The sequence below is a fragment of the Halomonas sp. AOP43-A1-21 genome, assembly GCF_052376775.1.
Classification (GTDB): domain Bacteria; phylum Pseudomonadota; class Gammaproteobacteria; order Pseudomonadales; family Halomonadaceae; genus Vreelandella; species Vreelandella colorata.
On the sequence record NZ_JBQSWC010000028.1, the window covers coordinates 1 to 57,671 of the forward strand.

A 57,671-nucleotide genomic window follows, 5' to 3' on the forward strand; every position below is an offset into this window, starting at 1 on the left:
CCGGATTGGCAAGGGCTTTTTTAAAGATAGTTTCAAAAACTTCAAATAAGCGTCACACGGGCGTAACGTTTCTTACCTGCCTGTATTACGTAGGCCTTACCCGTCGCCAGCATAGTGTCCTGAGCAACGGCTTCTCCATCAACCTTAACACTGCCGTTTTTGAGCATATCCTTTGCCTGGGCACTGTTCTTGGTCAGGCCAGAGCGATTAAGTACGGCCGCAATAGGTGCCTGCTCGGCCCCTTCAAAGTCCACTTCCACTTCCGGCAGGTCTTCCGGCAGTTCGCCATCGGCTAGTTGATTACCCGCTGACTTATGGGCGTTGGCGGCCGCTTCGTCACCGTGGTAGCGAGCAATCAGCTCACGCGCCAGCTCCATTTTCACGTCACGCGGGTTCGCACCCTGTTCAACGCTTTGCTTAAGCGCCTCAATCTCTTCGTTGGATTTTAGCGACAGTAGCTCAAAGTAACGCCACATCAAGCTATCGGGCATTGAAACCAACTTGTTGAACATGGAACCCGGCGCTTCATCGACCCCAACGTAGTTGCCCAGCGACTTCGACATCTTCTGCACGCCGTCCAGGCCTTCCAACAACGGCATGGTAATAACGACCTGCGGCTCCTGACCGAAGTGCTTTTGAATTTCACGGCCCATCAGCAGGTTGAACTTCTGATCGGTGCCGCCCAATTCGATATCAGCCTCAAGCGCCACCGAGTCGTAGCCCTGAACCAGCGGATACAGAAACTCGTGGATCGCGATCGGCTGGTTGGATTTGTAGCGCTTTTCAAAGTCGTCACGTTCAAGCATGCGGGCAACGGTACTTTGAGCGGCCAGCTCAATCATCTTGGCGGCGGTCAGTTCGCCAAACCACTCGGCATTAAAGCGCACCTCGGTCTTTTCAGGATCGAGGATCTTGAACACCTGCTCTTTATAGGTTTCCGCGTTGGCTTTTACATCCGCTTCGGTTAGCGGCTTGCGGGTCACATTTTTGCCGGTTGGGTCACCAATACGGCCAGTGAAGTCACCAATCAAAAAGATAACGGTGTGACCCAGGTCCTGGAACTGGCGCATTTTGGTCAGCAGTACGCTGTGGCCCAGATGCAGGTCAGGGGCTGTGGGGTCAAAACCAGCTTTGATACGCAGCTTACGCCCAGAGGCCAGCTTTTTCTTAAGCTCGTCCTCTACCAGGATTTCATGCGTACCCCGCGCCAGCAGCGCTAAAGCCTGATCCACCTCACTCATTGCCTCTCTCCATATAAACTTTGCCCAAATGGGCACACAGATGATAAATGGCCGACGATGTTACCATGCCTGCAGTTCTTGGTTGAGCCTTCGCACCGCTTTGGATGATGCTTTATGAAAACGCCCCCCGCGGCTCCCACGCTTTACTATATTGGCTTGATGTCAGGCACCAGCCTGGATGGCGTTGATGCCGCCCTGATTGCTATCGAGCCAGGCACTCCCCCAAGGCTGGTAGCCACACACGCTGAACCGATGCCGGATACGCTGCACAGCGCACTATTAGCGCTATGCCATGCCGAGCAGGCAAGCTTTGCGCAGCTGGCCTTTGCAGAAAACACGTTTTGCGCACTGCAGGCACAGGCCGTTAAGGCACTACTCGCCAAGCAGCCGCTATCGCCCCATCAGATTACCGCGATCGGCAGCCATGGCCAGACTATTGAGCATGCCCCGAGTGGCCATCACGGCGGCCCCGCCTATACGCTGCAGTTAGACAACCCCAGCCTCTTGGCGGAACTCACCGGCTGCACGGTTGCGGCGGATTTCCGCCGTCGAGATTTAGCCGCGGGCGGCCAGGCGGCACCGCTCGCTCCGGCGTTTCATCAGGCACTGTTTGGCAGAAAAAGTGCCGATCAGTTGATTCTCAACCTGGGCGGTATTGCCAATATCACCTGGCTGCCCCGTGATGAAGACCACCCCGTGCTGGGCTTTGATACCGGCCCGGCCAACGTATTGCTGGATGCGTGGTTTGCTGAACATCAAGGCGGCCGCTTTGATCAGGACGGTGCCTGGGCCAAGAGCGGCCAAGTGGATGAGAAGCTGTTAGCAGACTTTTTAGCCGACCCGTTCTTCCGCCAGCCGCCGCCGCGCAGCACAGGGCGGGAATACTTTCACGTGGCGTGGCTCAAGCAGCGGCTTACCGGCAGGGAATTGCCGGCAGATGTACAGGCCACCCTGGCGGAGCTAACCGCCATCAGCGTGGCGGAAGGTATCGGCCAACTGCTGCCTAACGGCCAATCCACCACATTGATTACCGGCGGTGGCGGTGCGCATAACGCCTACTTAATGGCACGCCTGGCCCATCATCTGCCCAACGCTACGTTTACCTCGCCCACCGCTTACGGCTGGCCGGAAGACTGGATTGAAGCAGGCGCGTTTGCCTGGCTTGCCCATCAGCGTTTGCACCATCTGCCCGGCAACTTGCCCTCCGTGACGGGCGCCCAGGGGCCTCGTGTGCTGGGCGGCATTTATGCGCCCTGAGGGTGTTTAGCGTAACGCCGCTCCCCTCTGCCAGCCGTATGCGGGAAGGTAATTCAGCATAAACGGGGCATCCGGACGCATTCTGCTTTGCCGAGACTGCCAGCAGTTCGGTAATATCCCTCTCTCCCTCAGCTGCTAAGGTGCTTGAGTATGACAGACATCGCGCTAACCGAGTCGCTTGCCCAAGCGCGCGAACGCCTGCACCAGGCGCTTCAAAAGGCAGGCCGCCCGTTAAATGATGCGACACTGCTGGCGGTGAGCAAAACCAAACCGGCGGCCCTGATTCGTCAGGCTTGGGAACTCGGCCAACGCGAATTTGGCGAAAACTACCTGCAGGAAGCCCTGGAAAAGCAGGTAGCCTTGGCTGATCTCGATGATATCGTGTGGCATTTCATTGGCCCGCTGCAGTCGAATAAAACCCGCTCGGTAGCAGAGCACTTTGACTGGATGCACAGCGTGGATCGCTTGAAAATTGCTAAACGGCTAAGCGAACAGCGTCCGCCGCATTTGGCACCGTTAAATATTTGCCTACAGGTTAATATCAGCCGTGAGGCGTCCAAGTCCGGCGTTATGCCTGAAGACGTCATGGGCCTGGCCCGCGAAATTGCCCAGCTACCCCATTTATGCTTACGCGGGTTAATGGCCATTCCCGCGCCAGCCAAAACACTAGAAGCGCAACGCGAACCACTAGCGGCACTCAAGCAATTACTTACATCGCTGCAAGCCGCGCTACCTCAGGCCCCATTAGATACACTCTCAATGGGCATGAGCGATGACCTGGAGGCCGCCGTGCTTGAAGGCGCCACACTGGTACGTCTAGGCACAGCCATCTTCGGCACGCGCGGGGCGGCCTAACACAACACGTTAAGGCTGCGGACACAGAAAATTCACCCTTCAATAGGATAAGCACATGGCGAGCAAGATCACTTTTATCGGCGCAGGCAATATGGCAAGCGCGATTATCGGCGGCCTTATCGACAGCGGCGTTGCGCCCACTGACCTTACCGCCACGGCTCCCAAAAACAGCGAACTTGCGCCGGTTAAAGAGCGCCTGGGCATTAACACCCATACCGACAACAACGCTGCCATCAGTAGCGCTGACGTAGTGGTTCTGGCCGTAAAACCACAGATCATGCGTGCGGTCTGTGAAGACCTGCGAGACACTGTTCAGCAACAGCGCCCGCTGATAATTTCGATCGCCGCAGGCCTAGACGCCGCGACCATCGACCAGTGGCTAGGGGGCAATAATGCCCTAGTACGCTGCATGCCCAACACACCCTCTTTGGTGGGTTATGGCGCCAGCGGCTTGTATGCCAATGCCGCCGTCAGCGATGCCCAGCGCGATATCGCCACCCAGCTAATGGAAGCCGTCGGCATTGTAGAATGGGTGGAAGAAGAGTCTCTTTTAGATGCGGTTACCGCCGTTTCGGGTAGCGCACCGGCCTACTTCTTTTTGATGTTTGAAGCGATGGAAGAAGCCGCCGTAAAACTTGGCCTGCCGGCTGACACCGCGCGTCGTCTAGCGATTCAGACCGCACTGGGTGCCGCCACCATGGCGCAGCGAAGTGATAAAGATCCCGCTACGCTCAAGCAGAACGTTATGTCTCCAGGCGGCACTACCGAGCGTGCTATTCAGCATATGGAAGAAGCGCAACTGCGCACTATTATTGACGATGCCATGAAAGCCTGCGCTGACCGCGCCGCCACAATGGCTCAAGAACTAGCCAAGAAGTAAGTACACACTCACACAAGGAGACGTACCATGGGCAGTGCCGGGCTTTCACTGATTCATACGCTGGTTAACATCTATCTGTTGTTATTGATGTTGCGCTTTTTACTGCAGGCCTCACGGGCGGACTACTACAATCCGCTCAGCCAGTCGCTGGTAAAAATCACCCAGCCAGTGGTAGGACCATTTCAGAGTTTTCTGGGGCCGGTTGCCGGGCGCTTCGACCTGGCGACGCTCGCCGCGGGCTTTGCTCTCAAGGTTATAAGTCTCATCGCCGTATTTATGCTCTTTTTCGACGGCATAGGTATGCCAGTGGTCCCCGTGCTGATTGCAGGCGTTGCGGCACTGGCCAGCGCCATTCTGAAAATTTACTTCTTTGCCCTGATCGTGATGATTATTCTGAGCTGGGTGGCGCCCAACTCGAGCCACCCCGGCGCCCTGCTGGTAATGCAACTGGTAGAGCCTATCATGGCGCCGGTTCGCAAGGTGATACCACCACTAGGGATGATTGATCTCTCCCCCATTGTCGTATTTATCGCGATCAATATTATTGATGGGTTTGTCGTTGGCTCGCTGATCAGGGCTACGGGACTGCCCAGTACCTGGATCGGTCTTTGATGATCGACGTCACCGCCGCCGGTCTTGTCCGGCGGCGCGAGTTAGCAGCTCTAGCTTTAATAGCAGGATGACCGTTTTTGATGCCTGATTCAGCCCCCCACGTAAACCCTGACCAGCCAACTGACGCCGCTGGTACTGACTCCATTGGCGTAGTCACCCCTCACGTGGCCAAGTTTGACGTCCCGCTTGCGCTCGCCTGTGGCAAGGTACTTCCCGAATATGAACTGATTTATGAAACCTATGGCACGCTAAACGCTGAGCGCAGCAACGCCGTGCTGATTTGCCATGCACTTTCTGGGCATCATCACGCAGCGGGTTATCACAGCCGGGATGACCGCAAGCCCGGCTGGTGGGACTCTCATATCGGCCCCGGTAAATCCATCGACACCAACCGCTTTTTTGTCGTGTCCTTAAATAATCTGGGTGGCTGCCACGGCAGCACCGGGCCGGTTAGCCATAACCCGGAAAGCGGGCGTCAGTGGGGGCCAGACTTCCCCATGGTCACGGTCAGCGACTGGGTCGCAAGCCAGGCGCGCTTGGCGGATCACCTAGGGATTGAACGCTGGGCCGCCGCCATAGGCGGAAGCCTCGGCGGCATGCAGGTGTTGCAGTGGACAATCACCTACCCGGAGCGCGTGGCCAATGCAGTGGTGATTGCGGCAACGCCGCGTCTTTCAGCGCAAAATATCGCGTTTAATGAAGTCGCGCGCCAGGCTATTCGCTCGGACCCAGAGTTCTTCGGCGGCTGGTACGCCGACCATGACACCGTGCCCAAACGCGGGCTGAAACTGGCACGCATGGTGGGCCATATCACCTATCTGTCAGAAGATGCCATGGGCAGCAAGTTCGGTCGAGACCTGCGTAGCGATGACCTCAATTTTGGTTTCGACGTTGAGTTTCAGGTCGAGTCCTATCTGCGCTATCAGGGTGATGCGTTTTCCACCGCGTTTGATGCCAACACTTACCTGCTGATGACCAAGGCGCTGGACTATTTCGACCCGGCCGCCCTGGCTGACGGCGATCTCGCTAAGGCGCTGGCGCCCGCGCAGTGCCCGTTTCTGATTGTCAGCTTTACGACCGACTGGCGGTTCCCGCCGGCACGCTCACGCGAGCTGGTAGATGCACTGATCCGTGCAGGCAAGTCGGTTAGCTACGCCAATATTGAATCGCCTCACGGACACGACGCGTTCTTGCTGCCGGAGCCACGCTATCAGGCGTTGTTCAGCGCCTTTATGAACCGTACCGCCCGTGAGCTAGGCCTGGAGGAGATCCGTTGATGCGCGCCGACCTTGAACTGATTTACGACTGGGTACCCCAAGGCGCCCACGTGCTGGATCTTGCCTGTGGCGACGGGGCGCTTCTGGAAAGCCTGGCACGCGACAAAGGCGTGACCGGCTATGGGCTGGAAATTGATCCTGAGGGCATCACCAGCTGTGTCGCACGGGGCGTCAGCGTTATTGAGCACAACCTGGATGACGGCCTGGCCAGTTTTTGCGATCACAGCTATGACCAGGTGATCATGACTCAGGCCCTGCAGGCACTTCGCCGCCCCGACAAAATGCTCGACGAGATGTTACGCGTCGCTGAAGAAGGCATCATCACGTTCCCCAACTTTGCCTATTGGCGTCATCGGGTTTATCTGGGGCTGCGCGGCTATATGCCGGTATCCAAATCGCTGCCCCATGCATGGTACGACACGCCTAACATCCACCTGTCGACCTTTAACGATTTCGAGCACCTGTGCCGCGAGAAAGGCTTGGTGATTGTCGATCGTGCCGTAGGCGTCGGCGAGCGTCGCGGGCACTGGAGCTCAAAGTGGTGGCCCAACCTGTTCGGCGAGATCGCTATTTTTCGCGTACGTCGCCGCTAGCCGCACCGGTAGCGTTCGCTCAAGCGCTACGCTGACCGGAATGCCCGCCTCCCAGGTGACTTGCGTTCCGTAAGCAAGCACCTCTACCCCATCGGCGACCGCCGCCTCAAGACCTGTCGCATAAGCGGCATCAATATGGGCGGCGGGCGCGACATCATCGATCCCTTCGTGGGCAATGCAGAAAAGCAGCACCGCCCGCTCGCCTTGGCGGGCCAGCGCACTGAGCGCCTGAAGATGTTTGAGCCCACGCGCGCTCACCGAGTCAGGAAAATACCCATAGCCGTCCAGCTCCTTGAGGGTCACCTGCTTGACCTCAACGTAGGCGCGCCCTTTAAGCGGATCCTCCAGAAGAAAATCAAGCCGTGACTCACCAACTTTCACCTCACGCTGATGCTGGGCATAACCGGCTAATGCGTCCAATCGGTTATCACTGAGCGCCGCCTCCACTATCCGATTCGTCCGCCCGGTATGCACTGAGGCTAAGGATGCACTGCCGTCAGGCTGGGGTAGCTCAATCAACTCCCACGTCCACAAAAGCTTGCGCTTGGGATTATCGCTGGGCGACAGCCAGACGCGGCAGCCAGGAAGATTCACGGCTTTCATCGACCCGGTATTGGGGCAATGCGCCACCACTTCCCGGCCATCATCAAGGCGCACATCGGCAAAAAAGCGTTTATAGCGGCGCAGCAGCGTGCCAGGCACCAGGGCCGGATAGCAAACCATCATAGCCGTCCCACAAAGCGAGCGATCCGCGCCACGGCTTCCTCAAGTCGAGCGACATCGTTGGTAAATGCAATCCGCACATGGTGTTCGCCGCCGCGTACCGCAAAATCGATACCGGGGGTAATCGCCACGTTTTCCTCTTCCAAAAGCCGCTCACAGAACGTTTGGCTATCCTGGCTATAGCGTGAGATATCCAGCCATGCATAAAACGCACCCTGAGGCGGTAAATCCGGCGCTAAGCCCAGCTGCGCCAGCCCATCCAGCAGTACCTGACGACGCTCGGCGAGCATTTCGCGACGCTGCTCCATAATAACCCGGCACTCAGGAGTGAAAGCAGCAAGGGCTGCATGCTGTGAAGGTGTGGAAGCCGCCAGAAAGACATTCTGGGCAAGCCGGGTTAACGGCTCGACCGCCCGCTCCGGCGCAACCAGCCACCCCAGGCGCCAGCCGGTCATACCGAAATACTTCGAGAAGCTGTTAACCACAAACGCCTCGCTGGAAAGCGATGTGGCCGACAGCGGCGCGTCATCGTAGTTGAGTCCTTGATAAATCTCATCGACGATCACTTCACCCGAGCGCTTGGCCACAGCATCCAGCACTTGGCTAAGCTGTTCGGCGCTCAACGTGTGCCCGGTAGGGTTGGAAGGCGAGGCCAGCATGGCCAGACGGGTATCGTCGCGCCAGTGGCGGCCGATCAATCCGGCGTCCAGCTGCCAGCCGCTTTCACGCCCCACCGACACCGCATCAATCTCGGCCCCCGCCAGGGCCATAAAATGGCGGTTACACGGATAGTTGGGGTCAGCCATCAACACGCGGTCGCCACTTTCGACTAGCAGCTGGCTTGCGAGCAATAGCGCTCCTGACGCGCCGGGCGTTACCAGAATCCGCGCGGGGTCCACCTGGGCATTAAAGTGCTCGGCATAGTGGCCGGCAATTGCCTCACGTAGCGCGGGTAGCCCTGCCGCAGGCGTATAGCGCGTCTGGCCGCTGGCCAGCGCCTTTTGGCCGGCTTCCATAATCGGCTCGGGCGTGGCGAAATCAGGCTCTCCCACCTCCAGATGGATCACATCATGCCCGGCCGCTTCACGCGCCTGAGCCATTTCAAGTAAGTGCATTACCCGAAAGGGGGCAACGTGATTGACGCGTGAATTCCAGGCCATAACAGCTCCTTAACCAAACAGAATTAGATCATGACATAAACCATGACACGGGCCATAGAAACGGCAAGACCATAGTAGAAAGCGCACTATTATGCTTGCAACGCGGCCGTTTTTCAGATAAACAAGCATCCCTTTGGCGTGAGATCGTGGCACACGCTCATGGTCGATCAGCAGTCACATACGTAAGGGGCAATCCCATGCCAGTAGCGGAAAAAAAACCGGAAGCGACCAAGACTTTCACCCCGTATGAACCGGCACCGGGTGAAGAGTACATGAACGATAAGCAGTTAGCGCATTTTCGCCAACTGCTGTTGGACTGGAAGCAAGACCTCATGGAAGAGGTGGATCGTACCGTGCGCCACCTTCAGGAAGACGCTAATAACTACGCTGATCCCGCTGACCGTGCAACGCAGGAAGAAGGCTTTAGCCTTGAGCTGCGCACGCGCGACCGTGAGCGCAAACTGCTTAAAAAGATCAACGAAACTATCGAGAACATCGATGACGACGATTACGGTTTCTGCGAAGCCTGTGGCGTTGAAATTGGCATTCGTCGCTTAGAAGCCCGCCCAACCGCTACCCTATGCGTGGATTGCAAAACGCTGGCGGAGCTTAAAGAAAAACAGCTTGGCGGCTAAGCAGGTGGGTTAAACCACCTGTACGCTAACGTTGTAGGCGGGCACCTTGGGGTGCCCGTTTTTGTTTTGGATAAAGGCTTATGACAGCTTCTTCTTGCTACCGTGGACGCTTTGCTCCCACCCCGTCAGGACCACTACATTTTGGCTCCCTGGTGGCGGCACTGGGCAGCTATCTGGATGCCCGCGCCGTCGGCGGCGAATGGCGGGTCCGGATTGAAGATGTTGATCCGCCGCGCTGCCCTCAAGGGGCCGACACTACCATCCTGCGCCAGCTGGAGGCCTTTGGTCTGCATTGGGATAAAGAGATTGTCTGGCAGCATGGCCGCCACGCGGCTTATCAACAGGCGCTTGAGCAGCTAGCAGCCCAGGGATTAGCCTATCCGTGCAGCTGCTCACGCAAGCAGTGGCAGGATTATGCTATTTACCCAGGCTGGTGTCGTGATGGGCTAAGTGCCTCGGGCAAGCCGGTCGCCTGGCGGCTACGCAGCGATTTGGCCAAGCGTCCCATCACCTGGCAGGATCGCCTGTTCGGCCATCAACAGTTTGATCCTGCCGAGATGGGCGACGTGGTGCTCAAGCGCAAGGATAACCTTTGGGCGTACCAGCTGGCGGTTGTCGTCGACGATGCCGAGCAGGGTATTACCGATGTGGTAAGAGGCCTGGATCTGCTCGACAACACGCCCTGGCAGCGCCAGCTGCAAATTGCCCTGAAACTTCCCGAGCCACGCTACCTGCATTTACCGCTAGTGGTAACATCACAAGGCCAGAAGCTCTCAAAACAGAACCTCGCGCCATCGCTTGCCGATGATGATCTGGGTATTCGCCGCCAACTTTTTCAGGCGCTTCAAGCGCTCGACCAATCGCCGCCGCCTGAATTAGCCACAGAACTTCCGGAAAGCCAATTACACTGGGCCGTGGCCAACTGGTCGGTTGAATACCTTTCGCCAGCCGAACACCGCCTCTCGCCGTAAGGAATTAACTATGTATGTCTACCGCATCATGCTGTTTTTGGTGTTTGGCGGTTACTTACTCTCTCCGTTATTGATGGACGGCTGGAGCGATCCCGACGCGGTCTGGTACCGTCCGTTTGCGATCTGGGGCGTATTGATTGCGCTCACGCTATGGCTTGAGCAAAAAAGGAAGTTAGATGAGCGTTGAGTTAACCGGCGTTTTACTGCTCGGATTAGGCTACCTGGGCCTGCTGTTTAGCTGTGGTGTTGCCGTAGAGCGCGGCTGGATACCCACACGGATTGCTCGCCACCCGCTGGTCTACACCCTCGCGCTAGGGGTTTATGCCAGCGCCTGGGCCATCTATGGCAGCGTCGAGTTTGCCGCCAGTGCTGGGTTTGGTTATCTGGCCTATTACCTGGGCGCGGCGGGTACGTTTCTGCTCGCGCCGGTGCTGCTGGTACCCATTCAGCGTATTACCCGTACCTACCAGCTCGCCTCGCTGGCGGATCTGTTTGCATTTCGCTTTCGCTCCCGATGGGCAGGCACGCTGGTCACGTTGATCAGCCTGCTGGCGGTGTTGCCGCTGCTGGGTATTCAGGTTCAAACCTTAAGCGATGCCATTCACTGGCTTACCGGCAGCCCCTACAGCTCTGGCGCGGCGCTGCTGTTTTGCGGGTTGATTGCGGTGTTTGCCGTGGTCTTCGGCGCGCGGCATAGCCATGCTCGCCAGGACCCCTTGATCAGCATCCTGGCATTTGAATCGTTGATCAAACTGTTCGCGATGCTCGGCCTGGGAGCGGCAGCGCTATGGCTTGTGTTTGACGGGCCGCAAGACCTGCAACACTGGCTGGAAGGGCCGGGCTTTCAAGCCCAGCTGGCAACTCCTCAGCTAGAGGAGGCCCAGTGGCGCACGCTGCTACTACTGTTTTTTGCAGCTGCCTTCATGATGCCCCACCTGTTTCATATCACGTTTGCCGAAAACCTGTCGCGCCATACGCTGCTTCAAGCCAGCTGGACTCTGCCACTCTACTTGCTATTAATGGCCATACCGATACCCCTGATTTGGTGGGCTGCTCAATCCGTCACCGACGATATTCCGGTCGCGGCCTACGCCGCTTATGTGATGAGCGAACACTGGTGGATCAAGGCGCTGGCGTTTTTGGCCGGACTTGCCGCCGCCAGTGGCACCATGATCATGATCGCGCTGGCCCTTTCCGGCATGGTGCTCAACCATATCGTGCTGGTGGCCAGGCCTCCAGAAGCCCGGAGTGACCTATATGGCTGGCTGCTCTGGCTACGCCGTGGCCTGGTAGTCGGCGTTATTATTAGCGGCTGGCTGTTTTATGAATGGGTGGGGCGTAATCACGACCTTGCCAGCCTTGGCCTGGCATCGTTTGTCGGTATGGCGCAATGCTTACCCGGTATGCTGGCGCTGCTCTATTGGCCGGGCGCCAACCGCATGGGCATGGTGGTCGGGCTGATCGCAGGCGTTGCGCTATGGCTCTGGGGGCTCTGGCTGCCGCTGGTTTTCTCGCTTCCCACACCACCGCTGCCCTTTGCCCACCTTATCCCTGCCAATGCGCCGCCCTGGTACACGGTCACTCTGCTGTCGCTTGCCACGAACATTGTGCTGCTGATTGTCATCTCGCTGTTTACGCGCATATCAGAAGGAGAAAGGTCGGCGGCAGAAGCGTGTTCTGTCGATGCGGTCATCCGCTCGAAGCGCTTACCGCTGGAAGCCGCCACCGCCGCTGATTTTTCTCCCCATCTGGCCCAGGCCATCGGCGATGAGGCGGCCCAGCGCGAGGTTTCCCGAGCGCTAAAAGCCCTCAAGCTGACGCCTCAAGAACGGCGTCCTTACGCGTTACGCAGGCTGCGCGACCGCATTCAGGCCAACCTTTCAGGCCTGATGGGGCCTTCGGTCGCCCGCGATATCGTCGACCGCTACCTGCCCTACCGCCATGATGATGCACCGGTAACCGACGATATCCATTTTGTGGAGAGTCGTTTGGAAGCCTACCGCTCGCGCCTGACCGGGCTTGCCCGTGAGCTTGACGGGCTACGCCGTCACCACCGACAAACGCTGGCTTACCTGCCGGTGGGGCTGTGCGTATTTGGCGATGATAAAGAGCTTATTATGTGGAATCAGGCGCTGACGCGGCTTTCAGGCATTAGCGGAGAGAGCGTTATTGGCTCGCGCTGCGACAGCCTGCCCGCCCCGTGGTCTGAGCTGCTGGGCAATGTGCTTTCCGCCTCGCAAACCCCGCGCTATAAACAGGCGGTGTCGCTGCACGGCAAGGACTACTTTCTGACCCTGCATAAAGCGGAGCTAAGCGGCCATGACAGCCGGGGCGGCAGCGTCGTTCTAGTTGAAGACCATACCGAGATGAAGTGGCTTGAGGATGAGCTGGTGCATGCCGCCCGCCTGGCGTCTATCGGTCAGCTGGCAGCGGGCGTGGCCCATGAAATCGGCAATCCGATTACCGGGATCTCGTCACTGGCGCAAAATTTACGCTACGATACCAACGACCCTGCCCTACTGGAAACCGCCGACCAGATTCAGCAATTGACCCAGCGAGTGACTAAAATAGTTAACTCACTGGTGGGCTTTGCTCACGGCGGTCGCCTTTCGGGCCCACCACCGGCATCGCCCGTAGCACTTACGGCGATTAGCGAAGACGCATTACACTTGATCCACCTGGCGCGCTCGGGCGAGGATGTAACGCTGACCAACGCCTGCCCTGAGGATCTTGTGGTACGCGGTGACGCGCAGCGGTTGACCCAGGTCATGGTTAACCTGCTCAGCAATGCACGGGATGCCTGTATGCCCGGCGGTCATGTAACGATTACTGCCGGCCAGCAAAGTGGCAGCGCCTGGTGGCGAGTAACCGATGATGGCCAAGGGATCGATCCGCGCGTGCTCGATCACCTGTTTGAGCCCTTCACCACGACCAAACCGGCAGGCGAAGGCACAGGCCTTGGGCTATCGCTTGCGTATCAGATTATCAACGAGCATCAAGGCAAAATAGACGTGGCCTCGCCACCTCCCGACGAGCCTCGCGGCACGGCCATTACGCTTTGGCTGCCGCTTTACCAACAGGATGACCCGCAATCCCATGCCCAGGATTCTGATTGTTGAAGATGAAGCGATAATTCGCAGCGCTTTAAAGCGCTTACTCGAACGCCATGGCTATACCGTCAGCGAAGCGGGCAGCGTCGAAGACGCCAGCCAGCTGACGCTTAACGAGTTCGATCTCATCATCAGCGACCTGCGCCTGCCGGGCGAACCGGGCACCACGCTGATCAGTGCCGCCGCCCCTGCGCCGGTGCTGATTATGACCAGCTATGCCAGCATGCGCTCGGCGGTGGATGCCTTAAAACAGGGTGCGGTCGACTATATCGCCAAGCCGTTTGACCATACTGAGCTGCTTGAGACGATTGAGCGCATTTTGCATCAGCAGTCGATGCAGCACGGCGAGCCGCCCGCGATTACCGATGATGGCGGCAGCCAGCAGATGATGATCGGTAACTGCGCGGCCATGCAGCAGGTCTATACACGTATCCGCAAAACCGCTCCGGCTGACGTTACCGTACTGATTCTGGGTGAGTCAGGTACCGGTAAAGAGCTTGTCGCCCGGGCGATTCACCAGCAGAGCAAGCGCGCCAAAGCACCGCTAATCAGCGTTAACTGCGCGGCTATTCCAGAAACGCTGATTGAATCAGAGCTGTTTGGGCATGAAAAAGGGGCATTTACCGGCGCCAGCGCATCGCGTACTGGCTTAGTAGAAGCCGCCGACCAGGGCACGCTGTTTTTGGATGAGATAGGCGAGCTCCCCCTGGATGCCCAGGCGCGCCTGCTGCGCGTGTTGCAGGAGGGCGAAATTCGCAAGATTGGCTCGGTCGAAACCCGCCACGTGAATGTCCGCCTGATTGCCGCCACTCACCGGGACCTGCGCGCCCTGTCCAAAAGCGGCGAATTCCGTCTGGATCTTTATTACCGCCTAAACGTCATGCAGATCGAGCTGCCCCCGCTTCGCGAACGCGAAGACGATGTACTGGAAATTGCCGATATTCTGCTGGATAAAGCGTGCACTCGACACGAACGCCCCGGCCTACGGCTTTCCCGAGCGGCTCGTCAGGACCTGCGCGACTACCCATGGCCAGGCAATGTCCGCGAGTTGGAAAATGCCTTGGAACGGGGGGTGATCCTGGCGGAGGGCCATTTGATTCACCCTGATGACCTGGGACTTGCACCTACATCGCCGCGTAACCATTCACAGGCCAACTCAGCGGCAGCGCCTTCTGGCGACGACACTACCCAAGCCGAAGATGAGGATGATCTATCCTTGGAAGATTATTTTCAGCACTTTGTGCTTGAACACCAGGACCAGATGAGTGAAACCGAGCTGGCTCAAAAACTCGGTATCAGCCGCAAGAACTTATGGGAACGGCGCCAGCGGCTGGGCATCCCGCGCAAAAAGACCGCACGGCGCCCTAACTGACGCCATAACAGGCCGCGCAGCAAGTCTACCACTTACGGATTAAGACCAACGTCTAATATACTGATTTAAATAAAAAATATTTGAAAATCGCTATTCAGACACTGTTACCTACCCACACAAATTGCCCCAAAAACCGACGCAGATCCGGTAACACTTGTTTGTCACCATGACACTTTGGCACACCAAAAAAACCACAAATCGTTGAAATTTAAAAAAATTAAAACAAGTGGCACGACGAGTGCAATATTACTGGGTAAGAAAAACAAATTGGGCCGCGCGGTGGGTCGCTAACAAAAACAACATGACACCACCCCAACCTGAGCCATAACAAAAACAACAGGGCCAGGTGAGATAACAGCACTAATAACAACAATAGGCTTACATCTCTGACTTGCTGGCGCTAAGAAGAATAAGCGCAGCTAATAAAAACAAAAAGGTAGCAAGTGCCCAGAAAGGACGCGACGTACACCGAATGATCTGCGTACGAACAATAATAATAGCAGTGAGTGTGTACACCCCCGGAACCAATAATAATACGTCGGGGAAGAAAAGTTCGCGGTTGGATTATTGTTTTGAATACGAGGCGGTCGGATATTGCCTATCGACTGCGGTGCGTATTCAGGGCGATGTGCCATCATGAAGAAAAACAGCAGCATGGACGCTGATTGAATACTTTATAGGGGAGGCTATCTTAGCCTCCCCTTTCCGCGTTTATAGGGTAAGGCGTTCGCAAACCTGCCGGAGGTGCTTTGCAAGCGTAAAGGGGTCGGCTACACTCATCGGCTTACCGCTTACTTCACGGTCATTTTTTCGATACCCTGCGAGTCGATATCGCCGCATGTTCAAAGGATTTACCCGTTTCTTACATAGCCCGGGAGAGCAATTGAAAACCCTGCTCGATCCCCAAGAGAGTGAAAACACTCTCAGCCCACGCATTATTCCTCGGTCCGAGCATCCCGTTTCTCGCCAACATATCAGCGACGCCGCGTTAAAAGTGCTCTATCGCCTTAGCGGTGCAGGCTTTGAGGCCTATCTGGTAGGCGGGTGTATTCGCGATGCTTTGCTTGGCAAGATGCCCAAGGACTTTGACGTTGCCACCAACGCGACGCCTGAACAGGTACGTGATCTGTTTCGCAACTCGCGATTAATTGGCCGACGCTTCCGTATTGTCCACGTCCGCTTTGGGCGTGAGGTCATCGAAGTCACTACGTTCCGTGGCAAACCACAAGACGAACATGGCGATCATATTGCCCAACAGTCCGACGCCGGCCTGCTGCTGCGTGACAACGTATGGGGCAATATCGAGGAAGACGCCTTACGGCGCGACTTCACCGTCAATGCCCTGTACTACAACATTGCCGACTTTAGCCTTCACGATTTTGCCAACGGTGCGCGCGATATTGAATCGCGCACGCTGCGCCTGATCGGCGACCCGGCTACGCGCTACCGGGAAGACCCGGTACGTATGCTGCGCGCCGTGCGCTTTGCGGCCAAGCTCGATTTCACCATTGAGCCTGCTACCGAAGCACCGATGTACGATCTTGCGCCGCTGCTGCTGCAAATTCCGCCTGCGCGGCTGTTTGATGAAGTGCTCAAGATGTTTATGTCCGGCCATGGGCTGGCGACCTTCCGCCTGCTCAGCCATTACGGCCTGTTTGGTATGCTTTTCCCCGAATCGGAAGAGGCCATGGCCGATGCGGCGTGGGCGGAAAAATTAATCGAATACGCCCTGGCCAATACCGACAAGCGGATTGCCGAAGATCGCCCGGTGACGCCTGCGTTCCTGCTTGCCGCCTTCTTGTGGGCGCCGGTCGCCAATCGCCAGGCCGAGCTTGAAGCTGAAGGCATGCCTGCCATACCAGCACTGCAAACGGCAGCGCAGGAGGTTGTTTCGCGTCAGTTGGAACATACCTCTATCCCTAAACGCTTTGGGATGCCCATGCGCGATATTTGGGAGCTCCAGGCACGCTTGCCTTTACGGCGCGGCAAGCGCGCTTTCCAAACCCGCGAGCACCCGCGTTTCCGCGCTGCTTACGACTTACTCCTGCTGCGTGAGCAAGCCGGTGAGATTCCAAGTGGCCTGGGCGACTGGTGGACGGCTTTCCAGCAGGGCGATGAGCATGAACAGCGCCGCCTACTGCAGAAAGTGGGTGGCGACCCGGCAAGCCAGGGCGACCGCCGCCGCAAACGGCGCCGTAAACCCACGCGTAAACCCGAACAGTGAGTAAAGCATGACAACGTTAGCACTGGCGTATATTGGTCTGGGTAGCAATCTTGACGACCCTATTACACAAGTACGCCAGGCTATTTCGGCGCTTGCCACCCTGCCGCTTAGCAAGCTTCACGGTACCTCCTCGCTGTACGCAAGCCGCCCGGTTGGCCCTCAGGACCAGCCTGATTTTGTGAACGCGGTCGTCGCCCTGCAAACCTCGCTTTCGCCGCTCGCTCTGCTTGATCAACTGCAGTCGTTGGAGCAGCGCCACCGGCGCAAGCGCGAGCGTCACTGGGGACCGCGCACGCTGGATCTGGATTTACTGCTTTATAATCAGCAGACAATTGCTTATCCGCGCTTAAGCGTTCCTCACCCGCACATGCATGAGCGCGCCTTTGTTCTGGCGCCTCTAGCCGAACTTGATGCAACGCTAATCCTTCATCAACAACCACTAAGCCACTGGCTGGATAACATTGCCAATCCTGGCATTCAGCGTTTAGTCGAAGATGGCCCAGGTTAAGCGACCATCTTGTTATCCAGGCCTCGGCACACGGCACTCGACACCCAGTACTCGACCGGGTAACAATCGCCTATTTAGTAAAATGCTGAGCCCGCAGCATACCGAATTCGTGATATTAACAATGGCTGGGTGCCCATGTCGCACCGGCCCACGACGATAGAGAGCATGCCATGAAACCCGTTACCCTGAGCACGCTACAGGCCTATAAGCGCGCTGGTGAAACGTTTAGTTGCTTAACCGCTTACGATGCCTCCTTCGCCCAGGCGGCAAGCCTTGCTGGTATTGACGTGCTCTTGGTGGGCGATTCACTGGGCATGGTACTCCAGGGCCATACCAGCACTCTCCCTGTGACGGTCGATGATATTTGCTACCACACCCGCTGTGCAGCGCGTGGCAAGGGACATAGCTTGCTGATGGTCGACCTGCCCTTCATGAGCAATGCTTCTACGCAGCGCATGCTAGACGATGCCGCCGCGCTGATGCGTGCTGGCGCTGAACTTGTGAAGGTAGAAGGCGAAGCCTGGATGGCCGACGGCATCCATGAGCTGACGCGGCGCGGCGTGCCCGTTTGCGCTCATCTTGGCTTAACGCCACAAGCTGTCTATCAGTTGGGTGGCTATAAGGTACAGGGCCGCGAAACAGCCCAGGCAGAGCGGATTTTAAACGATGCCAAAGTGCTGGTTGAAGCGGGCGCCTCGGTTATATTACTCGAGTGTGTACCGGCAAGCTTAGGCAAGGCGATAACCGAAACGCTGGAAGTACCGGTTATCGGCATTGGCGCAGGCTCCGAGACCGATGGACAGATATTGGTCATGCACGATGTGCTCGGTGTGACTCACGGCCGCACCCCGCGATTTGTAAAAAACTTCATGGCTGACGCTAATAGCATTCAGGGTGCATTTCAGGACTATCATGAAGCAGTCAAAACCCGCACCTTCCCTGCTCCCGAGCACTGTTTTTAATCGACCGATCCCCTCACAACGCCAGAACATACGACACGACTATGCGCACTTTGCGAGAGATTAATGACCTACGCAGCACACTGCGTGACTACCGAAAGCGCGGTCAGAGGATCGCGCTGGTGCCGACCATGGGCAATCTTCACGCCGGGCATTTAGCGCTGGTGGCTGCCGCACGCCAGCATGCGGATATCGTGGTCGCCAGCCTATTCGTGAACCCTATGCAGTTCGGGCCTAACGAAGACCTGGATGGTTACCCGCGCACGTTTGCCGACGATCAGGCAAAACTTACCGATGCCGGGTGCGACGTACTCTTTTCACCCACTGTAAGCGCTCTTTACCCCGATGGGCTAACCTCGCAAACCCGCGTTCACGTGCCGCACGTGGGTGAAGGCCTGTGCGGTGGTTCACGCCCCGGCCACTTTGATGGTGTATCTACCGTGGTCACCATGTTGTTTAATCTGGTACAGCCAGACGTTGCCTGCTTCGGTGAAAAGGACTATCAGCAGCTAGCTGTTATTCGTAAGTTTGTTCGCGACCTGCACATGCCCATCGAAATTGTCGGCGTGCCGATCGTACGGGCTGAGGATGGGCTTGCGCTTTCGTCACGAAACGGCTATTTAAGCGCTAATGAGCGTGCGATGGCACCTGCGCTTTATCGCATTTTGTGTGAACTGCGTGATGCGTTGGAGCAAGGCGAAGCGGCCGAAACCGCTCTTAGCCGTGGGGTAACGAGGCTCACCAGCGCAGGCTTTACCCCCGACTATCTGGAACTTCGCGATACGCAGCTAAAGCCAATCAGCGCTGCAACGCGCGAGGCCGTACTGCTAGCCGCGGCCAAGCTAGGTCCTGCCCGCTTGATTGATAACCTCAGCGTGCAACTATCTTCTCAATCAATTACGCCTCACCACTAGGCTGCCCCACCGCCCAGGAGTTGTTATGCAAACCATTATGCTCAAAGCCAAACTACATATGGCGCGTGTTACCCATGCCGTGCTGAATTACGAAGGATCCTGTGCGATCGATGGCGACCTGCTGGATATGGCGGGTATTCGTGAAAACGAACAGATCCAGATCTACAACGTAGAAAATGGCGAGCGCTTTACCACCTACGCTATTCGCGGTGAAGAAGGCTCAAAATTAATCTCGATTAACGGCGCGGCGGCACACTTAGCCGCTCCCGGCCATCGGGTTATAATCTGCAGCTACGCCCACTATTCAGAGGCCGAGCTTGAACAGCACCGTCCGGCACTGGTGTATTTGCAGGAAGGCAATCACGTAAGCCATACCAGCCACGCGATTCCAGTGCAGTTGGCTTAAATCGATTCAAGGGCAGTTGGTTTAAACCGATGCCAGTGCAGCTGCCTTAAACCATAGGCATTAAAACGGGCCATCACGGCCCGTTTTTTATTTGTGTCCAAAAGCGTATTGCCGCAATGCACAACCATCCCCTATGCTGAGTAGTACAGCTGACACAAAAGGTAGGTAGCGTACGTTGCTACACGCTAAAAACAAAATAGCCATCACAGGCGGTCTGCCTTACTCACGTTAGGAGTCATATCATGCAAGAAGTAGTCATTGTTGCGGCTCGCCGCACCGCGGTCGGTTCCTTTGGAGGATCACTTGCGGGTATCCCTGCAAGTGATCTTGGCGCGTTAGTAATTAAGGATATCCTTGAATCAACCGGCGTTTCTCCCGACCAAGTTGATGAAGTGCTGTTAGGTCAGGTACTGACTGCAGGCGTGGGCCAAAACCCAGCCCGCCAGGCGGCTATTAAGGCAGGTCTGCCGGCTTCTGTTCCTGCTATGACCATTAACAAAGTATGCGGCTCAGGCCTAAAGGCTTTACACCTTGCCACACAAGCGATTCGCTGCGGTGATGCGGAGCTGATTCTGGCCGGTGGCCAGGAAAACATGTCGGCGTCTCCCCATATACTCCCCAATTCGCGTAATGGCCAGCGTATGGGCGATTGGAAAGCTATTGATAGCATGGTGCATGACGGCCTTTGGGATGCCTTCAACGATTATCATATGGGCATTACCGCCGAGAACCTGGCTGAAAAATATGGCATTACCCGCGAGCAAATGGACGAGTTTGCCGCCCAGTCGCAACAAAATGCCGCCAACGCTATTAAAGAAGGCAAATTTAAAAGCCAGATCGTGCCGGTTGAAATCCCTCAGCGCAAAGGCGATCCCGTTGTGTTTGACACTGACGAGAACCCGCGCGAAATTACCGCTGAAAAACTTGCCGGTATGCGTCCGGCGTTCAAAAAAGACGGCACCGTTACCGCGGGTAACGCCTCCTCATTGAACGATGGTGCGGCTGTCGTGATGATTTGTTCGGCAGAAAAAGCCAAAGAATTGGGCCTTGAGCCGCTAGCACGCATTGCGGCTTACGCTAATGCAGGCGTAGATCCGGCCATTATGGGTATCGGCCCCGTACCGGCTACCCGCCGCTGCCTGGAAAAAGCTGGCTGGAGCCTTGATGACCTGGACCTGGCAGAAGCTAACGAGGCATTTGCAGCCCAAGCACTGGCGGTGCAGAAAGAGCTGGGCTGGGACATGTCCAAAGTCAACGTCAACGGCGGTGCAATTGCCTTAGGCCACCCTATTGGAGCTTCCGGTTGCCGCGTGCTGGTATCGCTACTTCATGAAATGATTGCCCGTGATGCCAAGAAAGGCTTGGCAACGCTGTGTATCGGCGGCGGTCAGGGAGTAGCGCTGGCGATTGAACGCCCCTAACCCCGGAAGTCGCAGGCGATAAAACGCCAATGCCCCTGTCACTGACAGGGGCATTTTTATTGGCGAATGCTGAACATTTAATACTTAGCGATGCTTTTCACCCACAATCCGCGAAGGCGTTCGCCAGACCAGCAGCGCGCCTAGCAAGAACAGGCCCGATGCGGCCCACATGGTAATGGGCAGACTGGTGGCATCGACAACGCGGCCACCGACCATCGCGCCCAACCCAATGGAGAGATTGAACACAAAAGCCATCAAGGCAGTCGCCGCTTCGGTATTAGGCGCCGTACGTAAAATCCAGGTCTGAATACTCACTGATACGCTACCGAATACCGCCCCCCAGGCCATTAACAGTAAAACGCCACTAGTGGGCTGCACGCCGAGGAGCGGGAAGACCGCCACGACCAGCAGCAATAGGCTCGGGATCGCTAGTACGGCGCGATACGGGTGCCGCCCGGCAAACATCCCCGCTGCAATATTCCCCAGGATACCCGCCGCCCCATACAGTAAAAGCAGACTACCCACATGGCGCTGGGCAACACCGCTTATTTCCTGAAGGATAGGGCTGATAAAGGTGTACGCTGCAAAGTGGCCTACGACCACAAAGCCCGTGGTTAATACGGCTACCCTGACGCCACGATTACTAAACTGCTGAGCCAGCACCTTCAGGCGGACAGGCTCTCGGGGCGGCAGGGGCGGCAGCCAGTACCACAGCGCTAGCGCGGTTAACAGGCTGAAACCACCCAGGGCTGCAAACGCGACCCGCCAGTTGCTTAGATCGCCCAACAAGGTACCCAAGGGCACGCCAAGTACCGATGCGGCTGCCACACCGCCAAAAATAATGGTCATGGCCTTGGGCACTTTGTCGCTGGGCACCAAGCGCGGAGCGATACTACCGGCCACGGCCCAGTAACCGCCGATGCTGATGCCCACTAGCACTCGGGCGGCCAACAGCAGCATAAAGCTACTGGCCATCGCCGAAAGCACGCTACCGATCACCATCACGCCCATAAGCAGCGTCAGCATAATGCGCCTGTCCAACCGGCCGACCGCCACGGGCAGTAGCGGTGCTGAAAAAGCAGCGACCACGCCCGGTACGGTAACCATCAAACCAGCAACACCCGGCGTCACGTCCATGGATGAGGCCACCTGAGATAGCAATCCAATAGGCAGTTGCTCAGCGGTTACCAATAAAAAAATGCCAATCATCACGGCGACCACTGCCCACCAGCGCGGTGCCTGTTCCTTTTCCATGCTTACTTCCTTCTGACAAAAACTGCCTATCCACCAAACGTTGTTTCAACCAACGTTCTTTTAATCAGCTTTCATTTAATCAAACAACGCCGCCCCCGCAGCCAGGGGCTACGGGGGCGGCATGGGCAACCTCGCGGTGGTTTATTCCGCGGCGTTCTCACCTTCAGCGGCAAACGCTGCTTTCTCTTCTTCGGTGATCTCTTTGATCGAGAGCTTCACGCGGTTGCGGTTATCGATGTCGAGCACCTTCACAATCACGTCGTCGCCTTCGTTGAGGAAATCGCGTACGTTGTTAACGCGCTCGGTAACGATCTGTGAAATATGCACAAGACCATCGGTACCCGGCATGATGTTCACAAAGGCGCCGAAGTCAGCAATACGCACGACTTTACCGTTATACAGCTTGCCAATTTCCGCTTCAGCAGTAATTGCCAATACGGTATCGATGGCTTTCTTAGCCGCTGCTTTGTCTTCGGCGTAGATGCGCACGGTGCCGTCGTCATCGAGATCGATAGACGCGCCAGTATCTTCGCAGATCTTACGAATAGTGGCGCCGCCTTTACCGATAACGTCACGGATTTTGTCCGGATCGATCTTGATAGTGGCCATGGAAGGCGCATTATCCGAGACGTCGGTACGGCTCTGGCTGATGACTACATTCATCTGCTCAAGGATACCTAGACGCGCTTTGTGGGCTTGCTGAAGCGCGGTCTCCATGATCTCTTCGTTGATGCCTTCGATCTTAATGTCCATTTGCAGGGCGGTAACACCCTCTTCTGAACCGGCCACTTTAAAGTCCATATCGCCAAGGTGATCTTCATCACCCAGGATATCGGTCAGTACCGCGTAGCCATCTTCATCTTTCACCAGGCCCATGGCGATACCCGCCACCGGCGCTTTCAGCGGTACGCCCGCATCCATCAGCGCAAGTGAAGAGCCACACACGGAAGCCATCGAGCTTGAACCGTTGGATTCGGTAATTTCCGACACCACGCGAATGGTGTAAGGGAAGGCTTCTTCAGACGGCAGCATGGCCTGAACACCACGACGTGCCAGACGGCCATGGCCGATTTCACGACGTTTCGGGCCACCCATAAAGCCCGCTTCACCTACCGAGTAGGGAGGGAAGTTGTAGTGCAGCATAAAGCGGTCTTTACGCTCGCCTTCAAGCGACTCGATCAGCTGAGAGTCACGCAGGGTGCCCAGCGTTGCCACCGCAATCGCCTGAGTCTCACCACGGGTGAAAACGGCCGAGCCGTGAGTCTTGGGCAGCACGCCCACTTCGATGGCCAGCGGGCGCACGGTGAAGTTATCGCGGCCATCGATGCGCGGCTCACCTTTTACCACGCGTGAACGTACAACGCGCTTCTCAAGACCGGCAAAGGCACCTTTTACGTCATCTTTGCTGAACTTGTCGTTAACCGGCTCGCCGTCTACGGCTGCTAGCTGCTCAACCGCCTGATCTTTCAGGGCGGCCAGGGCGTCCTGGCGCTGCATCTTGTCGGTGATACGGTAGGCATCGCCTACCTTGGCTTCAAACGCATCGGCCATAGCGGTTTTCAGCGCTACGTTCTCAGGGGCTGCCTGCCAGTCCCAGCGCGGCTTGCCAGCCTCGGCTACCAGCTCTTTAATCGCGCTAACCGCGACCTGCATTTCCTGGTGACCAAACAGTACGGCGCCCAGCATTTCGTCTTCCAGAAGCTCTTTGGCTTCGGACTCGACCATCAGCACGGCGTTTTCAGTACCGGCAACCACCATGTCGAGTTCAGAGGTCGCGAGCTCTTCAACGGTCGGGTTAAGGAAATACCCCTGCTCTTCGTTGAAGCCAACGCGCGCAGCACCGATCGGGCCATTGAACGGCACGCCGGAAATACTCAGTGCCGCGGAAGTACCCAGCATCGCGGCAATATCCGGGTCATGGTTACGATCAGTCGACAGAACGGTACAGATAACCTGTACTTCGTTCATAAAGCCTTTGGGGAAAAGCGGACGGATCGGACGATCGATCAGACGCGAAGTTAGGGTTTCTTTCTCGGTCGGACGCCCTTCGCGCTTAAAGAAGCCGCCGGGAATTTTACCTACCGCGTAGGTTTTTTCCTGGTAATGAACCGAAAGCGGGAAAAAGGGTTGGCTGGGGTTGGCTTCTTTACGCGCCACCACAGTACACAGCACAACGGTATCTTCCATGGTGACCATGACGGCACCAGTGGCTTGACGAGCGATACGCCCGGTTTCTAGCGTGACGGTGCTACGACCGTACTGAAACGTTTTTTTTACCGGATTCACGGCGACTTCCTTTAACATTAATAAGTACTTGAATAAGTACTTGTCTATTCGCTTGGGTCGTTTTGACTCGCCACTATTCTAGGCGCTGTAGCGTCATACGGCTACCAGAAACCCAAAATCCCCCGGGGCAAAGCCACGGCCTGTCAACAACACGCATAAAAAAACGGGCAGCTCACAAGGAGCTGCCCGTTTCTCAATCTTCGCCAACAATAACTTAGCGGCGCAGACCTAAACGCTGGATCAGAGACTGATAGCGTTCGAAGTCTTTACGCTTCAGGTAGTCCAGCAGTTTACGACGCTGGTTTACCATACGGATCAGGCCACGACGCGAGTGGTGATCCTGCTTGTTGGTTTTGAAGTGGTCCTGCAGGCCATTGATGTTGGCGCTCAGCAGTGCAACCTGTACTTCAGGGGAACCGGTATCGTTATCGCCGCGGCCGTATTCGTTGACGATTTCGGCTTTAGTTTCAGCGGTTAATGCCATCTGTCTCTCCAGTAAGCAATATGCCTAAAATTTAATGGGTGAGACCACGCATATTTGCAGTCTCAGGCGACTCTTTACAACGTGCTGTTTCAAGTACTGTTTTAAGTACTGTATCAAGTACCGTTTACAGTACTATTCCCAGTACCGTTTACAACACTAATTTTGCGTAAATCGCTACATCCTTGCAACGTTTTACCCAAGCTCTTACGAGATAGCGACGGTACTTAACAGCCGCTTGGGCGCTACTTCCTGAGCACCTTTTACAACACCGAGGCCGATAAACGTCTCGGCATAATAAAGTCTTGCCAATGCATCGGGGGCCAGCGTACCAATACTCAAGTTGGCCGATTGACCGTGGGCTAGGCGCCCGTAAGCCGTTTCGTCCACCTCAAGCGTCGGCAGATGATCTACCAACACATCAGCGGGCATTAATTCAGCCTCACGCGAGGCCTGATCAGCCAATGCTTCAAGCGCATCAAGTGTCCACATCGCATCGCCCGTAAAAGGCCCGGTCTTGAGCCTGCGGAGCTGGCTGATGTGAGCACCACACCCAAGCGCCAAACCGATATCTTCGGCCAGCGTGCGGATGTAAGTCCCCTTACTGCAGGTGACTTCAAGCTCGAAGGCTTCGCCGTCAAACGCAAGCAGGCGCGCATCATACACGCTTACCCGCCGCGCTGCACGCTCTACCTGCTTACCCTCGCGGGCCAGCTCATAGAGCTTTTTGCCCTGATGCTTGAGCGCCGAATACATCGGCGGCACCTGATCGATCTCACCGCGAAAGCACGCAATAGCAGCTTCAATATCATCCGCTGTTAACGTCGGCACATCGCGGCGCTCAATCACCGTGCCTTCTGCATCGCCGGTGTCGGTGATCACACCCAGTTCAACGCGGGTGCGATACATCTTGTCGGCTTCCAGCAGGTGCGCGGAGAACTTGGTGGCCTCGCCCAGGCAAATCGGCAGTAAGCCGGTTGCCATGGGGTCCAGCGTGCCGGTATGTCCGGCTTTTTGGGCCTCGAACAAACGACGCACACGCTGCAGGGCATGGTTGCTGGAAATGCCCTTGGGCTTATCCAGAAGCAAAACCCCGTTGACCGGTAAACCGCGACGGCGACGGGCCATTAGCGCGTCTCCTCACCTTGATCAGAATCACCCTCTTCATCTGCTTGACGAGCCCGATCAGTCGACACAGCCTCTTCAATCAGCGAAGAGAGGTGCTGCCCACGCACCACGCTCTCATCGTAATGAAAGCGTAGTTCAGGGACATGGCGTAGCTGAATACGTTTGGCAATCTGGCTTCTCAGAAAACCAGCGGCGCGCTTAAGCACCTGAAGGTTCTCCTTGATACGCTCGGGCTCCTGTTCACCCAGCAGGGTGACATAGATATCGGCGTAACCCAGGTCACGGCTAACGGTCGCGCCGCTCACTGTGATCATGCCCAAACGCGGGTCTTTGACTTCGCGCTGAATAAGTACCGCCAGCTCCTTTTGGAGCTGGTCGGCTACTCGGTCGGTACGCTTAAATTCGCGCATGGTTGTCTCCTCGCGGCCTTACAGGCTGCGCTCGACTTTGACTTGATCGAAGACTTCGATCTTATCGCCGACCTGGACATCGTTGTAGTTCTTCACCCCGATGCCACACTCAACGCCATTACGTACTTCCTGGACGTCGTCTTTATAGCGGCGCAGCGACTCGAGTTCACCTTCGTAGATGACCACGTTGTCACGCAGTACACGGATGCGCTTGTTACGGAACACTGAACCTTCGACGACCATACAGCCGGCCACCGCACCGATCTTCGGCGCACGGAACACGTCGCGTACTTCGGCAACACCCACGATTTCTTCTTTCCACTCCGGCGCGAGCATACCGCTCATCGCCAGCTTGACTTCATCAATCAAGTGGTAGATGACGCTGTAGTAGCGCAGATCCAGGCCTTCACGCTCGATGATCTCGCGGGCAGCAGCGTCGGCACGCACGTTGAAGCCGACCACGATGGCCTCACTGGCCAGCGCCAGGTTGGCATCGGTACCCGTGATACCACCGACACCGGAAGAAACCACCGCCACTTCCACTTCACTTGTGGAGAGCTCTTCCAAGGCACCTTTGATAGCTTCGAGCGAACCTTGTACGTCGGCTTTAAGAACGATGTTGACCTTGGCCACTTCGTCCTGGCCCATCTGGCTGAACATGTTTTCAAGCTTGGCTTTCTGCTGACGCGCCAGGCGTACTTCGCGGTATTTGCCTTGACGGAAGTTAGCCACTTCACGGGCTTTCTTCTCATCGGCAACGACCATGAAGTCGTCACCGGCATCCGGCGTGCCGTCCAGACCCTGGATCTCTACGGGCATGGCGGGACCGACGTTCTCAACCTGTTGGCCAAGTTCGTTGGTCAGCGCACGTACACGGCCGTAATGCAGGCCTGCCAGGACGATATCGCCTTTTTTCAGGGTACCGTTTTGGACCAGTACGGTAGCAACCGGACCGCGGCCGCGATCAAGGCGTGACTCAACGACCACGCCTTTACCAGGTGCCGACGGTACCGCTTTAAGCTCAAGCACTTCAGAGACCAGCTGGATGGCTTCCAGCAGCTCTTCGATGCCGTCACCGGTCTTGGCGGAAACGTGAACAAACTGAGTATCGCCGCCCCACTCTTCGGAAATCACGCCATGCTGCGAGAGTTCGTTACGAATGCGGTCAAAATCGGCGCCCTGCTTATCAATCTTGTTCACCGCCACGACCATGGGTACTTCGGCCGCTTTGGAGTGCTCGATCGCCTCAACAGTCTGGGGCATGACGCCGTCATCGGCAGCTACCACCAGAATAACCACGTCGGTTGCCTTGGCACCACGAGCACGCATGGCGGTAAACGCAGCGTGACCAGGGGTATCCAGGAAGGTCACACCACCGTGATTGTCCTCAACGTGATAAGCACCGATGTGCTGGGTAATACCACCCGCTTCGCCGGTAGCTACTTTGGCGCGACGAATGTAATCAAGCAGCGAGGTCTTACCATGGTCAACGTGACCCATGACGGTAACCACCGGTGAACGCGTGATCTCTTCGCCTTCGTAGGAGATGCCTTCGAGCATTTCCGTTTCCAGCGCGTCATCTTTCACCAGTTTGACCTTGTGACCCATCTCTTCCGCCACGATCGCTGCAGTATCCTGATCGATGGTCTGGTTGATAGTCACGGCCGCGCCCATGTTAAACATGGCCTTGATCACTTCGTTGGCTTTGATCGACATTTTGTCGGCCAGATCAGCAACGCTGATCGACTCAGGGATCGATACTTCACGCACGATCGGCTGGGTCGGTTTCTGGAAGCCATGCTTGCCGTTGCCGCTCTGGCTTGCGCCACCCCGACGACCGCCACGACGTTCGGCGCGTTTTACTTTCTTCGCGCCACCGCCACGCTTACGCTCTTCGCGATCGCCACGGTCATCGTCGTCGTCACGACCTTTCTTCTTCGCAGCAGCCTTCTTGGGCGGCGCGGTACGACGGTCGGTACGACCTTCTTTCGGCGGCGCTGGTGGCATATCTTCTGCCGGAGGCGTGTCGTCGATCTGAAGCTCGGGCACTTCCACCTTGGGCGCAGGCTTCGGCTCAGCCGCGGCTTTCGCTTCGGCTGCTTTACGCGCTGCGTCTTCAGCGGCCTTGGCTTTGGCAGCGGCGGCTTTTTCTTCGGCTTCACGCGCGTCGCGAACTTTACGTTCAGCTTCGGCTTCAGCCATATCGCCTACCAGCTGGCGCGGGCCAGAATGCTTGGGCTCAGCGGCTTTCGGTTTATCTTCTTCGGCGCTTTTAACGTACGTTTTCTTCTTACGTACCTGCACTTCGATCGTTTTGCCACGCTCGCCGGTTTTAATACGGCTGCGCGTTTTACGGGTCAGCGTGATACGGTTTTTACTTGTATCAGTCTCGCCGTCGCCGCCATGGCTTTTCTTCAGAAAGCTCAGCAGTTTCTGCTTGTCTTCTTCAGACACGGCATCGCCTTCAGAGGCGTGCTTAAGGCCAGCTTCTTTCATTTGTTCCAATAGGCGGGGCACATCACGGCCCACCTTTACTGCAAAATCTTTAACTGTCATATCTGACATAGTGACCCTCCTCAGCCCGTGACCTGTTTACTGTGTGTTCGAATCCGATGCGTTATCGTCTTCAAACCAGGGCGCACGGGCAGTCATGATCAGTGCCGCTGCGCGCGCTTCGTCCAACTCCTCGATATCGACCAGATCGTCGACAGACTGCTCGGCGAGATCTTCCATGGTGATAATGCCGCGGCTGGCCAGCGTGAACGCCAGATGACGCTCCATACCGTCCATTTCCAGCAAGTCGGCTGCTGGCTGAGCACCATCTAGCGCTTCTTCCGAGGCAATCGCCATCGTCAGCAGCTCGTCTTTAGCGCGTGCACGCAGCTCTTCAACCAAATCTTCATCGAATTCTTCGATTTCAAGCATCTCTTCAAGCGGCACGTAGGCAACTTCTTCCAAGGTGGTAAAGCCTTCTTCCACCAGCAGGCGGGCGACATCATCGTCGATACCCAGATGCTGAATGAAAGAATCCACCAGACTATCAATTTCCTGCTCACGCTTGGATTCGGCCTCTTCCTCGGTCATCACATTGATATGCCAGCCGGTAAGCTCGGATGCCAGGCGTACGTTCTGACCGCTACGACCAATTGCCTGTGCCAGGTTATCCTGTGCAACGGCAACGTCCATTGCGTGGGCATCTTCGTCGACAAGGATAGACCCAACATCGGCAGGCGCCATGGCGTTAATCACCAACTGGGCGGGATTGTCGTCCCACAGCACGATATCAACACGCTCATTTTGCAGCTCGGATGAGACCGCCTGAACGCGCGAACCGCGCATACCTACGCATGCACCCACCGGGTCGATGCGTCGATCGTTGGTTTTAACCGCAATTTTGGCACGTGAGCCGGGGTCGCGGGCAGCCCCTTTAATTTCAATCAGCTGTTCAGCAATTTCAGGTACTTCAATTTTGAACAGCTCGATAATCAACGCGGGATTGGTACGCGACAGCTGAAGCTGAGCGCCCCGTGCATCCGGGTCAACTTTGACCAGCAGTGCGCGAACCCGCTCATTCATGCGGTAACGCTCACCGTGGATCATTTCATTACGCGGCAGGAATGCCTCGGCATTCTCGCCCAAATCGATAATCAGGCCGTCGCGGGTGGTCTTTTTAACAATACCGGCCACCAGTTCGCCTTCGCGGTCAGCGTATTGACGCACCACTTCAGCGCGCTCGGCTTCACGTACTTTTTGTACGATGACCTGCTTCGCCGTTTGGGCAGCAATACGGCCAAACACCGCATTTTCAATCTTTTTCTCGACAACGTCGGCCAGTTTTAACGGCGGATCGCGCTGTTCGGCGATGGTTTCTTTGATTTCGTAATCTGGCGTTTCGAATTCGTCATCTTCTACTACAGTCCAGTAGCGGAAGGTGTCGTATTCCCCCGTGCGACGGTCAATATGAACCCGCACGTTGGCTTCTTCATTCTCAAAACGCTTGCGTGACGCGCTCGCAAGAGCGGCTTCTACCGCCTCAAAGATGACATCCCGGGGGACGCCTTTTTCATTAGAGATCGCGTCAACGACCATTAAAATTTCTTTACTCATGCGTTTGCCTCGCCAGAAAACCTGTCCTTTTGTGCATCACCCCGGCAGCCTGCCGGCAGCGCCGCCACCCGGTTAATCGAACTGCGGTACGATGTGCGCCGAATCGATACTTTCGATGGGAAAGCAGTATTCTTCGCCATCCAGCTGTATCAGTACTTCATCACCCTCGACACCCGCCAAGAGCCCCTGGTATTTACGCCGACCATCAAACGCAACGCGCAGCTTAAGCGCGACATGATGGCCTTGATAGCGAATAAACTGATCCAGGGTATATAAGGGGCGTGCCATACCGGGCGAAGAAACTTCCAACCGGTACTCACCGGGGATGGGGTCTTCCACGTCCATCACAGCACTGACTTGGCGACTAATATCGGCGCAGTCTTCCACATTGACACCACTTTCGCGTTCGATGTAGATCACCAGCCGCGATTGCTTGCCCTGGGAAAGATGGTCGATACCCCACAGTTCAAAGCCCATGGCGGAAACGACAGGTTCTATTAGTGCATGTAGCGCAGCGTGTTTTGTGGCCACAGACAAAGCTCCTATAGCCGTTGCATCAGGCACCTGGCCAGGAGTTATAAGAAAAGCTAGGTGGCTGATTGGCGTTACCCGGAATGTGTCTCCGGCAACTCGGACGATATCCGCTCTTGAGACACTCTTGTTAACAAAAAAGCTTGCTAACAAAAAGCCCCTTCACAGGAAGGGGCTTTTCATAAGAAACCTGTAATACCATTTTAGCAACATGTGACAGACTGATTGTCTGTAACGGGTGGCCTAGTTGGCAGATCGTTTAAAACACATTCTGCCAGGCAAACCGTTTAGCTAACATGCTACTAGAATAATGGTAGCGGGGACCGGATTTGAACCGATGACCTTCGGGTTATGAGCCCGACGAGCTACCAGACTGCTCCACCCCGCATCAATCTAGGTCGACGATAATAGACACTTGAACCACTTACGTCAAGCTATCTTTTCGTCTCAGGTGCCAAACCTGCTCTCTTTAGCAAAATGTTTTTTGACGAAACAATGCGTTTTGACAAAATACAGCTTTGAAAAAGAATCTGGGAAGCTGGCGAGCCAGCGAATCAGATGGTGCCGAAGGCGGGACTTGAACCCGCACGACCATACGGTCACTACCCCCTCAAGATAGCGTGTCTACCAATTCCACCACTTCGGCATCAGGGGAGGCTATAGAAAGCGACATCACGATTACTCGCTGCTTTCCTCTAGCACTGGCGCGGTATTATCCACACTTGCAGGGCTATCGTCAAGCGTTGGAACGCTTCGCTGTTGCTCGATCAAGCGCGAGTCTGGAATACCGGCTTCCGGCGCCTGTCCTGCTTGCGTTGCAAAGTAGGCAAGCGCCATGGAGGTCACGAAAAAACCTGCTGCCAGAATACCCGTAGTAGTCGACAAGAAGCTGCCGCTACCCCGAGAGCCAAAGACCGTTTGTGAGGCACCGCCCCCAAACGCAGCGCCGGCTTCGGCACCTTTACCCTGCTGAAGCAGGATCAATACAACCAGGGCGACCGCAATCACCACGTGGACCATAAGAATTGCAACTTGCATGGCGTTATCCTGCTGACTGACAAATGGCGTAGAAATCGTCGGTTTTGAGCGAAGCACCGCCCACCAAACCGCCGTCGATATCCGGCTGGGCAAGTAGCTCAGCCGCATTTTTTGCATTCATGCTGCCGCCGTAGAGCAAGCGTAACTGCTCGGCGAGCGTTGTACTAAACCCTGCCTGGTAGGCTCGAATACCGGCCATCACTTCCTGAGCCTGCTCCGGGGTCGCTGTGCGCCCAGTACCAATCGCCCATACGGGCTCATAGGCAATCACAACCTGCTGGCGCTGCTCAGGCTCCAGGCGTGCCATAGCGTAACCGACCTGGCGCAATACCACGTCCATAGTCTGACCTGCATCACGCTCGGCAAGCGACTCTCCTACGCACAGGATCGGCTTAAGCCCTACATGAAGCGCGGCTAACAAGCGATCAAACACCTGTTCGTCGTTTTCGCGGTAAAGCTCGCGCCGCTCGGAGTGGCCGACCAGTACGTACGTCACGTCAAACTCCTGGAGCATCCGGCCGCTCACTTCGCCCGTATGCGCACCCGAGCCATTAGGGTTAAGCGTTTGTGCGCCAAGCTGAAGCGGTGTATTGCGAAACGACTGACGCGCCGCCTCCAGATAGGGAAATGGCGGAATAACCACAATCTCCAGAGCCTCCGGCAACGACACGTCAGCAAACGCGCTGCCGAAATCATTGATCAGTGCCGTGGACCCGTTCATTTTCCAGTTACCGGCAATTAATGGCGTACGCATCGACTCTCCTCACTCCAGGTGGAGCGAAATGGTATAGGAGCCGCCTTGTCAAGACAACCGCTGGCAAACACAACTGGACTAATTGAGCAAGGCTTGAACCTGATCAGCCAGCCCCTGAGCCAGTTGATTCACATTCAAGTGCTCGCGCCCTTCCACCATCACGCGAATCAGCGGCTCAGTACCCGAGGGACGCAATAGCACCCGCCCCTGATCACCCAGTTCTTTTTCCAGCGCAGTGACGGCCTCCTGCAAAGCGCTTGAGGCCATGACGTCGCGCGCCTGGGTTCCGGCAGGTAAGCGCACATTAACTAACGCCTGCGGCGTTTTTTCCAAGCCCTGAAGCAGTACTGGCAATGATTTCTGCTCACGCATCATCAGCGCCAGCACCTGCAGAGCGGCCACAATCCCGTCACCGGTGGTTTGCACATGGCTACACACGATATGCCCAGAAGCCTCTCCACCCAGCTCCCAATGATTAGCCGCCATCATCTCCATGACAAAGCGGTCACCCACCTTGGCGCGCTTAAACGGAATACCCAGCTTCTCAAGCGCCACGGCAAGGCCAAAGTTACTCATCAACGTGCCGACTACGCCACCATTAAGCAGGCCGCGCTCATGGCGGTCGCAGGCGATGAGGTAGAGGATGTCATCGCCATCCACTTCACGTCCGTCAGCATCGACCAGCAGCACACGATCGCCGTCACCATCAAAGGCAATCCCCAGGTCAGCGCCCTGATGAATAACCGAGGCACGTAGGGCCGACGGATGCGTCGAGCCCACCTGGTGGTTGATATTCACCCCGTCAGGCGAGGCGCCAATCACACTGACCTCGGCCCCCAGCTCGCGAAAAACACTGGGCGCAATGTGGTAAGTTGCGCCATGAGCGCAGTCCAGCACCACTTTTAAACCATGCAGGCTCAAACGGTCCGGCAGCGTCGATTTACAAAACTCAATGTAGCGCCCGGCCGCATCATCAATGCGCGCAGCCTTCCCTAGCTGCGCTGCTTCAGCGGTGGTCAGCGGCGCTTCCAGCATTGCCTCAATGCGGTCTTCCGTCTCATCAGGCAATTTCTTACCTTCTGCCGAGAAGAACTTGATGCCGTTATCGTCAAACGGGTTATGGGAAGCTGAGATCACGATACCTGCATCAGCGCGGAAGGTGCGCGTCAGGTAGGCAATGCCCGGTGTCGGCATTGGCCCCAAAAGCGAGACATCAACCCCCGCAGCCGAAAGCCCGGCCTCAAGCGCTGATTCAAACATATAGCCAGAAATGCGCGTATCTTTACCAATTAGCACGCGCGTACGGCCTTTTTCGCGACGCAGCACCTGGCCCGCTGCCCAGCCAAGCTTAAGCATAAAATCAGCGGTGATGGGTGACTGCCCAACCGTACCGCGAATTCCATCGGTACCAAAATAGCGTCGTGTCATGGGTGTCTTTCCTCATTAAACGGCATTTCGCAACCCTCTTGGAGTACTGCCCAGGCCATATTAACGGCATCTACCGTCGGGCCTACATCGTGTACGCGTAAAATCTTGGCGCCACGCTCAACGGCCATGGCAGAAAGCGCCAAGCCGCCGGCCAGACGCTCCTCTACGGGCCGCCCCAGCACTTTGCCAATCATGCTTTTGCGCGACATTCCCACCAGCAGTGGCAGGTTAAGAGACTGTAGCGCGTCCATATTTTTTAACAGGCGCAAATTATGCTCAACCGTCTTGCCAAACCCAAAGCCTGGATCCAACAGTAACCGGCTGCGCCGCAGGCCAGCAGCCTCACACTCAGCTACTCGCTGGGCCAGATAGCTGGCAACGGCCTCTTCTACCGGCTGATCATAAGAAGGCGCCTGTTGCATATCCTGAGGCTCACCCTGACGGTGCATTAAACACACGGGGAGCCCGCTGCTAATTGCAGCCATCAAAGCGCCTTCACGCTCAAGCGCACGCACATCATTAATCATCCCCGCACCTAATGCGCTTGATTCGCGCATCACCAGCGGGCAGCTGGTATCCACCGATATCAGCGCATCCAACTCACGTACTAGCGCCTCTACCACTGGGGCAACACGATCAAGCTCCTCCTGAGCCCCCAGTGCGCTGGCTCCAGGGCGCGTGGACTCTCCGCCCACGTCGATAATCGCCGCGCCTTCGGCCAGCATCCGCTCGGCGTGGCGCAGTGCATCGTCCAGCGCCACGTGTCGGCCACCATCAGAAAAAGAGTCGGGCGTGACATTCAAGATCCCCATCACCCGGGGAAAAGACATATCCAGTGAATGACGCCCGCAGCGCATATGAACATTATCATTCATTTCTGGAGAGTTAGGAGGGTAGATTATTGATTTCATGCTGCTACCTATAAAAAAGAAGCATTGCTACTTGCCTGCCTACAGAATAACAAAAAGGCGCCCCTAAGTGGGGCGCCTTTGGCAGTAGCCAGCGACCGATCAGGGGCCGGTAGGGCCACCTAGCGGGTCAGAGGGGCGGCGTCGAGGCTGATCGTCATCTTCTTCACCATCGTCACCTGAAGTGCTGTCGCCTGAAGCGCTATCACTTGAAGAGCTAGAGGATGAATCGCCTTGTGCTTTGGGCTTGTCATCGCTAACGCGAGTACCGCCGCCAGAGGAGTCACCATCATTCCAACCTTCCGGCGGACGCGGCTCACGGCCTTCCATGATGTCTTTCAGCTGCGCGGCATCAATGGTTTCGTATTTCATCAATGCTTCGGTCATGGCGTCCAGCTTGTCACGATTATCGTGCAGAATCTGGCGTGCCTGCTCGTAGCATTCATCAATGATCTTGCGCACTTCTTTATCAAGACGCGTGGTCGTGTCGCCAGATTTGAGCTTGCTGCCGCCCTGGCCCGGGCCACCCAGGAACTGATGCGATTCGTCCTCGTCATACATGATCGGGCCCATTTCATCCGACAGGCCCCACTTCGCTACCATGTTGTGAGCAAGCTCAGTCGCACGCTTGATGTCGTTAGAGGCACCAGTGGTGACACCGTTGGCACCCAGCGTCATCTCTTCAGCGATACGACCACCGAACAGCGAACAAATCTGGCTCAGGATCTGCTGACGCGACAGGCTGTAACGATCTTCTTCGGGCAGGAACATGGTCACACCCAAGGCCCGTCCGCGCGGAATAATCGTCACTTTATAGACCGGGTCGTGCTCAGGCATTATCAAGCCGATAACCGCATGGCCTGACTCGTGATACGCCGTATTGAGCTTCTCTTTGTCGGACATGACCATGGATTTGCGCTCAGCGCCCATCATGATCTTGTCCTTGGCGAGCTCAAGCTCTTCCATGCCCACTAAGCGCTTGTTGCGGCGCGCAGCAAACAGGGCCGACTCGTTGACCAGGTTGGCCAGATCAGCACCGGAGAAGCCTGGCGTACCGCGGGCAATGATCGAAGGTTTGACGTCTTCTGCCAGCGGCACCTTGCGCAGGTGAACACCCAAAATATGTTCACGACCACGAATGTCCGGCAAGCCAACGGTTACCTGACGGTCAAAACGGCCTGGACGCAGCAGTGCCGGGTCGAGTACGTCCGGACGGTTAGTCGCGGCAATCACGATCACGCCTTCATTGGCTTCAAAGCCGTCCATCTCAACCAATAGCTGGTTAAGTGTCTGCTCGCGCTCATCGTTACCGCCGCCCATACCAGCACCGCGTGAACGACCTACCGCGTCAATCTCATCGATAAAGATAATGCAGGGTGACTGCTTTTTGGCCTGCTCAAACATATCGCGGACGCGTGACGCGCCGACACCCACAAACATTTCGACAAAGTCCGAACCGGAAATCGAGAAGAAGGGTACTTTGGCTTCACCGGCAATAGATTTTGCCAGCAGCGTTTTACCGGTTCCCGGCGGGCCTACCATCAACACGCCGCGCGGAATGGTACCGCCCAAGCGCTGGAATTTGGTGGGATCGCGCAGGAAGTCGACCAGCTCTTCGACTTCTTCCTTGGCTTCATCACAGCCTGCCACGTCAGCAAACGTGGTTTTAATCTGATCCTGGGAAAGCAGCTTGGCCTTGGATTTACCAAAGCTCATTGGGCCACCTTTACCGCCGCCCGCACCGCCCTGCATCTGGCGCATAAAGAACATGAAGATGGCCAGGATCAGCAGAATCGGGAAACTTGCGATCAGCAGACGCGTCCAGATGCTTTGCTGCTCTGGCGCCTTACCCACCACGTTTACGTTATTGCTTAGCAGATCATCCATCAGCTTGGGATCTTCCGCTGCCGGACGAATAGTCTGGAACTGCGAACCATCCGTACGCTCACCCTGAATGGTATAGCCATCAATGGTAACGCTGCGGACCTGCTGATTTTGCACCTGCTGCACAAACTGGGAATAGTTCGTGTTCTGCGGAGCGCTTTCCGTACTAAAATTGTTGAACACTGTCAGTAGCACAGCCGCAATGACCAGCCACAGAATCAGGTTCTTCGCCATATCGTTCAAGGGGCTACCCTCATTACAAGAATCCGTCAGTTAACCGCCGACATTAAGACCATAAAGCCATACCGGACGTTCAACCCTTGCCAAAGCACCATTGTCTTTGGGCCATCTGTATCACGCTTATTTCATGCCTATAATGTGACACACCTTGCGCCTGCCTGTCTGGCAATCGCGATGATAAATCTTTGCTATGCACGTTTTCATGCCCGCGCTCCATACCTGTGGGTATAGTTTAGCCGCGAAACCCCTCCGCTAGAAAGTAGACTTCCCGGGAACGTGCCCGCGAGGCATCTGGCTTACGGGTCACGACACGATCAAAACTGCCGCGCAACTCTTTCAGGTAGCTATCAAATCCCTCCCCCTGAAACACTTTGGCGAGAAACCGGCCGCCAGGAGATAGCGTTTCACGGGCAAGTTCCAAGGCAAGCTCTACCAAATACATGGCCTGAGGCTGGTCAATCGCCGCCATACCACTCATATTGGGGGCCATGTCCGACATCACAAGGTCCACCGGGCGATTTCCCAGGCGCTCAAGAATCGCGTTCAGCACCGATTCCTCAGTAAAATCGCCCTGGATAAAGTTCACCCCTGCCAGCGCATCCATTTCTAGTATATCGGAAGCAATCACCACGCCTTCCGAACCTACCTTGTCTGCCGCCACTTGGCTCCATCCGCCAGGCGCCGCCCCCAGGTCGATCACCGTCATGCCCGGACGAAACAGCTTATCCTTTTCATCGAGTTCAAGCAGTTTATAGCTTGCCCGCGAGCGATAGCCATCCTGCCAGCTCTGTTTCACATACTGGTCGTCAAAATGTTCTTTCTTCCAGTTATTACTGGTCTTGCTCACTGAATGTTTACGACTTGGGGGTTTTTGCTGCATGTAGGAATCTAACGCTGGAATAAGAGATGGGTGCTTGCACGCGATTGCTTTCACTCGGTGGCATTTCACCGTAAGATGGAGCGTTAAGCGCTAACCGGGATACCGCAAGATACCATGAGCTTGTCACAGGCACAAAAGAAAGCATTTCGCAGCATTGGCCACCACCTTAACCCGGTGGTCACCGTTTCTGAAAACGGCGTCTCCGAAAATCTGCTCGCAGAACTCAACCGCGCGCTCAACGATCATGAGCTTATCAAGGTGAAACTTGCTTTGCCTGAGCGTGACGACCGTGCGGCCATGCTAAACGAACTGGTTACCGATAGCCGCGCCGAAGTCGTGCAAACGATTGGTAAAATGGCGCTGCTTTATCGCAAGAACCCTAAAGTGAATCCGAAGCTCTCTAACGTTACACGCTTCGAAGATCACCACGGCCGCCACTAAAACGCCGCTGACTGATCGTTAAAAAAGCGATAAAAAGCCCGCGATTCGGTTGATATCAACCTGAGGCGCGGGCTTTTTTAATGGACGCCCGATGAACCGGGCGTCCGCTCGTTTTACGCGCTTTTACACATACCAGCGCTTACACATACTCGACGCTTTCGATTTCATACTCAACGTCGCCGCCCGGTGTCTTGACCACGGCAACGTCGCCTTCTTCCTTGCCGATCAGCGCGCGCGCAATAGGGGACGTAACAGAAATGCGGCCAGATTTAATATCCGCCTCATCCTCGCCCACAATGCGGTAGGTGACGCTTGCATCGGTATCCAGATTAAGTAGCGACACCGTGACACCAAAGATCACTTTACCGGTATTAGGGAGCTTGGTGATATCAATCACCTGCGCCACCGAAAGCTTGCTTTCGATTTCCTGAATACGACCTTCGATAAACCCCTGCTGTTCGCGGGCAGCGTGGTATTCGGCGTTCTCCTTAAGGTCGCCGTGCTCACGCGCTTCAGCGATCGCCGCAATCACTCGAGGGCGCGCTTCGCCCTTCAGATGATTGAGCTCTTCGCGAAGACTTTTTTCACCCGCAACCGTCATCGGGACCTTGTTCATTGACTTGCTCCTGCATGCAGATCCTGAAGGCGCCGCACCGTAATTTCCCTACCGTACTCAAGCGCCATGCAAACGGCATTAGCGCCCGCCAAGGTGGTTGCATAGGGCACCTTGCGCGCGAGAGCAGTACGGCGAATGACCGAAGAGTCATTAATGGCCTGACGACCTTCGGTAGTGTTCACGATGTAGGCGATATCGTCGTTCTTCAACAGATCGACAATATGGGGACGACCTTCGTAGACTTTATTGACGTGCTCCACTTCCAGTCCAGCCGCTTCTAACGCTGCCGCTGTACCGCGTGTTGCACAAAGTGTGAAGCCTAATGTTAGCAGAGAACGGCCTACTTCGATAATCCCCTCTTTGTCCGGCTCACGCACGGACAGGAAGGCTTTACGCGCGCCCTCAAGCGCCGGGATTGCTTCGCCCGCGCCCAGCTGCGCCTTGAAGAAGGCCTCGGCAAAGGTTTCGCCTGAACCCATTACTTCACCGGTAGATTTCATTTCCGGTGAGAGAATCGGGTCGACCCCCTGGAACTTGTTGAACGGGAAGACCGCTTCTTTCACGCTATAGAAGTGCGGAATGATTTCGCGCTCAAAGCCCTGCTCGGCAAGCGTCGTGCCCGCCATGCAGCGTGCCGCAATCTGGGCAAGCGAGGTACCGATGCATTTGGACACAAAGGGTACGGTACGCGAGGCGCGCGGATTGACTTCGATGACGTAAATTTCGCCATCCTGCCAGGCAAGCTGCACGTTCATCAGGCCTTTAACGCCCAGCTCAACGGCCATCTGCTTGACCTGCTCGCGCATCTTGTCCTGCACCTCAAGAGGCAGCGAGTAAGGCGGCAGCGCACAGGCGGAGTCACCGGAGTGTACCCCCGCTTGCTCGACGTGCTGCATGATGCCGCCAATCACTACCTGCTGGCCGTCCGATACCGCATCGATATCGATTTCAATGGCGGCACTCAGGAAGTGATCGAGCAGCACCGGCGAGTCGTTGGAAACCTTGACCGCATTGGTCATGTAGTTCTCAAGCTCGGAGGCGTCATAAACGATCTCCATCGCCCGACCGCCCAGCACGTAGCTTGGGCGCACCACCAGCGGGTAACCGATAGTCTCCGCTTTGGCGAAGGCTTCTTCAAAGCTGCGCGCAGTGGCGTTAGGCGGCTGCTTTAGACCGAGCTTGTCGATCATTACCTGGAAGCGCTCGCGGTCTTCGGCGCGGTCGATGGCGTCCGGCGTGGTACCGATGATCGGCACGCCAGCAGCTTCCAGCTCACGCGCCAGTTTCAGCGGCGTCTGGCCACCAAACTGAACAATTACACCGACAGGCTTCTCTTTATCGGCGATTTCAAGCACGTCTTCCAAGGTCACCGGCTCGAAGTAGAGACGATCAGAGGTGTCGTAATCGGTCGATACGGTTTCCGGGTTGCAGTTGACCATGATGGTTTCATAGCCGTCATCGCGCATGGCGAACGCGGCGTGAACACAGCAGTAGTCGAACTCGATGCCTTGACCGATACGGTTCGGCCCGCCACCGAGTACCATAATTTTCTGACGATCAGATACGTCTGCCTCACACTCCTCTTCATAGGTGGAGTACATGTAGGCCGTATCCGAGGCAAATTCTGCGGCACAGGTATCCACGCGCTTATAAACCGGGCGAATGCCTGCCGCCTGGCGCGTTTGACGGAACTCTTTTTCGCTCACGTTCAGAAGCTTGGCCAGACGCGCATCGCCAAACCCTTTGCGCTTGAGCTGATAAAGCTCGCGGGCAGAGAAATCGCTAAGCGAGCGTTTGGCAACGGCGGCTTCCGTCAGCACCAGATCTTCCATCTGGACCAGGAACCAGGGGTCGATATTAGTGAGTGCAAACACTTCATCGACACTCATACCTGAACGCATGGCATCGGCCACGTAGAAAATACGCTCTGCACCGGCAGCCTGAAGTTCGCCCTGGATGATCGCCATGTTGTCCGGGGTAAAGTCAGTAATAATCGGATCGAGACCGTCATTACCAGTTTCCAGGCCGCGCAGGGCTTTCTGCAGTGATTCCTGGAAGGTACGGCCAATCGCCATCACCTCACCCACAGACTTCATCTGCGTGGTCAGGCGGTCGTTGGCCTGGGGGAATTTCTCAAAGGTAAAGCGCGGTATCTTGGTAACCACGTAGTCGATGGATGGCTCGAACGAGGCCGGCGTGCGTCCACCGGTAATATCGTTTTGCAGCTCGTCCAGCGTGTAGCCGATCGCCAGCTTGGCGGCGATTTTGGCAATCGGGAAGCCGGTCGCCTTGGAGGCCAGTGCGGATGAGCGTGATACCCGCGGGTTCATCTCGATCACGACCAGGCGGCCGGTTTTCGGGTCCATACCGAACTGCACGTTGGAGCCACCGGTTTCCACGCCAATCTCGCGCAGTACCGCGAGGCTCGCGTCGCGCATGATCTGGTACTCTTTGTCCGTCAGCGTTTGTGCCGGTGCGACGGTGATCGAGTCACCGGTGTGCACGCCCATCGGGTCAAAATTTTCGATCGCACAGACGATAATGCAGTTATCGTTCTTGTCGCGCACGACCTCCATTTCGTACTCTTTCCAGCCCAGCAGTGACTCGTCGATCAAGAGCTCGTGGTTGTTGGAAAGCTCGAAACCGCGCGTACAAATTTCTTCAAACTCTTCCTTGTTGTACGCCACGCCGCCGCCGGAGCCGCCCATGGTGTAAGAAGGCCGGATGATGGTCGGGAAGCCAAGCTCTGCCTGAATTTCCCAGGCTTCATCCATGGTATGCGCGACTTTTGCCTTGGGGCATTCCAGGCCAATACGCTTCATGGCCTGGTCGAACAGATCGCGATCTTCCGCCATGTTGATCGCGTCGGCGTTAGCACCAATCATCTCAACGCCGTACTTTTCCAGCACGCCATGCTTTTCCAGATCCAGCGCACAATTCAGCGCGGTCTGGCCGCCCATCGTCGGCAGGATGGCATCCGGGCGCTCGACTTCGATGATTTTCTCGACAGCCTGCCAGGTAATCGGCTCGATGTAGGTAGCATCGGCCATGGCCGGGTCGGTCATGATGGTGGCCGGGTTGGAGTTAACCAAAATAACCCGGTAACCCTCCTCGCGCAGCGCTTTACACGCCTGGGCGCCGGAGTAGTCGAATTCGCAGGCCTGGCCGATAACGATCGGGCCAGCGCCAATGATCAAAATACTGTTTAAGTCGGTACGCTTAGGCATAACGGTTCCCGCAAAAAATGGTGACGATGAGCGACAAAAGCGGCATACAGTGATGAAGCAGGAGCGCGGGTTAGCGGCGTGCCTGCATCATCGCGACGAAGCGATCAAACAGCGGTGCCACATCGCGCGGGCCGGGGCTTGCCTCAGGGTGGCCCTGGAAGCTGAACGCAGGCCGGTCGGTCCGCTCAATGCCCTGCAGCGTGCCGTCAAACAGCGAGCGATGCGTAGCACGCAGGTTAGCGGGCAAACTCGCTTCGTCAGCGGCAAAGCCGTGGTTCTGGCTGGTGATCATCACCGTGCCAGCATCCAGATCCTGCACCGGGTGGTTGGCGCCGTGGTGGCCATGGCTCATCTTGACGGTTTTGGCGCCCGAGGCAAGCGCCAGCAGCTGGTGACCCAGGCAGATACCAAACACCGGGGTATCGGTTTCAAGCACGTCCTGAATGGCCTTGATGGCGTAGTCGCAGGGCTCGGGGTCGCCTGGGCCGTTGGCCAGGAATACGCCGTCCGGGTTCATTGCCAGCACGTCAGCCGCGGGCGTTTGTGCAGGCACCACCGTCAGGCGGCAGCCGCGGGCGGCCAGCATGCGCAGAATATTAAACTTAACGCCGTAGTCGTAAGCCACCACGTGGTAAGGGCGCTCGCCTTTCGTGGTGTCAGCGTAGCCTTCGCCCAGCGTCCACTCCCCTTCTGTCCACTCGTAAGCTTCTTTACAGGAAACCTCTTTGGCCAAATCCATACCCTTAAGGCCCGGGAAGTCCTTGGCCGCCGCCAGCGCGCGCTCAACGGCGTCATCGCCTTCGGCATCGGCACCGGCTAGGATCGCGCCATTCTGCGCGCCTTTATCGCGCAAAATACGCGTCAGGCGGCGGGTATCGATATCCGCGATGCCAAGCACGTTCTGGCTTTCCAGGTAATCCGACAGGGTTTGTTCAGAGCGGAAACTGCTAGCCATCAGAGGAAGATCACGGATGATCAGTCCAGCGGCCGCAATCGATGCCGATTCGACATCTTCGGCATTAACGCCGGTATTGCCGATATGCGGGTACGTTAGCGTGACGATCTGGCGGGTATAAGAAAGATCAGTGAGGATCTCTTGATAGCCGGTCATGGCCGTATTGAACACCACCTCACCGCTTGTTAATCCATCCGCGCCGATGGCGATTCCATGAAACACGCTACCGTCTTCCAGGGCCAATATCGCGGGCTTGCTTAATGCGGGGTTATTCAAGTCAAGATCCTCCCATGCTGGTGGGAGCCTGTGGGCGCAGGCTCAGCAATTACTTCGTTATCCACGACCCGTACGCTTGAGCGTGATTAAAACTCGGGTCGTAAAAAAGCGGGACGAAGCCGATAAAAAAATCGGTTTCATCCCGCTTGTTGTTCTATACCCTTCAGAGCCGCTCATTTAACGCAAATAGCCGAGCGGTCGGGGCAGGCTGTGGGCTGGCCAACGCAACAAGCGCGCCGTCTGAGTTTTCTAAGCCACCCGGCCAAAATTTTTGAAATGTTACAGGATTTGGGGCCCGCCGACTACCCCTGGATTAGCTATTAATCACCATTAAAGCGTAAAAATGCTTGGAGCAGCCCGGGCATTCCGCCTTACTCCAGGCCTAATACATCCTGCATATCGTAGCGGCCGGCTGACTGGCCTGCGACCCAGCGCGCCGCACGAACGGCGCCTTTGGCAAACGTCATTCGGCTGGAGGCCTTGTGGGTAATTTCGATGCGCTCGCCTTCGGTTGCAAACATCACCGTATGCTCGCCGACGATATCGCCCGCGCGAACAGTGGCAAAGCCGATCTCTTTGTCGGTACGTGGCCCGCACTGACCTACCCGTTCAAACACGCCGTGCTCTTTCAAAGTGCGGCCAATGCTTTCAGCTACCACTTCGCCCATCTTAATCGCCGTACCGGAGGGCGCATCGACCTTGTGGCGGTGATGCGACTCGATGATTTCGATATCGTAGCCTTCATCGCCTAGCGCTTTCGCCGCGGTTTCCAGAAGCTTCAGCGTCAGGTTGACGCCCACGCTCATGTTGGGGGCAAACACCACCGCTACCTTGTCACGATAGCTATCCAGCTGTGCGAGCTCGTCATCACTCATCCCCGTGGTACCAATCACCATGCGCTTTCCATGCTCGGCACAAAATGCCAGATTCGCCAGCGTGACCTGCGGGGCAGTGAAATCGATCAGCACATCGAAGTCATCGACAATGGCGCTTAACGAATCCACGGCGTTAACGCCGCGTTTGCCAACGCCCGCCAGCTCGCCAATGTCCGCCCCTGCCAGGGAGCTGCCTGGTTCGACAATACCGCCTGCCAGAGTGGCGTCAGCCTCCTGTTCTACAGCGTTTACCAACGTACGGCCCATACGGCCAGCCACGCCTACAATGGCAACTCGGGTCATGCGAACTCCTGCGTTTTGCGATGTGTTACGTCGAATCGGGCAATGCCTTATCAAACATGCATTAACTGGGCGGTGATTATACCAGACGCCTCGCGCGAATCCGCGCTAACGCAAGCCGCAGGCTAGTTTTGCCACACGACAACCAGCTCTTCATCCTTCGCCATCCGTACAAGATGGCTTTCCACCACGCCTTCTAACTGATCGAGATGCTCTTCTTCCAGCGTTTCGATCGACACCGTCAGCTTGTCAGCTTCGGCGTGCAGCAGGCAGGTGCCCTTGTCAGGGAATACAATCTTGCCATCCTGCTGGCTGTGTTCAACCTCCAGCTTATGTGCCCAGTGCTTGCACAGCCGGTTGATAATACGCTCACCGGACGTAGTCTCAATTTCAGCACGCGATAACGGCATAACGAATTCTCCATTGGATAAGAAATAACAGGGCTAGCATAGGAGGAACGTTATTAGCTGCCCAATACTTAATGAAACGATAGCGCAACAAGGCGTTCATCACCTTCAAACACGATGATCAAGCAGTCGGCATCTCGACAGTTAAACTGGATTCCATGATAATGCCCAAACATGCGAATGCGAATTATATTCAAAAATTTTTATACCGCGTCGATGTGGTTAGCGCTGCCATCAGTTTGCGCGTGAGATACCCCAGCGGCCCCGTCTATCCATAAGTGATGAATACGCCCATGACCTTCCCTTTTTTAAAAACGCTGATTGGCACGGCAGCCGTTATAAGCTGCACGAATGCCGCGGCTGACAGCATCACAGTGACCGACATTACCGGTCGCCAGGTCACGCTTGATGGCCCCGCCGAGCGGGTTATTTTGGGTGAAGGGCGGCAAATTTATTTGCTTGGCCTGCTGGAGCCGGAAGCGCCTTTTTCGCACATCGTCGGTTGGCGTGAAGATTTTTCCCAGGCAGACCCCGATAACTACGCGCGCTATGCCGAACGTTTTCCCGAGATCGAAGAACTGCCCACGTTTGGCGGCTTTAAAGACGGTACCTTCGATGTCGAACAGGCCGCGTCGCTTACCCCTGACATCGTCTTTATGAACCTTGAAGCCAAGGTGGCCACCGAAGATGCCGCTTACGATGACAAGCTTGGCCAATTGGGCATTCCGATTGTGTATGTCGATTTTCGCGAAGACCCGATCGAACACACCATTCCTTCCATGCGCCTGATGGGCCAGATCATGGGTGATGAAGCAGCGGCGGAAGAGTTTATCGACTTCGCCGAGGCTCAGTTGGCCCGCGTTACCGATGTGATTGAAGAGGCCAACCCTGAGCGGCCCAGCGTGTTTATCGACCGCGCCGGCGGCTATTCCGATGAGTGCTGTATGAGCTTTGGGCCCGGCAACTTTGGCGAGTATGTAACGCTGGCGGGTGGTACCAACATTGCCGATGGGATTATTCCCGGCAGCTTTGGCACGCTAAACCCCGAGCAGATTATTGCCGCCAACCCTGAACACGTGGTGGTAACCGGCGGCAACTGGGACGCCTACGTACCCGGCGGTGACTGGGTGGGCATGGGGCCTGGCGCCGATATGCAGGCCGCCCATGACAAGCTTGAAGCGTTAACCGGGCGCACCGCGATGACGGGCATTCAGGCGGTAGAGTCGGGTAATTTCCATGCGATTTGGCACCAGTTCTACAACAGCCCCTACTATTTTGTGGCCATCCAGCAGTTAGCCAAGTGGTTACACCCTGAGCTATTTGAGGACCTGGACCCCGAAGCCACCATGGAAGAACTCCACGAGCGCTTCCTGCCTATCGACTACGAGCCTGGCTACTGGGTATCACTCAATGATGACTGAAACAACGACGGCAGCGCCTGTCTCTCAAGCGCGCGCCTTTTATCGTAGCCAGGTATTTCGTCGCCAGATGATTTTGGCAGCCCTGGTCGTCGCGCTGTTTTTCAGCCTATGCGTCGACCTGGCGCTGGGCCCTGCGCGTTACAGCTTAGGCGAAGTCATCGCCGCCCTGCTCACCCCTCAAAACGTCAGCCAACAGGCGCGAGTGATTCTCTGGGAAATCCGCATGCCGGTGGCGTTGATGGCATTGGTGGTCGGGGCGAGCCTTTCCGTTGCTGGGGCACAGATGCAGACGATTCTAAGCAATCCACTGGCGAGCCCGTTTACCCTGGGTATTTCCGCTGGCGCAAGCTTCGGCGCGGCGTTAGGGCTTGCCTTTGGCGTGGCTATCGTGCCCGCCGCCATCGAGTTCGTGGTGCCCCTCAACGCGTTCATCATGGCCATGTTCACGGCGTTTCTTATCCACGCTCTGAGCCTAAAGCGCGGCGTTACGGTAGAAACCATCGTACTGCTCGGCATCGCTATGGTGTTTATCTTCAACTCGCTGATGGCGCTGATTCAGTTTTTCGCAAGCCAGGAGGCCGTTTCGGCGGTGGTGTTCTGGACCATGGGCAGTCTGACCAAGGCCACCTGGCCCAAGTTCTGGATCGCACTCGGCATTCTCGCTGCGGTAATGCCGCTACTTGCCCGCCACGGCTGGGCACTGACCGCCATGCGCCTGGGCGATGCCAAAGCCGAAAGCATGGGCGTTAAGCCACGCGCGCTGCGCCTAGAAGTACTGGTGCTTGTATCACTGCTTGCCGCGGTTGCAGTGGCCTTTGTGGGCACTATCGGTTTTATCGGCCTGGTGGGGCCGCATATTGCACGTATTTTGCTGGGTGAAGATCAGCGTTTCTTCCTACCCGGCTCGGCGCTTTGCGGCGCGCTGATTCTCTCGGTTGGCTCGGTGATTTCCAAAATCATCATTCCGGGCACAATTATTCCCATCGGCATCATTACCTCGCTGGTGGGCATTCCCTTCTTCCTGTTTCTGGTGCTCAACCACAAGAAGGCTTCATGGTAACCCTACAGTTAACCCGTGTGTCGGCCCGCTACGGACGCCGCGCTATTCTGGAAGACATCACCACGCCCAGCTTTCAGGGCGGGCAGGTGGTAGCGCTTCTCGGCCCCAATGCGGCAGGCAAGTCAACGCTTTTCCGGCGTATCCTGGGCCTGATCAAAGGTGACGGTAATGTGGCCATCAACGGCACCAGCGCCGAGCGTCCGGTGGCCTATATGCCTCAGGACACCGGCGCCAAAGCGGTACTCACGGTGTATGAATCGGTGCTGCTTGCGCGCATGCAGGGGCGCAGCCTGAAAGTACAGCCAGAGGATCTGGCACAGGTTGACCGTGCGCTTGAAGAGCTTAATATCACCTCGCTTGGTGAGCGTGACATTGGCGACTTGAGCGGCGGGCAGCGCCAGCTGGTGAGCGCCGCCCAGGCGTTGGTACAAGAGCCCGAAATTCTGATGCTCGATGAACCCACGTCCGCGCTCGACTTGAACCGCCAGATCAATCTGCTGACGGTTTTACGCCGCCTGGCGGATGAACGCCAGATGCTGATTCTGGTAGCACTGCACGACTTAGGCCATGCGCTACGCTTTACCGATGCTTCCATGGTACTGGAAAACGGCCGCCTGATTGCCTGCGGCCCCACCGCAGAAGTGATTACTCCTGAGCTTCTGCGCCAGGTGTATAAAGTGGCGGCACGCATCGAGCCATGCTCGAAGGGCCGCCCTCAGCTTATCGTCGAAGAAGCGGTTTAACGCTTCATCCCTGCAAGGCGCTTGCGGCTAGCGTCATTCGCCCGCCAGCGCTTCTCGCATATCCGCCACATCTCCTGGGGAAACGGCCGCCGCGGCGTTTCCCCAGCTGTTGCGCACAAACGTCAGCACGCTGGCGATTTCCTCATCATTCAGATTCCAGGCAAACGACGGCATGGCAGGCGCCGTGGGCTTGGCATCGGTAGCAACCGGGCGGCTGCCGGCCAATACAACCCGTATCAATGAACTCGTGTTATCACCATTGACCACCGGATTGCTCGCCAACTGCGGGAAGATGCCGTACTCGCCGCCACCATCAGACGTATGACAGCCCGAGCAGCGATCAAAGTAGATATGGCTACCTGCCCGGACCTGGGCGTTATCTTCGGATAGCGGCTCGGGTGGCTCGCGATCCCAGTCGTCTGACTCAAGGCCTGCTCCACTCAACAGATAGCGCGCCACTGCATACAGGTCGTCGTCGGTCCAGTGTTGGGATGAATGGTGCACCTCGTCGGCCATCGGCCCCGAGGCGAAGTCAAAACGATTACCACCGGTTTGCAGATATTCAACCAGCTCATCTTCGCTCCAACCACCAATCCCGACATGCGCATTCGGGGTGATGTTGGGAGCGTACCAGCCTTCAATGGTGGCGCCGGCAAACTTGTCACCGCCTTCGCCGCCCATGAAATTACGCGGAGTGTGGCAGGTTCCGCAATGCCCCAGGCTCTCAACTAGATAGGCGCCGCGATTGATCTCGTCCGACTGCTCAGGGTCGGGCTCAAAGGTCTTCTCATCGAAGTTAAGCCAGTTCCAGCCCATCATCACCTGCCGAATACTGAACGGGAAAGGCAGTTGGTTGGCCTCCACATCATTCTCGACAGGCGTGACCGTCTGCAGATAAGACCATAAGTCATGAATATCCTTCTCGGGCATTAGCGTATAAGACGGATACGGCATGGCCGGGTAAAGATGGTAGCCGCCCTTGCCGATACCCTCGGTCATGGCCGCCTTGAAGTCTTCATAGCGCCAGTGACCAAGCCCCGTATCAGGGTCGGGCGTGATATTAGGCGCCAAAAGCGTGCCGAAAGGGGTTTCAAGCGCAACGCCACCGGAAAATGGCTGGCTGTCATCGGCGGTATGGCAGGCCGCACAGTCACCTAGCACGCTGATATAGCGCCCGCGCTCAATATCCTGATACTCCGTGCTGGCGGCCCATACCGAAAGTGGCAAAAGCGCCACGCCTGCAAGCGATAATCCCATAAGCGTTTTCATGTGCTGATCATCTCCCCGGGATTACGCAGGTAGTGGTTGATGATGCCATCGGCAGCTTTAAAGGCCAGCGCGCCTACCGTGCCGGTCGGGTTGTAGCCCGGGTTCTGCGGAAAGGCGGAGGCGCCCACCACAAACAGATTGGGCACGTCCCACACCTGCAGGTACTTGTTGACCGAACTGGTACCCGGATCGGCGCCCATAACGAAGCCGCCAACCACATGCGAGGACTGATAGGGACGGCCATCCCAGGGTCCGACACGCGGGCTGGCTACGATCTCACGCGGATTCATGCGCCGGGCGATTTCGGCGGTCTTCTCGGTGACGTACTGCGCCATTCTGAGATCGTTGTCGGTGAAATCGAAGGTGATTCGCAGAAGCGGCCTGCCCAGCCGATCCCGGTACGTTGGGTCCAGCGATAGGTAGTTGTTAGGCGACGAATAGTTGCTCGCCTCGCAGCCGATCGACATCGTACTGGCGTAGTTATCGACCGTGGCACGCTTCCAGTTGGAGCCCCAGCGTGGCGTGCCCGGCGGCGTAGGGCGTGCCTGGATCGGTGTCGCGCCGATCGGTGTTACCCGGGTGCTGCCGCCGCCGAAAAAGCCAAGGCCCGAATGGTCGAAGTTATCGTTGTTAAACTCATCAATGCCCATGCCCACAGCGCCAGCGCCTATAAACGGGTTGAAATTCTTGTCATCGAAGAAGAGCTGCACGCTGTTGGCGGTCTGGTAGGCGTAGTTGCGCCCTGTGGTGCCTCGGCGGGTTGTCGGATCGTAGGCTTCACCAATGTTGGAGGTGAGCATCAGACGCACGTTTTCGAAGGTAAACGCAGCGATGACCACGATTTCGGCAGGCTGCTCCCACTGGCGACCGGCGGAGTCGACATAGACGATACCCGTGGCGCGGCGGCCGTCGGAGTCGGTAGTGACCCGCAGCACTTCGCAGTGGGTACGCGCTTCGAAGTTGTTCTTGCGAATCAGCGTCGGCAATACCGTGGTGATGGCGCTGGCCTTGGAGTAGTTGGCACAACCATAGTTGGTACAGAAGCCACAGAAGGTACACGGCCCCATGGTGATGCCGAGCGGATTGGTGTAGGTCTCCGAAACCAGCGACGACGGCACCGGAAACGGCTGATAGCCCATTTCGCGTGCCGTTTCAGCGAATAGCGTCGGTGAGTAGGGCTGCCTGAGCGGCGGGGTTGGGTAGTCGCTTGAGCGCACGCCTTCAAACGGATTGCCGCCGGCCTGCTTGCCACTGACCAGATTACCCGCTCGTCCGGACGTACCTGCTATCTTCTCGAAGGCATCGTAAAACGGTTCCATCTCGCTCCAGTCGGTTCCCCAGTCTTGCAGGGAAAGTTCGTCGGGAATGGAGTTCGCCCCATAGCGCTCTTCCAGATGGCTGCGTAGTCGAAACTCTTCGGGCTGAAAACGAAACGTGATCCCCGCCCAGTGATTGCCCGCGCCGCCAGTGCCGTTGCCGGGATGAAACGAGCCCCACTTGCGCATCGGCAGCGCCGTCTGCGTCGGGTTGTTACGCAGGGTGATAGTGTTCTGTGCAGTGCGCAGCATCAATTCCTGGCGCTGCGAGTAACGTAGCTCATCGGTGACCGAGGCAATATTGAAATCCTTGGCCGTATCACGCCACGGGCCGCGCTCGACGCCCACAACGCTAAGCCCTGCATCGACAAGTTCGTTGGCGATAATCGCGCCGGCCCAGCCGAGCCCGACCACCACTGCATCAGTGGGAGGTAGTTTGGTTGCCATATCAATGTATCCCTACGCTTGCCAGTCAGGACGGCCGCCGATGCTTACCGGCTCAAATCCCAGATCTTCATTGTGTCGTTCAACGTAATCGCGGTAGTCGTAGCGGGCACCGGGAAAGCCCAACATCTTCCAGGACACCATGTCACGATTACCACCGTAAAGCGGGTCGGCAAAGAATCCTTCCATGGTGTTCTGCAGCACGATCTCGAAAAATACCAGCGAGTCGATATCGTCGAGCTGAATTTCCTCTTCCTCCAGCTGAGCCAATATCTGATCGCGCGCCTCACCGCTTAGCTCAGCGAAGGTGGCGCCATGTTCGTTACGGCAGTGGTCGTTGAGTGCACCCAGCCCCAGGCGATAGCGCTGCTTGGGGGTCAAGGCAGACTGGTCGCCCTGTTCCGGCGTGCCGTCCTGAAAAGGGCCGTGCATGTAGAGCCGCTCATAGCCGCCGTAGGCGCCGGCCAGTTGGCGGTCGATAAACACCGCACAACCGGCATCCTTACCGCTCATGCTTAAATCATCGGCTGGAATCAAACGCTCGACGATGGCCTCGACCGTTACGGCTTCCTCATCGGTGAAAAATTGCCAACCGGCGTCAGTATCGACCGGCGGCACGGCGTTATTGGCCAGGGGTTTCCACTCGGGCGTTCCTTTAACAGTCAGCGCCTGAACCGGGCTGGAAGCGCCGATTAAAAGCGCTGCCGAAGATCCCAGGAGTTCTCTTCGAGTCAGACCGCTAGGCTTAGCGGTATCGTTTTTATTGCTCATCACGGTTCCCTTGAATTGTCTTGACCCGCCTGCGGGAGCAGTTGAATGAGCGCGGGCCATTCCAGTCAGCGTACACATTCCGCTAAACCATATAACGTGCTAACTATTATTTAAAACATAGGAGACGTGACAATTCATCGCAACATTAAAGCGGCATTTGGCGGGAGAAAGAGATACGCAAGACACCTTCAAGCGGCGTGGAAACAACGCCGCTTTAGCTTATTTTCGAAAAAGCCGCTTAAAACGTCGGCCTTCCAGGGCAGCAAGCGCCACCCCGCTCAACATTAGCGGCAGCGCCAACAGAAAACTGCTCGATACCGGAATACCGAACAGCACCCAGTCAGCCGCTACCGGCCAAATTAGCGCGACGTACTCAAACGGTGCGAGCCGCGACGCTTCGGCGTAGCGTAACGCCAGGGTCATCGCAATATGCGCCGCCCCGCCAAACAGCCCCGAGAGCACCAAAAGCCCAAACGCCTTCGGGTCAAGTGCCGCCCACCCCAAGGGCAGCGTGGCCAGCCCCGCAAGTGCAGACACCAGAATAAAGTAAAAGGCGATAGACGCAGCGGTCTCGGTGCGCGAAATTCGCCTGACGGTGAGCAGCGCCCCCGCCGTTAGCAGCGCACTTAGCGCACCCAACGCATAGCCGGTCATCTGGCCACTTTCAGCGCTGGCATTAAGGCCAGGCAATACCAGCACCGCCATACCGGCAAGCGCCAGTACAATGGCGCCTGCTCGGAAGAACGAGAACTTCTCGCCCAATAGCAGCACTCCACCTACCGCCATAAACACCGGCGTTAGCTGAGCCAGCAGCGTTGCCTCTGCAACGGGCAGCAGGGCTACCGCTGCAAATGAAGCGAACATCGCTGCCGCTCCCAGCCCCGAGCGCAGCGCATGGCCCAGCGGGCGCCGTGTGCCCAGCCCGCCTGGAAACTCCCGACGAATCACCAGGAAAATCACAATGGGTAACAACGCAAACAGTGAGCGGAAGAACACCGACTGCCCCACCGGCACTTCATCACTCACCGCTTTAATGCACACCAGCATGCCGGTAAACAGCAGCCCGGAAAGGATTCTGAGCCAGATACCCAAGGCAGGTCTTTCTTGCAAGCTATCCATTACGCTTTATGTTCCTTAAACGTCAAAAACCCCCGGCCTGAGCCGAGGGTCTACGGAACCTAACGCTTACCACTACGTCAGGATCAAGGCTTCATCTCTTCAAAAAATTTCTTCACGCTATCGAAGAAGCCGGTTTTCTTGGGTGAGTGGCTGTGGCTATTGCTGCCTTCCAGGCTTTCCTGGAATTTGCGCAGCAGGTCGCGCTGCTCATCGCCGAGGTTGACCGGGGTTTCGATGACGACTTTACAGAGCAAGTCACCCGGGGCGCCGCCGCGAACCGGTTTCACACCTTTACCGCGCAGGCGGAAGAGCTTGCCGGTTTGGGTTTCGGGCGGAATTTTGAGCTTCACACGGCCATCGAGCGTAGGTACTTCAAGCTCGCCACCGAGGGCTGCATCCACAAAATTGATCGGCACGTCGCAGTGCAGGTTCTTACCATCGCGCTGGAAGATATGGTGCGCTTTGATAGAGACCTGAACGTACAGATCGCCCGCTGGGCCACCGTTAACGCCGCTTTCACCTTCGCCGTTCAGACGAATACGATCACCGGTATCGACACCCGGCGGAATCTTCACGGATAGCGTACGCGTTTCACGCACCCGACCTTCGCCGTTACATTTGTGGCACGGCACTTTGATGTGCTGGCCGCTGCCGTGACAGGTCGGGCAGGTTTGCTGTACCGCGAAGAAGCCCTGCTGCATGCGCACCTGGCCGTGGCCGTGGCACGTGGGGCAGGTTTCCTTGGTTGAACCAGGCTCGGCGCCTTCGCCATCACACCGGTCGCACTCAATATGGCGCGGCACACGGATATCGACCGTGGTACCGGCCACCGCGCTTTCCAGATCAAGCTCCAGGTTATAGCGCAGATCCGAGCCACGAGCGGGTGCATTAGGGCCACGACGACGGCCGCCGCCACCCCCGAAGATATCGCCAAATACATCGCCGAAGATGTCGCTAAAGTCGCCAGCGCCACCCCCACCAAAACCACCGCCGCCGAAGCCGCCGCCCTGGCCATCCACACCCGCATGACCAAATTGATCATAGGCCGCGCGCTTCTCGCCGTCGCTTAAGACTTCGTAAGCTTCCGACACTTCACGGAATTTTTCCGCGGAAGTGTTATCGTCTGGGTTTCGATCAGGGTGAAATTTCTGCGCCAGGCGGCGGTAGGCCTTTTTGATCTCTTTCTGATCAGCCCCTTTATCGACACCCAGGACTTCGTAATAATCGCGTTTGGACATGGGTCCTACGCCTCCTGGTTAGCTATGCACTTAACGGCACATTTACATTGACTACGTGCGCGTCTAACTATGTGCGTCTTAGCCGCGGAAACAGCAACGCGGGAGGTATCCCCCCGCGTTATCTTCTTCCTTGGCAGAAAGAGAATCTTACTGTTTTTTGTCGTCGTTGACTTCTTCGTACTCGGCGTCAACCACGTCGTCTTCCGGCTTGGCGCTGGCGTTATCAGCACCTTCACCGCCTTCCTGCTGAGCGGCTTCAGCCTGCTCTGCGTACATCTTCTGAGCCAGCTGACCAGACGCTTCGGTCAGTGCATCCAGTTTCTGCTGAATGTTGTCCGTGTCATCAGTTTTGACGGCTTCTTCCAGCTCGCTGATCGCAGTCTCAATGGCCTGTTTCTCATCATCCGTCGCTTTGTCGCCCGCTTCCTGCACGGTTTTGCGCGTCGCGTGGATCATGCCGTCAGCCTGGTTACGCAACTGTACCAGCGCTTCGAATTTTTTATCTTCGTCAGCGTGGGCTTCAGCGTCGCGTACCATTTGATCGATCTCTTCATCCGACAGACCGCTGGACGCTTTAATGACAATCGACTGTTCTTTACCGGTCGCCTTGTCTTTAGCTGAAACGTTCAGAATACCGTTGGCATCCAGGTCAAACGCCACTTCGATCTGCGGAACACCGCGCGGTGCCGGGGGCAGATCGCTCAGGTCAAAACGACCCAGCGATTTGTTCTGCGCCACTTGCTTACGCTCACCCTGGGCGACGTGAATGGTCACGGCCGTCTGGTTGTCATCCGCGGTAGAGAAGGTTTGGGTCTTCTTCGTCGGGATGGTGGTGTTCTTCTCGATCAGCGGCGTCATCACGCCACCCAGGGTTTCGATACCCAGAGTCAGCGGGGTAACGTCAAGCAGCAGTACGTCTTTTACGTCGCCGCCCAGTACGCCACCTTGAATCGCTGCGCCTACGGCAACCGCTTCGTCAGGGTTAACGTCTTTACGCGCTTCTTTACCGAAGAAGTCAGCGGCTTTCTTCTGCACCATCGGCATACGTGTCTGGCCACCGACCAGAATCACTTCGTCGATTTCAGAGGCAGATAAGCCAGCATCTTTCAGAGCCATTTTGCAAGGCTCGAGCGAGCGCTGAACCAGCTCTTCTACCAGCGACTCAAGCTTGGCACGGGTCACCTTGACGTTAAGGTGTTTCGGGCCAGTGTTGTCGGCAGTAATGTAGGGCAGGTTAACGTCGGTCTGCTGGGCGCTGGAAAGCTCGATCTTGGCTTTCTCGGCCGCTTCTTTCAGACGCTGCATGGCCAGGTTGTCGCCAGACAGGTCGATACCGCTGTCAGACTTGAACTGGTCAACCAGGTAGTTGATCAGCGCCAAATCGAAATCTTCACCGCCCAGGAAGGTGTCGCCGTTGGTGGCGAGTACTTCAAACTGAGTTTCGCCTTCAACGTCGGCGATTTCGATGATGGAGATATCGAACGTACCGCCGCCTAGGTCATAAACCGCGATGGTTTTGTCGCCGCGTGACTTGTCCATACCGTAGGCAAGCGCTGCTGCGGTCGGCTCGTTGATAATACGCTTGACGTCCAGACCCGCAATGCGACCAGCATCTTTGGTCGCCTGGCGCTGGCTGTCATTGAAGTAAGCCGGTACGGTGATAACCGCTTCCGTTACCGCTTCACCGAGATAGTCTTCGGCGGTTTTCTTCATTTTCTTCAGCACTTCCGCGCTTACCTGCGGCGGTGCCATTTTTTTGCCTTTGACTTCTACCCACGCATCACCGTTGTCGGCTTCAGCGATCTTGTAAGGCACCATCTTGATATCTTTTTGAACGACGTCGTCTTTGAAGCGACGGCCGATCAGACGTTTGATGGCGTAAAGCGTATTCTCTGGGTTGGTAACCGCCTGACGCTTAGCGGCCTGGCCTACCAGGGTTTCGCCATCATCGGTGTAAGCGATAATGGAAGGCGTGGTGCGGCCGCCTTCAGCATTTTCGATAACTTTAGCACTGTCACCATCAAGTACTGCCACACAAGAGTTGGTAGTACCTAGGTCAATACCAATAATGCGTCCCATAGCAAAAACCTCGAATTCAGTTGTCTCAATACTTAAAACGTTTGCGGGAATTCCCGCAGGGTTGGCCTTTATCTGGGGGCCGCCAGTAACTTTTCAAGGGCTTTTTTTGCGCTTTTAGCCACTCAAGGCTTAATTTGCCTTCTGGCTGACCACCACCATCGCCGGGCGAACCAAACGGCCGTTGAGCAGATAACCTTTCTGCATCACATCCATTACGGTGTTCGGCTCAAGCTCGGGATTGGGTACCATGGCCATAGCCTCGTGCACCTGGGGGTCGAAGGGCTCGCCCTGAGGCTCAATGCTTTCAACGCCAAAGCGGTTAAGCACGTCGAGCTGCATTTTCAGCGTCATGGAAACACCTTCGCGGTGTACATCAGAGGCGCCGTCCTGCATGGACTCAAGAGCCTTTTCCAGACTATCCACCACGGGCAGCAGGTCCTTGACGAACTTTTCCAGGGCGAATTTGCGCGCTTTATCCGCTTCCTGCTCGGCACGACGGCGAACATTCTGCGCTTCGGCAGCCGCGCGTAGCGCCTGATCCTTGGCTTCAGAAAGGCTCTGTTCAAGCTCTTCCACCTGAGCGGCCAGCACTTCGGCTTCGGGGTTGCTCAGGCTACCTTCAAGCGGCGCTTCATCATTGATCAGCCCCTCAAGTTCGCCGTCGATC

50 protein-coding genes and 2 tRNA genes (1 of these 52 running past the window's edge) are annotated in these 57,671 nt (G+C 56.6%); 21 read left to right on the forward strand and 31 right to left on the reverse strand.

Features of this window, described 5'->3' with window-relative positions; all coding sequences use genetic code 11:
* Positions 1-41 precede the first annotated feature (41 nt).
* A complete protein-coding gene (gene tyrS, locus ACT3R7_RS14965; RefSeq protein ID WP_193091743.1) occupies positions 42-1,241 on the reverse strand; it encodes a tyrosine--tRNA ligase in 1,200 nt (399 codons plus the stop codon).
* 114 nt (positions 1,242-1,355) lie between these two features.
* On the opposite strand from tyrS, the gene ACT3R7_RS14970 reads away from it, so the two are divergent.
* The 6 genes from ACT3R7_RS14970 (at position 1,356) to metW (ending at position 6,715) form a co-directional block, all read left to right on the forward strand.
* Positions 1,356-2,498 (forward strand): anhydro-N-acetylmuramic acid kinase, encoded by a 1,143-nt coding sequence (locus tag ACT3R7_RS14970; protein WP_496199269.1) that lies wholly within the window; start codon positions 1,356-1,358, stop codon positions 2,496-2,498.
* Positions 2,499-2,648: 150 nt separating this feature from the next.
* A complete protein-coding gene (locus ACT3R7_RS14975) occupies positions 2,649-3,353 on the forward strand; it encodes a YggS family pyridoxal phosphate-dependent enzyme (RefSeq protein WP_496199270.1) in 705 nt (234 codons plus the stop codon).
* Between the two features lie 55 nt (positions 3,354-3,408).
* Positions 3,409-4,233, forward strand: coding sequence for a pyrroline-5-carboxylate reductase (gene proC / locus ACT3R7_RS14980; protein ID WP_496199271.1), 825 nt, complete (start codon positions 3,409-3,411; stop codon positions 4,231-4,233).
* 27 nt (positions 4,234-4,260) lie between these two features.
* Positions 4,261-4,845 carry a YggT family protein gene (locus tag ACT3R7_RS14985; RefSeq protein WP_496199272.1) on the forward strand — a complete coding sequence of 195 codons (585 nt, stop codon included), beginning with the start codon at positions 4,261-4,263 and terminating at the stop codon, positions 4,843-4,845.
* A gap of 80 nt (positions 4,846-4,925) precedes the next feature.
* Positions 4,926-6,122: a homoserine O-succinyltransferase MetX gene (gene metX, locus ACT3R7_RS14990; protein ID WP_496199273.1), complete on the forward strand. Its 1,197-nt coding sequence runs from the start codon at positions 4,926-4,928 to the stop codon at positions 6,120-6,122.
* On the forward strand, positions 6,122-6,715 hold the full coding sequence (gene metW / locus ACT3R7_RS14995; protein WP_496199274.1) for a methionine biosynthesis protein MetW: 594 nt from the start codon (positions 6,122-6,124) through the stop codon (positions 6,713-6,715). The genes metX and metW overlap by 1 nt, the downstream gene beginning before the upstream one ends.
* Here metW and sfsA read toward each other — a convergent pair.
* Positions 6,656-7,438, reverse strand: coding sequence for a DNA/RNA nuclease SfsA (sfsA, locus tag ACT3R7_RS15000; RefSeq protein WP_496199293.1), 783 nt, complete (start codon positions 7,436-7,438; stop codon positions 6,656-6,658). The genes metW and sfsA overlap by 60 nt on opposite strands.
* Positions 7,438-8,598, reverse strand: a complete 1,161-nt coding sequence (locus ACT3R7_RS15005; protein ID WP_496199275.1) for an aminotransferase class I/II-fold pyridoxal phosphate-dependent enzyme — start codon at positions 8,596-8,598, stop codon at positions 7,438-7,440. The genes sfsA and ACT3R7_RS15005 overlap by 1 nt, the downstream gene beginning before the upstream one ends.
* A gap of 197 nt (positions 8,599-8,795) precedes the next feature.
* Here ACT3R7_RS15005 and dksA point away from each other — a divergent pair, with 197 nt between their 5' ends.
* The 11 genes from dksA (at position 8,796) to ACT3R7_RS15060 (ending at position 21,118) form a co-directional block, all read left to right on the forward strand.
* The gene (dksA, locus tag ACT3R7_RS15010; RefSeq protein WP_018917540.1) at positions 8,796-9,233 is read left to right on the forward strand and encodes an RNA polymerase-binding protein DksA; all 438 of its coding nucleotides are present in this window, start codon (positions 8,796-8,798) and stop codon (positions 9,231-9,233) included.
* 80 nt (positions 9,234-9,313) lie between these two features.
* Entirely contained in the window at positions 9,314-10,204 is an 891-nt protein-coding gene (gluQRS, locus tag ACT3R7_RS15015) for a tRNA glutamyl-Q(34) synthetase GluQRS (protein ID WP_496199276.1), read from the forward strand.
* Between the two features lie 10 nt (positions 10,205-10,214).
* Entirely contained in the window at positions 10,215-10,391 is a 177-nt protein-coding gene (locus tag ACT3R7_RS15020; RefSeq protein ID WP_018917542.1) for a hypothetical protein, read from the forward strand.
* Positions 10,381-13,323, forward strand: coding sequence for an ATP-binding protein (locus ACT3R7_RS15025; protein WP_496199277.1), 2,943 nt, complete (start codon positions 10,381-10,383; stop codon positions 13,321-13,323). Before ACT3R7_RS15020 ends, ACT3R7_RS15025 begins: the two co-directional genes overlap by 11 nt.
* The gene (locus tag ACT3R7_RS15030) at positions 13,301-14,686 is read left to right on the forward strand and encodes a sigma-54-dependent transcriptional regulator (RefSeq protein WP_496199278.1); all 1,386 of its coding nucleotides are present in this window, start codon (positions 13,301-13,303) and stop codon (positions 14,684-14,686) included. The genes ACT3R7_RS15025 and ACT3R7_RS15030 overlap by 23 nt, the downstream gene beginning before the upstream one ends.
* Positions 14,687-15,524: 838 nt before the next feature.
* Entirely contained in the window at positions 15,525-16,910 is a 1,386-nt protein-coding gene (gene pcnB / locus ACT3R7_RS15035; protein ID WP_496199279.1) for a polynucleotide adenylyltransferase PcnB, read from the forward strand.
* 7 nt (positions 16,911-16,917) lie between these two features.
* Entirely contained in the window at positions 16,918-17,418 is a 501-nt protein-coding gene (gene folK / locus ACT3R7_RS15040; RefSeq protein WP_192537952.1) for a 2-amino-4-hydroxy-6-hydroxymethyldihydropteridine diphosphokinase, read from the forward strand.
* Positions 17,419-17,588: 170 nt separating this feature from the next.
* Complete coding sequence (gene panB / locus ACT3R7_RS15045; protein WP_496199280.1) at positions 17,589-18,380, forward strand: 3-methyl-2-oxobutanoate hydroxymethyltransferase; 792 nt, start codon at positions 17,589-17,591, stop codon at positions 18,378-18,380.
* 41 nt (positions 18,381-18,421) lie between these two features.
* Positions 18,422-19,291: a pantoate--beta-alanine ligase gene (panC, locus tag ACT3R7_RS15050; protein ID WP_496199281.1), complete on the forward strand. Its 870-nt coding sequence runs from the start codon at positions 18,422-18,424 to the stop codon at positions 19,289-19,291.
* Between the two features lie 25 nt (positions 19,292-19,316).
* On the forward strand, positions 19,317-19,697 hold the full coding sequence (panD, locus tag ACT3R7_RS15055; protein ID WP_496199282.1) for an aspartate 1-decarboxylase: 381 nt from the start codon (positions 19,317-19,319) through the stop codon (positions 19,695-19,697).
* Positions 19,698-19,939: 242 nt separating this feature from the next.
* Complete coding sequence (locus tag ACT3R7_RS15060) at positions 19,940-21,118, forward strand: acetyl-CoA C-acetyltransferase (protein ID WP_192537955.1); 1,179 nt, start codon at positions 19,940-19,942, stop codon at positions 21,116-21,118.
* 84 nt (positions 21,119-21,202) lie between these two features.
* Here the strand turns inward: ACT3R7_RS15060 and ACT3R7_RS15065 are convergent, their stop codons facing one another.
* The 16 genes from ACT3R7_RS15065 to rlmE form a co-directional block, all read right to left on the reverse strand.
* On the reverse strand, positions 21,203-22,372 hold the full coding sequence (locus ACT3R7_RS15065; protein WP_192537956.1) for an MFS transporter: 1,170 nt from the start codon (positions 22,370-22,372) through the stop codon (positions 21,203-21,205).
* Between the two features lie 141 nt (positions 22,373-22,513).
* A complete protein-coding gene (gene pnp, locus ACT3R7_RS15070; protein WP_496199283.1) occupies positions 22,514-24,676 on the reverse strand; it encodes a polyribonucleotide nucleotidyltransferase in 2,163 nt (720 codons plus the stop codon).
* 196 nt (positions 24,677-24,872) lie between these two features.
* Positions 24,873-25,142, reverse strand: coding sequence for a 30S ribosomal protein S15 (gene rpsO / locus ACT3R7_RS15075; RefSeq protein ID WP_018917553.1), 270 nt, complete (start codon positions 25,140-25,142; stop codon positions 24,873-24,875).
* Positions 25,143-25,346: 204 nt separating this feature from the next.
* Positions 25,347-26,267 carry a tRNA pseudouridine(55) synthase TruB gene (truB, locus tag ACT3R7_RS15080; RefSeq protein ID WP_496199284.1) on the reverse strand — a complete coding sequence of 307 codons (921 nt, stop codon included), beginning with the start codon at positions 26,265-26,267 and terminating at the stop codon, positions 25,347-25,349.
* Complete coding sequence (rbfA, locus tag ACT3R7_RS15085) at positions 26,267-26,677, reverse strand: 30S ribosome-binding factor RbfA (protein WP_018917555.1); 411 nt, start codon at positions 26,675-26,677, stop codon at positions 26,267-26,269. The genes truB and rbfA overlap by 1 nt, the downstream gene beginning before the upstream one ends.
* Before the next feature lie 18 nt (positions 26,678-26,695).
* Positions 26,696-29,242 carry a translation initiation factor IF-2 gene (gene infB / locus ACT3R7_RS15090; RefSeq protein WP_496199285.1) on the reverse strand — a complete coding sequence of 849 codons (2,547 nt, stop codon included), beginning with the start codon at positions 29,240-29,242 and terminating at the stop codon, positions 26,696-26,698.
* A gap of 27 nt (positions 29,243-29,269) precedes the next feature.
* The gene (gene nusA, locus ACT3R7_RS15095; protein ID WP_496199286.1) at positions 29,270-30,784 is read right to left on the reverse strand and encodes a transcription termination factor NusA; all 1,515 of its coding nucleotides are present in this window, start codon (positions 30,782-30,784) and stop codon (positions 29,270-29,272) included.
* A gap of 72 nt (positions 30,785-30,856) precedes the next feature.
* Positions 30,857-31,315, reverse strand: a complete 459-nt coding sequence (gene rimP / locus ACT3R7_RS15100; RefSeq protein ID WP_193091756.1) for a ribosome maturation factor RimP — start codon at positions 31,313-31,315, stop codon at positions 30,857-30,859.
* A 311-nt stretch (positions 31,316-31,626) separates the two neighbouring features.
* Positions 31,627-31,703: transfer RNA gene (locus ACT3R7_RS15105), tRNA-Met, on the reverse strand.
* Positions 31,704-31,874: 171 nt separating this feature from the next.
* Positions 31,875-31,961 (reverse strand) — tRNA-Leu (locus ACT3R7_RS15110).
* Between the two features lie 32 nt (positions 31,962-31,993).
* Positions 31,994-32,353: a preprotein translocase subunit SecG gene (secG, locus tag ACT3R7_RS15115; protein ID WP_192537961.1), complete on the reverse strand. Its 360-nt coding sequence runs from the start codon at positions 32,351-32,353 to the stop codon at positions 31,994-31,996.
* A 4-nt stretch (positions 32,354-32,357) separates the two neighbouring features.
* On the reverse strand, positions 32,358-33,107 hold the full coding sequence (gene tpiA, locus ACT3R7_RS15120; RefSeq protein ID WP_496199287.1) for a triose-phosphate isomerase: 750 nt from the start codon (positions 33,105-33,107) through the stop codon (positions 32,358-32,360).
* 78 nt (positions 33,108-33,185) lie between these two features.
* Positions 33,186-34,535: a phosphoglucosamine mutase gene (glmM, locus tag ACT3R7_RS15125; RefSeq protein ID WP_192537963.1), complete on the reverse strand. Its 1,350-nt coding sequence runs from the start codon at positions 34,533-34,535 to the stop codon at positions 33,186-33,188.
* Positions 34,532-35,446: a dihydropteroate synthase gene (gene folP, locus ACT3R7_RS15130; RefSeq protein WP_441676344.1), complete on the reverse strand. Its 915-nt coding sequence runs from the start codon at positions 35,444-35,446 to the stop codon at positions 34,532-34,534. Before folP ends, glmM begins: the two co-directional genes overlap by 4 nt.
* A 99-nt stretch (positions 35,447-35,545) precedes the next feature.
* On the reverse strand, positions 35,546-37,570 hold the full coding sequence (gene ftsH / locus ACT3R7_RS15135; protein WP_496199288.1) for an ATP-dependent zinc metalloprotease FtsH: 2,025 nt from the start codon (positions 37,568-37,570) through the stop codon (positions 35,546-35,548).
* A 229-nt stretch (positions 37,571-37,799) separates the two neighbouring features.
* Positions 37,800-38,447 carry a 23S rRNA (uridine(2552)-2'-O)-methyltransferase RlmE gene (gene rlmE, locus ACT3R7_RS15140; protein WP_192537965.1) on the reverse strand — a complete coding sequence of 216 codons (648 nt, stop codon included), beginning with the start codon at positions 38,445-38,447 and terminating at the stop codon, positions 37,800-37,802.
* Positions 38,448-38,561: 114 nt separating this feature from the next.
* Between rlmE and yhbY the strand changes: the two genes are divergently transcribed.
* On the forward strand, positions 38,562-38,888 hold the full coding sequence (yhbY, locus tag ACT3R7_RS15145; protein ID WP_192537966.1) for a ribosome assembly RNA-binding protein YhbY: 327 nt from the start codon (positions 38,562-38,564) through the stop codon (positions 38,886-38,888).
* Positions 38,889-39,027: 139 nt separating this feature from the next.
* Here the strand turns inward: yhbY and greA are convergent, their stop codons facing one another.
* From greA to ACT3R7_RS15170, 5 genes are all read right to left on the reverse strand, one after another.
* Positions 39,028-39,504, reverse strand: a complete 477-nt coding sequence (gene greA / locus ACT3R7_RS15150; RefSeq protein WP_192537967.1) for a transcription elongation factor GreA — start codon at positions 39,502-39,504, stop codon at positions 39,028-39,030.
* Positions 39,501-42,731, reverse strand: coding sequence for a carbamoyl-phosphate synthase large subunit (gene carB / locus ACT3R7_RS15155; RefSeq protein ID WP_496199289.1), 3,231 nt, complete (start codon positions 42,729-42,731; stop codon positions 39,501-39,503). The genes greA and carB overlap by 4 nt, the downstream gene beginning before the upstream one ends.
* A 70-nt stretch (positions 42,732-42,801) precedes the next feature.
* The gene (carA, locus tag ACT3R7_RS15160; RefSeq protein WP_192537969.1) at positions 42,802-43,962 is read right to left on the reverse strand and encodes a glutamine-hydrolyzing carbamoyl-phosphate synthase small subunit; all 1,161 of its coding nucleotides are present in this window, start codon (positions 43,960-43,962) and stop codon (positions 42,802-42,804) included.
* A 371-nt stretch (positions 43,963-44,333) separates the two neighbouring features.
* On the reverse strand, positions 44,334-45,140 hold the full coding sequence (gene dapB / locus ACT3R7_RS15165; protein WP_192537970.1) for a 4-hydroxy-tetrahydrodipicolinate reductase: 807 nt from the start codon (positions 45,138-45,140) through the stop codon (positions 44,334-44,336).
* Positions 45,141-45,262: 122 nt separating this feature from the next.
* Entirely contained in the window at positions 45,263-45,547 is a 285-nt protein-coding gene (locus ACT3R7_RS15170; protein ID WP_192537971.1) for a DUF2218 domain-containing protein, read from the reverse strand.
* Positions 45,548-45,837: 290 nt separating this feature from the next.
* On the opposite strand from ACT3R7_RS15170, the gene ACT3R7_RS15175 reads away from it, so the two are divergent.
* The 3 genes from ACT3R7_RS15175 to ACT3R7_RS15185 are packed head-to-tail and all read left to right on the forward strand — an operon-like array spanning position 45,838 to position 48,768.
* Positions 45,838-46,965: an ABC transporter substrate-binding protein gene (locus ACT3R7_RS15175; RefSeq protein WP_192537972.1), complete on the forward strand. Its 1,128-nt coding sequence runs from the start codon at positions 45,838-45,840 to the stop codon at positions 46,963-46,965.
* A complete protein-coding gene (locus tag ACT3R7_RS15180; protein WP_018917572.1) occupies positions 46,958-48,025 on the forward strand; it encodes a FecCD family ABC transporter permease in 1,068 nt (355 codons plus the stop codon). Before ACT3R7_RS15175 ends, ACT3R7_RS15180 begins: the two co-directional genes overlap by 8 nt.
* Positions 48,019-48,768 (forward strand): ABC transporter ATP-binding protein, encoded by a 750-nt coding sequence (locus ACT3R7_RS15185; RefSeq protein ID WP_192537973.1) that lies wholly within the window; start codon positions 48,019-48,021, stop codon positions 48,766-48,768. Before ACT3R7_RS15180 ends, ACT3R7_RS15185 begins: the two co-directional genes overlap by 7 nt.
* Positions 48,769-48,801: 33 nt before the next feature.
* Here ACT3R7_RS15185 and ACT3R7_RS15190 read toward each other — a convergent pair whose 3' ends face one another.
* The 7 genes from ACT3R7_RS15190 to grpE form a co-directional block, all read right to left on the reverse strand.
* Positions 48,802-50,037, reverse strand: a complete 1,236-nt coding sequence (locus ACT3R7_RS15190; protein ID WP_192537974.1) for a c-type cytochrome — start codon at positions 50,035-50,037, stop codon at positions 48,802-48,804.
* Positions 50,034-51,800 (reverse strand): GMC family oxidoreductase, encoded by a 1,767-nt coding sequence (locus tag ACT3R7_RS15195; RefSeq protein ID WP_192537975.1) that lies wholly within the window; start codon positions 51,798-51,800, stop codon positions 50,034-50,036. The genes ACT3R7_RS15190 and ACT3R7_RS15195 overlap by 4 nt, the downstream gene beginning before the upstream one ends.
* Positions 51,801-51,812: 12 nt before the next feature.
* Positions 51,813-52,568: a gluconate 2-dehydrogenase subunit 3 family protein gene (locus ACT3R7_RS15200; RefSeq protein ID WP_192537976.1), complete on the reverse strand. Its 756-nt coding sequence runs from the start codon at positions 52,566-52,568 to the stop codon at positions 51,813-51,815.
* Between the two features lie 219 nt (positions 52,569-52,787).
* Positions 52,788-53,687, reverse strand: a complete 900-nt coding sequence (locus tag ACT3R7_RS15205) for a DMT family transporter (protein ID WP_192537977.1) — start codon at positions 53,685-53,687, stop codon at positions 52,788-52,790.
* Positions 53,688-53,770: 83 nt separating this feature from the next.
* Entirely contained in the window at positions 53,771-54,925 is a 1,155-nt protein-coding gene (gene dnaJ / locus ACT3R7_RS15210) for a molecular chaperone DnaJ (protein WP_018917578.1), read from the reverse strand.
* 147 nt (positions 54,926-55,072) lie between these two features.
* A complete protein-coding gene (gene dnaK / locus ACT3R7_RS15215) occupies positions 55,073-57,004 on the reverse strand; it encodes a molecular chaperone DnaK (RefSeq protein WP_193091757.1) in 1,932 nt (643 codons plus the stop codon).
* Between the two features lie 129 nt (positions 57,005-57,133).
* Positions 57,134-57,671 carry the 3' portion of a nucleotide exchange factor GrpE gene (gene grpE / locus ACT3R7_RS15220; protein ID WP_192537979.1) on the reverse strand. It continues 92 nt past the right edge of the window, so 538 of the gene's 630 nt are visible here — the last part of the coding sequence; its start codon lies off the right edge, out of view — the gene reads right to left on this strand; the stop codon is at positions 57,134-57,136.

Coding starts and splice junctions, on each gene's coding strand:
- ACT3R7_RS15065 (WP_192537956.1), bottom strand. CDS start 22,372: ATGGAAAAGGAACAGGCACCGCGCTGGTGGGCAGTGGTCGCCGTGATG.
- ACT3R7_RS14970 (WP_496199269.1), top strand. CDS start 1,356: ATGAAAACGCCCCCCGCGGCTCCCACGCTTTACTATATTGGCTTGATG.
- infB (WP_496199285.1), bottom strand. CDS start 29,242: ATGTCAGATATGACAGTTAAAGATTTTGCAGTAAAGGTGGGCCGTGAT.
- rlmE (WP_192537965.1), bottom strand. CDS start 38,447: ATGCAGCAAAAACCCCCAAGTCGTAAACATTCAGTGAGCAAGACCAGT.
- ACT3R7_RS15200 (WP_192537976.1), bottom strand. CDS start 52,568: ATGAGCAATAAAAACGATACCGCTAAGCCTAGCGGTCTGACTCGAAGA.
- dnaK (WP_193091757.1), bottom strand. CDS start 57,004: ATGGGACGCATTATTGGTATTGACCTAGGTACTACCAACTCTTGTGTG.
- yhbY (WP_192537966.1), top strand. CDS start 38,562: ATGAGCTTGTCACAGGCACAAAAGAAAGCATTTCGCAGCATTGGCCAC.
- metW (WP_496199274.1), top strand. CDS start 6,122: ATGCGCGCCGACCTTGAACTGATTTACGACTGGGTACCCCAAGGCGCC.
- nusA (WP_496199286.1), bottom strand. CDS start 30,784: ATGAGTAAAGAAATTTTAATGGTCGTTGACGCGATCTCTAATGAAAAA.
- panD (WP_496199282.1), top strand. CDS start 19,317: ATGCAAACCATTATGCTCAAAGCCAAACTACATATGGCGCGTGTTACC.
- metX (WP_496199273.1), top strand. CDS start 4,926: ATGCCTGATTCAGCCCCCCACGTAAACCCTGACCAGCCAACTGACGCC.
- folK (WP_192537952.1), top strand. CDS start 16,918: ATGACAACGTTAGCACTGGCGTATATTGGTCTGGGTAGCAATCTTGAC.
- rbfA (WP_018917555.1), bottom strand. CDS start 26,677: ATGCGCGAATTTAAGCGTACCGACCGAGTAGCCGACCAGCTCCAAAAG.
- ACT3R7_RS14985 (WP_496199272.1), top strand. CDS start 4,261: ATGGGCAGTGCCGGGCTTTCACTGATTCATACGCTGGTTAACATCTAT.
- dapB (WP_192537970.1), bottom strand. CDS start 45,140: ATGACCCGAGTTGCCATTGTAGGCGTGGCTGGCCGTATGGGCCGTACG.
- tpiA (WP_496199287.1), bottom strand. CDS start 33,107: ATGCGTACGCCATTAATTGCCGGTAACTGGAAAATGAACGGGTCCACG.
- ACT3R7_RS15190 (WP_192537974.1), bottom strand. CDS start 50,037: ATGAAAACGCTTATGGGATTATCGCTTGCAGGCGTGGCGCTTTTGCCA.
- pnp (WP_496199283.1), bottom strand. CDS start 24,676: ATGTTAAAGGAAGTCGCCGTGAATCCGGTAAAAAAAACGTTTCAGTAC.
- greA (WP_192537967.1), bottom strand. CDS start 39,504: ATGAACAAGGTCCCGATGACGGTTGCGGGTGAAAAAAGTCTTCGCGAA.
- dksA (WP_018917540.1), top strand. CDS start 8,796: ATGCCAGTAGCGGAAAAAAAACCGGAAGCGACCAAGACTTTCACCCCG.
- pcnB (WP_496199279.1), top strand. CDS start 15,525: ATGTTCAAAGGATTTACCCGTTTCTTACATAGCCCGGGAGAGCAATTG.
- proC (WP_496199271.1), top strand. CDS start 3,409: ATGGCGAGCAAGATCACTTTTATCGGCGCAGGCAATATGGCAAGCGCG.
- folP (WP_441676344.1), bottom strand. CDS start 35,446: ATGAAATCAATAATCTACCCTCCTAACTCTCCAGAAATGAATGATAAT.
- ACT3R7_RS15020 (WP_018917542.1), top strand. CDS start 10,215: ATGTATGTCTACCGCATCATGCTGTTTTTGGTGTTTGGCGGTTACTTA.
- ACT3R7_RS15205 (WP_192537977.1), bottom strand. CDS start 53,687: ATGGATAGCTTGCAAGAAAGACCTGCCTTGGGTATCTGGCTCAGAATC.
- ACT3R7_RS15185 (WP_192537973.1), top strand. CDS start 48,019: ATGGTAACCCTACAGTTAACCCGTGTGTCGGCCCGCTACGGACGCCGC.
- sfsA (WP_496199293.1), bottom strand. CDS start 7,438: ATGGTTTGCTATCCGGCCCTGGTGCCTGGCACGCTGCTGCGCCGCTAT.
- panC (WP_496199281.1), top strand. CDS start 18,422: ATGCGCACTTTGCGAGAGATTAATGACCTACGCAGCACACTGCGTGAC.
- ACT3R7_RS15060 (WP_192537955.1), top strand. CDS start 19,940: ATGCAAGAAGTAGTCATTGTTGCGGCTCGCCGCACCGCGGTCGGTTCC.
- ACT3R7_RS15005 (WP_496199275.1), bottom strand. CDS start 8,598: ATGGCCTGGAATTCACGCGTCAATCACGTTGCCCCCTTTCGGGTAATG.
- gluQRS (WP_496199276.1), top strand. CDS start 9,314: ATGACAGCTTCTTCTTGCTACCGTGGACGCTTTGCTCCCACCCCGTCA.
- glmM (WP_192537963.1), bottom strand. CDS start 34,535: ATGACACGACGCTATTTTGGTACCGATGGAATTCGCGGTACGGTTGGG.
- panB (WP_496199280.1), top strand. CDS start 17,589: ATGAAACCCGTTACCCTGAGCACGCTACAGGCCTATAAGCGCGCTGGT.
- tyrS (WP_193091743.1), bottom strand. CDS start 1,241: ATGAGTGAGGTGGATCAGGCTTTAGCGCTGCTGGCGCGGGGTACGCAT.
- carB (WP_496199289.1), bottom strand. CDS start 42,731: ATGCCTAAGCGTACCGACTTAAACAGTATTTTGATCATTGGCGCTGGC.
- secG (WP_192537961.1), bottom strand. CDS start 32,353: ATGCAAGTTGCAATTCTTATGGTCCACGTGGTGATTGCGGTCGCCCTG.
- rpsO (WP_018917553.1), bottom strand. CDS start 25,142: ATGGCATTAACCGCTGAAACTAAAGCCGAAATCGTCAACGAATACGGC.
- ACT3R7_RS15030 (WP_496199278.1), top strand. CDS start 13,301: ATGCCCAGGATTCTGATTGTTGAAGATGAAGCGATAATTCGCAGCGCT.
- dnaJ (WP_018917578.1), bottom strand. CDS start 54,925: ATGTCCAAACGCGATTATTACGAAGTCCTGGGTGTCGATAAAGGGGCT.
- ACT3R7_RS15170 (WP_192537971.1), bottom strand. CDS start 45,547: ATGCCGTTATCGCGTGCTGAAATTGAGACTACGTCCGGTGAGCGTATT.
- ACT3R7_RS15180 (WP_018917572.1), top strand. CDS start 46,958: ATGACTGAAACAACGACGGCAGCGCCTGTCTCTCAAGCGCGCGCCTTT.
- ACT3R7_RS15175 (WP_192537972.1), top strand. CDS start 45,838: ATGACCTTCCCTTTTTTAAAAACGCTGATTGGCACGGCAGCCGTTATA.
- truB (WP_496199284.1), bottom strand. CDS start 26,267: ATGGCCCGTCGCCGTCGCGGTTTACCGGTCAACGGGGTTTTGCTTCTG.
- ACT3R7_RS15025 (WP_496199277.1), top strand. CDS start 10,381: ATGAGCGTTGAGTTAACCGGCGTTTTACTGCTCGGATTAGGCTACCTG.
- ACT3R7_RS14975 (WP_496199270.1), top strand. CDS start 2,649: ATGACAGACATCGCGCTAACCGAGTCGCTTGCCCAAGCGCGCGAACGC.
- ACT3R7_RS15195 (WP_192537975.1), bottom strand. CDS start 51,800: ATGGCAACCAAACTACCTCCCACTGATGCAGTGGTGGTCGGGCTCGGC.